At 37.8% G+C, this 57671-nt stretch carries 56 protein-coding genes (2 of these 56 only partly in view); 14 read left to right on the forward strand and 42 right to left on the reverse strand.

What is annotated here, in order from left to right; genetic code table 11:
- The 9 genes from ispF to ACQKNX_RS18280 form a co-directional block, all read right to left on the reverse strand.
- A protein-coding gene (gene ispF, locus ACQKNX_RS18240) for a 2-C-methyl-D-erythritol 2,4-cyclodiphosphate synthase (protein ID WP_024364393.1) crosses the window boundary here: on the reverse strand, nucleotides 1–24 show its beginning. The gene continues 453 nt to the left of window position 1, outside the view; 24 of the gene's 477 nt are visible here — the first part of the coding sequence; the start codon lies at nucleotides 22–24; its stop codon lies off the left edge, out of view.
- A 248-nt stretch (nucleotides 25–272) separates the two neighbouring features.
- Nucleotides 273–965: a 2-C-methyl-D-erythritol 4-phosphate cytidylyltransferase gene (gene ispD, locus ACQKNX_RS18245; RefSeq protein ID WP_427430073.1), complete on the reverse strand. Its 693-nt coding sequence runs from the start codon at nucleotides 963–965 to the stop codon at nucleotides 273–275.
- Nucleotides 966–977: 12 nt separating this feature from the next.
- The gene (locus ACQKNX_RS18250; RefSeq protein ID WP_427430074.1) at nucleotides 978–2063 is read right to left on the reverse strand and encodes a PIN/TRAM domain-containing protein; all 1086 of its coding nucleotides are present in this window, start codon (nucleotides 2061–2063) and stop codon (nucleotides 978–980) included.
- A gap of 391 nt (nucleotides 2064–2454) precedes the next feature.
- A complete protein-coding gene (gene radA / locus ACQKNX_RS18255) occupies nucleotides 2455–3831 on the reverse strand; it encodes a DNA repair protein RadA (protein ID WP_427430075.1) in 1377 nt (458 codons plus the stop codon).
- 111 nt (nucleotides 3832–3942) lie between these two features.
- Entirely contained in the window at nucleotides 3943–6387 is a 2445-nt protein-coding gene (locus ACQKNX_RS18260) for an ATP-dependent Clp protease ATP-binding subunit (protein WP_427430076.1), read from the reverse strand.
- Nucleotides 6377–7486, reverse strand: coding sequence for a protein arginine kinase (locus tag ACQKNX_RS18265; RefSeq protein ID WP_340821724.1), 1110 nt, complete (start codon nucleotides 7484–7486; stop codon nucleotides 6377–6379). Before ACQKNX_RS18265 ends, ACQKNX_RS18260 begins: the two co-directional genes overlap by 11 nt.
- Nucleotides 7483–8025 (reverse strand): UvrB/UvrC motif-containing protein, encoded by a 543-nt coding sequence (locus ACQKNX_RS18270; protein WP_340821722.1) that lies wholly within the window; start codon nucleotides 8023–8025, stop codon nucleotides 7483–7485. The genes ACQKNX_RS18265 and ACQKNX_RS18270 overlap by 4 nt, the downstream gene beginning before the upstream one ends.
- 13 nt (nucleotides 8026–8038) lie before the next feature.
- Nucleotides 8039–8509 (reverse strand): CtsR family transcriptional regulator, encoded by a 471-nt coding sequence (locus ACQKNX_RS18275; protein ID WP_340821721.1) that lies wholly within the window; start codon nucleotides 8507–8509, stop codon nucleotides 8039–8041.
- Between the two features lie 334 nt (nucleotides 8510–8843).
- Nucleotides 8844–9149, reverse strand: coding sequence for a DUF4870 domain-containing protein (locus ACQKNX_RS18280; protein ID WP_340821720.1), 306 nt, complete (start codon nucleotides 9147–9149; stop codon nucleotides 8844–8846).
- 115 nt (nucleotides 9150–9264) lie between these two features.
- Between ACQKNX_RS18280 and ACQKNX_RS18285 the strand changes: the two genes are divergently transcribed.
- Together ACQKNX_RS18285 and corA are read left to right on the forward strand one after the other, a co-directional pair.
- On the forward strand, nucleotides 9265–9942 hold the full coding sequence (locus ACQKNX_RS18285; protein ID WP_427430077.1) for a class I SAM-dependent methyltransferase: 678 nt from the start codon (nucleotides 9265–9267) through the stop codon (nucleotides 9940–9942).
- A 142-nt stretch (nucleotides 9943–10084) separates the two neighbouring features.
- Complete coding sequence (gene corA / locus ACQKNX_RS18290; protein WP_427430078.1) at nucleotides 10085–11047, forward strand: magnesium/cobalt transporter CorA; 963 nt, start codon at nucleotides 10085–10087, stop codon at nucleotides 11045–11047.
- Between the two features lie 182 nt (nucleotides 11048–11229).
- Here the strand turns inward: corA and ACQKNX_RS18295 are convergent, their stop codons facing one another.
- Nucleotides 11230–11439, reverse strand: coding sequence for a hypothetical protein (locus tag ACQKNX_RS18295; RefSeq protein ID WP_403057389.1), 210 nt, complete (start codon nucleotides 11437–11439; stop codon nucleotides 11230–11232).
- Nucleotides 11440–11773: 334 nt separating this feature from the next.
- Between ACQKNX_RS18295 and ACQKNX_RS18300 the strand changes: the two genes are divergently transcribed.
- Nucleotides 11774–13084, forward strand: coding sequence for a protoglobin domain-containing protein (locus tag ACQKNX_RS18300; RefSeq protein WP_427430079.1), 1311 nt, complete (start codon nucleotides 11774–11776; stop codon nucleotides 13082–13084).
- A gap of 52 nt (nucleotides 13085–13136) precedes the next feature.
- On the opposite strand, the gene ACQKNX_RS18305 is transcribed toward ACQKNX_RS18300, so the two are convergent.
- The 5 genes from ACQKNX_RS18305 to adh all read right to left on the reverse strand — a co-directional run bounded on the left by ACQKNX_RS18305 (nucleotide 13137) and on the right by adh (nucleotide 18355).
- A complete protein-coding gene (locus tag ACQKNX_RS18305; RefSeq protein ID WP_340821712.1) occupies nucleotides 13137–13616 on the reverse strand; it encodes an acyl-CoA thioesterase in 480 nt (159 codons plus the stop codon).
- A 69-nt stretch (nucleotides 13617–13685) separates the two neighbouring features.
- Nucleotides 13686–15113, reverse strand: a complete 1428-nt coding sequence (locus ACQKNX_RS18310; protein WP_427430080.1) for an aldehyde dehydrogenase family protein — start codon at nucleotides 15111–15113, stop codon at nucleotides 13686–13688.
- A 41-nt stretch (nucleotides 15114–15154) separates the two neighbouring features.
- A complete protein-coding gene (locus tag ACQKNX_RS18315) occupies nucleotides 15155–16123 on the reverse strand; it encodes a DUF4003 family protein (RefSeq protein WP_427430081.1) in 969 nt (322 codons plus the stop codon).
- 327 nt (nucleotides 16124–16450) lie between these two features.
- Nucleotides 16451–16813, reverse strand: coding sequence for a DUF779 domain-containing protein (locus ACQKNX_RS18320; protein WP_427430082.1), 363 nt, complete (start codon nucleotides 16811–16813; stop codon nucleotides 16451–16453).
- Nucleotides 16814–16834: 21 nt separating this feature from the next.
- Nucleotides 16835–18355: an aldehyde dehydrogenase gene (gene adh / locus ACQKNX_RS18325; RefSeq protein ID WP_427430083.1), complete on the reverse strand. Its 1521-nt coding sequence runs from the start codon at nucleotides 18353–18355 to the stop codon at nucleotides 16835–16837.
- A gap of 243 nt (nucleotides 18356–18598) precedes the next feature.
- Between adh and rluF the strand changes: the two genes are divergently transcribed.
- Nucleotides 18599–19300 (forward strand): 23S rRNA pseudouridine(2604) synthase RluF, encoded by a 702-nt coding sequence (rluF, locus tag ACQKNX_RS18330; RefSeq protein ID WP_427430084.1) that lies wholly within the window; start codon nucleotides 18599–18601, stop codon nucleotides 19298–19300.
- A 22-nt stretch (nucleotides 19301–19322) separates the two neighbouring features.
- Nucleotides 19323–20042 carry a DUF6904 family protein gene (locus ACQKNX_RS18335; protein WP_427430085.1) on the forward strand — a complete coding sequence of 240 codons (720 nt, stop codon included), beginning with the start codon at nucleotides 19323–19325 and terminating at the stop codon, nucleotides 20040–20042.
- Nucleotides 20043–20332: 290 nt separating this feature from the next.
- Here the strand turns inward: ACQKNX_RS18335 and ACQKNX_RS18340 are convergent, their stop codons facing one another.
- The 7 genes from ACQKNX_RS18340 to ACQKNX_RS18370 all read right to left on the reverse strand — a co-directional run bounded on the left by ACQKNX_RS18340 (nucleotide 20333) and on the right by ACQKNX_RS18370 (nucleotide 26443).
- A complete protein-coding gene (locus ACQKNX_RS18340; protein WP_427430086.1) occupies nucleotides 20333–20830 on the reverse strand; it encodes a cupin domain-containing protein in 498 nt (165 codons plus the stop codon).
- A 123-nt stretch (nucleotides 20831–20953) separates the two neighbouring features.
- The gene (locus tag ACQKNX_RS18345) at nucleotides 20954–21661 is read right to left on the reverse strand and encodes an ABC transporter ATP-binding protein (RefSeq protein ID WP_402891102.1); all 708 of its coding nucleotides are present in this window, start codon (nucleotides 21659–21661) and stop codon (nucleotides 20954–20956) included.
- Entirely contained in the window at nucleotides 21661–22440 is a 780-nt protein-coding gene (locus ACQKNX_RS18350) for an ABC transporter ATP-binding protein (protein ID WP_340821698.1), read from the reverse strand. The genes ACQKNX_RS18345 and ACQKNX_RS18350 overlap by 1 nt, the downstream gene beginning before the upstream one ends.
- Nucleotides 22440–23375 carry a branched-chain amino acid ABC transporter permease gene (locus tag ACQKNX_RS18355; protein ID WP_340826395.1) on the reverse strand — a complete coding sequence of 312 codons (936 nt, stop codon included), beginning with the start codon at nucleotides 23373–23375 and terminating at the stop codon, nucleotides 22440–22442. The genes ACQKNX_RS18350 and ACQKNX_RS18355 overlap by 1 nt, the downstream gene beginning before the upstream one ends.
- Nucleotides 23376–23388: 13 nt before the next feature.
- A complete protein-coding gene (locus tag ACQKNX_RS18360; protein ID WP_340821697.1) occupies nucleotides 23389–24264 on the reverse strand; it encodes a branched-chain amino acid ABC transporter permease in 876 nt (291 codons plus the stop codon).
- A 213-nt stretch (nucleotides 24265–24477) separates the two neighbouring features.
- Nucleotides 24478–25701, reverse strand: a complete 1224-nt coding sequence (locus ACQKNX_RS18365) for an ABC transporter substrate-binding protein (protein WP_427430087.1) — start codon at nucleotides 25699–25701, stop codon at nucleotides 24478–24480.
- A 307-nt stretch (nucleotides 25702–26008) separates the two neighbouring features.
- Nucleotides 26009–26443, reverse strand: coding sequence for a hypothetical protein (locus ACQKNX_RS18370; RefSeq protein ID WP_427430088.1), 435 nt, complete (start codon nucleotides 26441–26443; stop codon nucleotides 26009–26011).
- 50 nt (nucleotides 26444–26493) lie between these two features.
- On the opposite strand from ACQKNX_RS18370, the gene ACQKNX_RS18375 reads away from it, so the two are divergent.
- On the forward strand, nucleotides 26494–27921 hold the full coding sequence (locus tag ACQKNX_RS18375; RefSeq protein ID WP_427430089.1) for a cryptochrome/photolyase family protein: 1428 nt from the start codon (nucleotides 26494–26496) through the stop codon (nucleotides 27919–27921).
- A 150-nt stretch (nucleotides 27922–28071) separates the two neighbouring features.
- On the opposite strand, the gene ACQKNX_RS18380 is transcribed toward ACQKNX_RS18375, so the two are convergent.
- The 7 genes from ACQKNX_RS18380 to ACQKNX_RS18410 all read right to left on the reverse strand — a co-directional run bounded on the left by ACQKNX_RS18380 (nucleotide 28072) and on the right by ACQKNX_RS18410 (nucleotide 35683).
- Nucleotides 28072–28674, reverse strand: a complete 603-nt coding sequence (locus ACQKNX_RS18380; protein ID WP_427430090.1) for a class I SAM-dependent methyltransferase — start codon at nucleotides 28672–28674, stop codon at nucleotides 28072–28074.
- Nucleotides 28675–29060: 386 nt separating this feature from the next.
- Nucleotides 29061–31070, reverse strand: coding sequence for a CotH kinase family protein (locus ACQKNX_RS18385; RefSeq protein WP_427430092.1), 2010 nt, complete (start codon nucleotides 31068–31070; stop codon nucleotides 29061–29063).
- A gap of 48 nt (nucleotides 31071–31118) precedes the next feature.
- On the reverse strand, nucleotides 31119–31802 hold the full coding sequence (locus tag ACQKNX_RS18390; protein ID WP_173479225.1) for a DUF4956 domain-containing protein: 684 nt from the start codon (nucleotides 31800–31802) through the stop codon (nucleotides 31119–31121).
- Nucleotides 31803–31818: 16 nt separating this feature from the next.
- On the reverse strand, nucleotides 31819–32520 hold the full coding sequence (locus tag ACQKNX_RS18395; RefSeq protein ID WP_427430093.1) for a polyphosphate polymerase domain-containing protein: 702 nt from the start codon (nucleotides 32518–32520) through the stop codon (nucleotides 31819–31821).
- 18 nt (nucleotides 32521–32538) lie between these two features.
- Complete coding sequence (locus tag ACQKNX_RS18400; protein ID WP_427430094.1) at nucleotides 32539–33402, reverse strand: peptidylprolyl isomerase; 864 nt, start codon at nucleotides 33400–33402, stop codon at nucleotides 32539–32541.
- Between the two features lie 186 nt (nucleotides 33403–33588).
- Complete coding sequence (locus ACQKNX_RS18405; RefSeq protein WP_427430095.1) at nucleotides 33589–35013, reverse strand: ATP-binding protein; 1425 nt, start codon at nucleotides 35011–35013, stop codon at nucleotides 33589–33591.
- The gene (locus tag ACQKNX_RS18410; RefSeq protein ID WP_427430201.1) at nucleotides 34997–35683 is read right to left on the reverse strand and encodes a response regulator; all 687 of its coding nucleotides are present in this window, start codon (nucleotides 35681–35683) and stop codon (nucleotides 34997–34999) included. Before ACQKNX_RS18410 ends, ACQKNX_RS18405 begins: the two co-directional genes overlap by 17 nt.
- A gap of 307 nt (nucleotides 35684–35990) precedes the next feature.
- Here ACQKNX_RS18410 and ACQKNX_RS18415 point away from each other — a divergent pair, with 307 nt between their 5' ends.
- Nucleotides 35991–36326 carry a heme oxygenase gene (locus ACQKNX_RS18415; protein ID WP_173479220.1) on the forward strand — a complete coding sequence of 112 codons (336 nt, stop codon included), beginning with the start codon at nucleotides 35991–35993 and terminating at the stop codon, nucleotides 36324–36326.
- A gap of 159 nt (nucleotides 36327–36485) precedes the next feature.
- On the opposite strand, the gene ACQKNX_RS18420 is transcribed toward ACQKNX_RS18415, so the two are convergent.
- Complete coding sequence (locus tag ACQKNX_RS18420) at nucleotides 36486–37502, reverse strand: YeiH family protein (RefSeq protein WP_427430097.1); 1017 nt, start codon at nucleotides 37500–37502, stop codon at nucleotides 36486–36488.
- Nucleotides 37503–37616: 114 nt separating this feature from the next.
- Here ACQKNX_RS18420 and ACQKNX_RS18425 point away from each other — a divergent pair, with 114 nt between their 5' ends.
- The gene (locus ACQKNX_RS18425) at nucleotides 37617–38504 is read left to right on the forward strand and encodes a LysR substrate-binding domain-containing protein (RefSeq protein WP_427430098.1); all 888 of its coding nucleotides are present in this window, start codon (nucleotides 37617–37619) and stop codon (nucleotides 38502–38504) included.
- Between the two features lie 35 nt (nucleotides 38505–38539).
- Here the strand turns inward: ACQKNX_RS18425 and ACQKNX_RS18430 are convergent, their stop codons facing one another.
- Nucleotides 38540–39460 (reverse strand): LysR family transcriptional regulator, encoded by a 921-nt coding sequence (locus ACQKNX_RS18430; protein WP_427430099.1) that lies wholly within the window; start codon nucleotides 39458–39460, stop codon nucleotides 38540–38542.
- A 134-nt stretch (nucleotides 39461–39594) separates the two neighbouring features.
- Between ACQKNX_RS18430 and ACQKNX_RS18435 the strand changes: the two genes are divergently transcribed.
- On the forward strand, nucleotides 39595–40785 hold the full coding sequence (locus ACQKNX_RS18435; protein WP_427430101.1) for a coenzyme F420-0:L-glutamate ligase: 1191 nt from the start codon (nucleotides 39595–39597) through the stop codon (nucleotides 40783–40785).
- Nucleotides 40786–41283: 498 nt separating this feature from the next.
- On the opposite strand, the gene ACQKNX_RS18440 is transcribed toward ACQKNX_RS18435, so the two are convergent.
- The 7 genes from ACQKNX_RS18440 to ACQKNX_RS18470 form a co-directional block, all read right to left on the reverse strand.
- A complete protein-coding gene (locus ACQKNX_RS18440; RefSeq protein ID WP_427430102.1) occupies nucleotides 41284–42453 on the reverse strand; it encodes a M20 metallopeptidase family protein in 1170 nt (389 codons plus the stop codon).
- A gap of 28 nt (nucleotides 42454–42481) precedes the next feature.
- The gene (locus tag ACQKNX_RS18445) at nucleotides 42482–43894 is read right to left on the reverse strand and encodes a YfcC family protein (RefSeq protein ID WP_427430103.1); all 1413 of its coding nucleotides are present in this window, start codon (nucleotides 43892–43894) and stop codon (nucleotides 42482–42484) included.
- 808 nt (nucleotides 43895–44702) lie between these two features.
- Nucleotides 44703–45458 carry an amino acid ABC transporter ATP-binding protein gene (locus ACQKNX_RS18450; protein ID WP_427430104.1) on the reverse strand — a complete coding sequence of 252 codons (756 nt, stop codon included), beginning with the start codon at nucleotides 45456–45458 and terminating at the stop codon, nucleotides 44703–44705.
- Between the two features lie 12 nt (nucleotides 45459–45470).
- A complete protein-coding gene (locus ACQKNX_RS18455) occupies nucleotides 45471–46172 on the reverse strand; it encodes an amino acid ABC transporter permease (protein ID WP_427430105.1) in 702 nt (233 codons plus the stop codon).
- Nucleotides 46173–46184: 12 nt separating this feature from the next.
- Complete coding sequence (locus ACQKNX_RS18460; RefSeq protein ID WP_427430106.1) at nucleotides 46185–46922, reverse strand: amino acid ABC transporter permease; 738 nt, start codon at nucleotides 46920–46922, stop codon at nucleotides 46185–46187.
- Nucleotides 46923–47008: 86 nt separating this feature from the next.
- The gene (locus ACQKNX_RS18465; RefSeq protein ID WP_427430107.1) at nucleotides 47009–47878 is read right to left on the reverse strand and encodes a transporter substrate-binding domain-containing protein; all 870 of its coding nucleotides are present in this window, start codon (nucleotides 47876–47878) and stop codon (nucleotides 47009–47011) included.
- 35 nt (nucleotides 47879–47913) lie between these two features.
- Nucleotides 47914–49080, reverse strand: a complete 1167-nt coding sequence (locus ACQKNX_RS18470) for an acyl-CoA dehydrogenase family protein (RefSeq protein WP_427430108.1) — start codon at nucleotides 49078–49080, stop codon at nucleotides 47914–47916.
- A 278-nt stretch (nucleotides 49081–49358) separates the two neighbouring features.
- Between ACQKNX_RS18470 and ACQKNX_RS18475 the strand changes: the two genes are divergently transcribed.
- Complete coding sequence (locus ACQKNX_RS18475; protein WP_427430109.1) at nucleotides 49359–50105, forward strand: hypothetical protein; 747 nt, start codon at nucleotides 49359–49361, stop codon at nucleotides 50103–50105.
- Between the two features lie 151 nt (nucleotides 50106–50256).
- On the opposite strand, the gene ACQKNX_RS18480 is transcribed toward ACQKNX_RS18475, so the two are convergent.
- On the reverse strand, nucleotides 50257–50631 hold the full coding sequence (locus ACQKNX_RS18480; RefSeq protein ID WP_340821664.1) for a VOC family protein: 375 nt from the start codon (nucleotides 50629–50631) through the stop codon (nucleotides 50257–50259).
- Nucleotides 50632–50859: 228 nt separating this feature from the next.
- Here ACQKNX_RS18480 and ACQKNX_RS18485 point away from each other — a divergent pair, with 228 nt between their 5' ends.
- Nucleotides 50860–52809, forward strand: a complete 1950-nt coding sequence (locus ACQKNX_RS18485; RefSeq protein WP_427430110.1) for a methyl-accepting chemotaxis protein — start codon at nucleotides 50860–50862, stop codon at nucleotides 52807–52809.
- A gap of 53 nt (nucleotides 52810–52862) precedes the next feature.
- On the opposite strand, the gene ACQKNX_RS18490 is transcribed toward ACQKNX_RS18485, so the two are convergent.
- A complete protein-coding gene (locus tag ACQKNX_RS18490; protein ID WP_427430111.1) occupies nucleotides 52863–53285 on the reverse strand; it encodes a VOC family protein in 423 nt (140 codons plus the stop codon).
- A 291-nt stretch (nucleotides 53286–53576) separates the two neighbouring features.
- On the opposite strand from ACQKNX_RS18490, the gene guaC reads away from it, so the two are divergent.
- Nucleotides 53577–54560 (forward strand): GMP reductase, encoded by a 984-nt coding sequence (gene guaC, locus ACQKNX_RS18495; RefSeq protein WP_427430112.1) that lies wholly within the window; start codon nucleotides 53577–53579, stop codon nucleotides 54558–54560.
- A 178-nt stretch (nucleotides 54561–54738) separates the two neighbouring features.
- Here the strand turns inward: guaC and ACQKNX_RS18500 are convergent, their stop codons facing one another.
- On the reverse strand, nucleotides 54739–54963 hold the full coding sequence (locus tag ACQKNX_RS18500) for a phosphate-starvation-inducible protein PsiE (protein WP_340821658.1): 225 nt from the start codon (nucleotides 54961–54963) through the stop codon (nucleotides 54739–54741).
- A gap of 264 nt (nucleotides 54964–55227) precedes the next feature.
- On the opposite strand from ACQKNX_RS18500, the gene psiE reads away from it, so the two are divergent.
- The gene (psiE, locus tag ACQKNX_RS18505; RefSeq protein ID WP_403057298.1) at nucleotides 55228–55677 is read left to right on the forward strand and encodes a phosphate-starvation-inducible protein PsiE; all 450 of its coding nucleotides are present in this window, start codon (nucleotides 55228–55230) and stop codon (nucleotides 55675–55677) included.
- 31 nt (nucleotides 55678–55708) lie between these two features.
- Here psiE and ACQKNX_RS18510 read toward each other — a convergent pair whose 3' ends face one another.
- On the reverse strand, nucleotides 55709–56965 hold the full coding sequence (locus tag ACQKNX_RS18510; RefSeq protein ID WP_427430113.1) for a GNAT family N-acetyltransferase: 1257 nt from the start codon (nucleotides 56963–56965) through the stop codon (nucleotides 55709–55711).
- Nucleotides 56966–57287: 322 nt separating this feature from the next.
- On the opposite strand from ACQKNX_RS18510, the gene ACQKNX_RS18515 reads away from it, so the two are divergent.
- A protein-coding gene (locus ACQKNX_RS18515) for an HAAS signaling domain-containing protein (protein WP_427430114.1) crosses the window boundary here: on the forward strand, nucleotides 57288–57671 show its 5' end (the start). Its footprint extends 651 nt past the window's final position; the window shows 384 of its 1035 coding nt (coding positions 1–384); it begins with the start codon at nucleotides 57288–57290; its stop codon lies beyond the right edge, outside the window.

A 57671-nucleotide genomic window follows, 5' to 3' on the forward strand; every position in this document is an offset into this window, starting at 1 on the left:
AAAACCTTGTCCTACTCGAAACATACAATACTGCCGTTACAACAAAGATAATTGTAACAGCATTCACCTGCCTTTATGATTTTCTATTTATAGACAGTTTACCATATTTCCTAGGAAATTGAGCTCTCCACATCATCATCAAAACTCTTTACATACACAACTTACTTAAGATACAGATAATCAACATACTTAAAGTTTTTTATAGTTTGTTCAAGGTGAATAAAAAAATCCCATCAGCTACGTTTATAGCTGATGAGATTTCAACGTTATTTTTAATAAGCCTCCGACACTCGGCGACGTAAAATTGCTTCACCAAATAGTAAATCTTCTTTAGTTGTCATCTTCACATTTTCGTAGGTACTCTCTACAATATGCACCGCATGACCAAGACGTTCAACTAGCATTGCCTCATCTGTACCTAGAAAGCCTACTTTCTCAGCAACATCTTCGGCCTCTACAATCAAATCAAAGCGAAAAGCTTGCGGTGTTTGAATCATCCACAGGCTTTCACGATCTACTGTTTCTTCAATGATGCCATCACGTACTTTTTTCATCGTATCCTTTGCACGAACGCCAGCGATAGCAGCGCCAAAATCATGAGCACTTTGCACAAGGTTTGCAATAATTGCGTGCGTAATAAATGGACGTGCTGCATCATGCACTAAAACAATATCAACTTGCTCCATTTCCTTCATGCAGGAATGAACCGAATGTTGGCGCTCTGCACCACCATCGGGCAAGCCCTTGACCTTAGAGATGCCATAATTCGCGAGCATTTCTTGAATAAATGCTCGCTCCTCCGGCTTCACCGCAAGCCAAATTCCTGTGCAGTTTCTATCTTGCTCAAATACTTCTAATGTGTGTATTAAAATCGGTTTCCCTAAAAGCTCTAAAAATAATTTATTTTGTCCTGCTCCCATTCGCTTCCCGCTACCTGCCGCCGGAAGTACTACTTCATACTGCACATTTCCCACTTCCTAATCATCCTTTGGCTTGGCAAAAATCATACGACCTGCTGATGTTTGTAGAACGCTCGTTACAGTTACTGTAATTGCCTGTCCTATATAACTTCGACCACCTTCTACAACGATCATCGTGCCATCATCCAAATAAGCGACACCTTGGTTATGCTCTTTCCCATCTTTAATAACGACAACTTGCATATCCTCACCAGGAATAACTACTGGCTTCACTGCATTTGCCAGATCATTGATGTTCAGCACTTGCACTTGGTGTAGATCACATACTTTGTTCAAGTTGAAATCATTCGTAACAATTTGTGTATCATTGCCCATTTTCTTTGCAAGACGTACAAGTTTTAAATCGACTTCCTGCACATCTTCAAAATCTTCTTCGGTAATCTCTACTTTTGTCATACGTTCATCTTGCAGTTTTTTTAATATATCCAAACCACGGCGACCTCTTGTACGTTTTAATGTATCTGAGGAATCTGCGATATGTTGCAGCTCCGTTAGCACAAACTGCGGCACCACGAGGGCACCTTCGATAAAGCCCGTTTCAGATATATCCGCTATACGTCCGTCTATAATAACGCTCGTATCTAGTAATTTATAACTACCACGAATTTCTGGAGCATCAATACCTTCAGCTGCTTTTTTCTTCGCATTATTACCACGTAATGTAAATAGCTGTAGTAACTCATCTCGCTTTTTAAAGCCTACACGGAAGCCCAAATATCCAAACACAAACGACAGAATGATAGGAATCACTTCTGTAATACCGCGAATTTGAACGCTATTAATCGCAAAGCCTAGGAAATATGCAACGATAAGTCCTACAATAAGGCCAAGCGTACCAAATAATAAATCTCCAACAGGTACTTTAAATAGCACCTCTTCCATCCAGCTAATAAGCCGAACGAAATAGTCGGAAAATGCAAACGATAATGTAAATAGTAAAAGCGCCCCTAAAGCAACTGATACATAAGGATTATCAAGCCAAGGATTAGATGATAAATGAAGCAGTTCGTATAATGGCGGTAAGAAAACAAGGCCTAAAGCTCCCCCAATCAGTAAAAAAGCAATTTGTATAAATTTTTTCATACTGTCACCTCCAATTCTTATAATCGATTATACATATTTTTCAGTAGAAAATCTTTTTTGAGCCCATCAAAACATTATTATTTTTACTGATGTTTATGGGACGTTACGGAAGCCTGAAGAGATGCATTATTTTCGAAATAATTATTATCCAATCACATGAAATTTTTATGACCGCTATTAATGGAGGAAAAGTGAATGCTAGGATAACCCCCAGCATCCACCTTATTTATTAAAACATTTTCATAATTCACATTTGCATCAAAATAAACTTTTGCAACATTACGCTACAAATGGAACGCCTTCCGAGTGGAAGCATGCGAGCCGCTAACCATTCGCTACGCTTCAATGTTGGTATTCTTTTAGGAATTATTTATAAAATTGACCCATTAGTTTATAGCTCTCTAAAGCAGGCATTCAATGCGTCCTTTATTGTCTCTACACCAACAATTTCGATACCTTGTGGGAAATCCCAACCGCCAATATTAGAGGCAGGGATAAACGCTCGCTTAAAGCCTAGTTTAGCGGCTTCAATAACACGTTGTTCAATGCGTGATACTCGACGAACCTCTCCTGTTAAGCCCACTTCTCCAATATAGCAATCTGTAGCACGCACTGCCTGATCTTTAAAACTAGAAACAATACTCGTCAACACCGCTAGGTCAATTGCAGGCTCATCTAGCTTCACACCGCCAGCAACTTTAATATATGCATCTTGCGCTTGTAGCATGAGGCCCATCCGCTTTTCCAGCACTGCCATAAGCAATTGCACTCGGTTTTGGTCTACCCCTGTTGCCATACGTTTTGGATAATTGAAGCTTGTCGGTGTCACAAGCGATTGAATTTCTACTAAAATTGGTCTTGTCCCCTCCATTGATGCCACAACAGTTGAACCTGCCGCACCTTGTGAGCGCTCCTGTAAAAACAACTCAGACGGATTCAACACTTCCTTTAAGCCCCCCTGAAGCATTTCAAAGATAGCAATTTCATTTGTAGAGCCAAAGCGGTTTTTCTGACTCCGTAAAATACGGTGGTTGTGATGGCGCTCTCCTTCGAAATACAACACTGTGTCCACCATATGCTCTAAAATACGTGGTCCAGCTATTTGCCCTTCTTTCGTTACATGTCCTACTAAGAAAATGGCAATGCCTTTCGTTTTTGCAATTCGCATTAGCTCTGCTGTACATTCACGTACTTGCGACACACTACCAGGTGCACTTGTCACCTCTGGATGGAAAACTGTTTGTATGGAATCCACGATAACAAACTTCGGCTGAACATCATCAATCGTTTGGTTTAACAACTCTAAATTCGTCTCCGAATAAATATAAAGCTCTTGAGAAATTACTCCTAAACGCTCTGCACGCAGTTTCGTTTGTCGAATAGATTCCTCTCCTGAAATATACAGCACACGGTGCCCGTTATTTGATAACAACGCAGATACCTGTAATAAAAGCGTTGATTTCCCAATCCCAGGGTCACCACCGATTAATACAAGAGATCCTGGCACGATACCACCGCCTAAAACACGATTGAGCTCTCCCATTTCGGTAGCTACCCGAGATTCTTCAGCTGCTTCCACTTGTATTATAGGTATAGCCTTTTGTGTTACTGTAGCCGAATGTTGGAATGCTCCTCGAGGGCCTTTCGCAACGACCTCTACTTCCTCAACCATCTTATTCCATTCTCCACATCCTGGACAACGGCCCATCCACTTTGCAGATTCATAGCCACAACCTGTACAGACAAATTTAGTTTTTTTCTTCGCCATAGTACCACCTCGAATATTTGTTCTTATATTCATTTTACATAAAAAAAGACAGCTTAGCACTATTGGCCTCGCTGTCTTCTCAAATCAACATGTTAACAATAAGCGACCTGCTTATTTCGAAATTGAAACGCCCTCTTTTTTCTTAACGACGAATTCTTCATTTACATAATCGATTACAACTTGATTTCCTTTTTCTACATTGCCTTTAAGCAGTTCTTCCGATAGACGGTCTTCCACTTGTTTTTGCAATGCACGACGGAGTGGACGAGCACCATATTGAGGATCATAGCCTTCCTCTGCAATTTTATTTAATGCAGCATCGGTTAACTCTAACGAAATATCCTGCTCCTGTAGACGTTTTGTTAAGGAATTAGCCATCATAGAAACGATTTCTTTTAAGTGTTCTTTTTCAAGTGAGTGGAACACAATCATTTCATCGATACGGTTTAAAAATTCTGGGCGGAATGCTTTTTTCAATTCCTCTAGCATTGTACCCTTCATATCTTTATGCTTCGACTCGGAGCTTCCTAAGCTGAAGCCAAGATTTTTTTGATATTTTAACGCGTCCGCGCCGACGTTTGAAGTCATAATGACAACTGTATTACGGAAATCAACGACACGGCCTTTAGAATCTGTTAAACGGCCATCTTCAAGCACTTGAAGTAAAATATTGAAAACATCTGGGTGAGCTTTTTCAATTTCATCAAGTAGCACAACAGAATATGGTTTACGTCGTACTTTTTCTGTAAGCTGACCACCGTCATCAAAGCCTACATATCCCGGAGGTGAACCAACTAAACGTGAAGTCGAATGTTTCTCCATATATTCTGACATGTCAACGCGAATCATCGCATCTTCATCACCGAACATTACTTCTGCAAGTGCTCTTGCAAGTTCTGTTTTTCCGACCCCTGTAGGACCAAGGAAAATAAATGAACCGATTGGACGCTTAGGATCTTTTAAACCTGCTCTTGCGCGTCGAATCGCACGAGAAATTGCCTCAACAGCCTCACCTTGCCCAACAACTCGTTTGTGCAATTCTTCCTCAAGTTGTAGTAGTTTAGATGATTCTTCATGTGCAATTTTTGCTACAGGGATCCCCGTCCACATAGAAACTACGGCTGCCACATCGTCTACCGTTACTTTCGATTCGGCTTTACCTTGTTCTTCTTTCCATGTTTTACGCGTTGTTTCAATTTCGTCTTTTAGCTTTTGCTCTGTATCTCTTAAAGACGCTGCCTTTTCAAATTCTTGACCAGATACAGCCGCATTTTTCTCAGAGCGAACATTTTCAAGTTTATCTTCCAGTGCCTTTAAATTTGGTGGCACTGCGAATGAACGCAAGCGTACTTTTGAACCAGCTTCATCGATTAAGTCGATCGCTTTATCAGGCAAGAAGCGGTCTGAAATATAACGATCACCCATTTTTGCCGCTGCCTCAATCGCTTCATCTGTAATTTTCACACGGTGATGCGCCTCATAACGATCACGCAAGCCATGAATAATTTGAATAGCTTCTTCAACAGTTGGCTCATCGACTTGAATCGGTTGGAAACGACGCTCTAAAGCTGCGTCTTTTTCAATGTATTTGCGGTACTCATCTAATGTTGTAGCACCAATACATTGTAATTCACCACGTGCCAATGATGGTTTTAAAATGTTTGAAGCATCAATTGCACCTTCTGCCCCACCTGCACCAATTAGCGTGTGTAATTCATCAATGAATAAGATGACATTGCCCGCTTGACGAATTTCATCCATTACCTTTTTCAAACGATCCTCAAATTCACCACGGTATTTAGTACCGGCAACAACTGTCCCCATATCAAGCGTCATTACACGTTTATCGCGCAAAATTTCTGGCACTTCATTGTTAATAATTTGTTGCGCTAAGCCTTCAGCAATCGCTGTTTTACCTACCCCTGGTTCACCAATGAGCACAGGGTTATTTTTCGTACGACGTGATAGCACTTCAATAACACGTGTAATTTCTTTACTACGTCCAATAACAGGGTCTAACGAACCTTCACGAGCAATTTGTGTTAAATCGCGCGCTAAGCTATCTAATGTAGGCGTATTTGCAGCCTGTGTCGCTTGTTGTCCAGATTGTGCATTGTCGTTATTACCTAATAACAATAATACTTGCTGACGAGCTTTATTTAAGCCCACACCAGCATTGTTTAATACACGAGCAGCTACCCCTTCGCCTTCACGAATAAGCGCTAATAGTAAATGTTCTGTGCCAATATAGGAATGGCCTAATTTACGCGACTCATCGACTGATAATTCAATTACTTTTTTCGCACGAGGCGTGTAGTGCACGATTGGTCCAACGTCCTCTGTTCCTTTACCGACTAGCTCTTCAATACCTGCTTCAATCATTTGAGGGCTTATATCAATGGCTTCTAATGCTTTCGCAGCTATACCACCGCCTTCACGAATAAGCCCTAAAAGAATATGCTCTGTTCCTATTGATTCGTGCTTCCAACGAATTGCCTCTTCCTGTGCAAGCTGTAATACTTTTTGTGCGCGTTGTGTAAAACGATTAAACATCATATGAATCCTCTCCTTTTCCCCCTATAATAGGCTTACTCTTAGTTTCTAGAAATAATGCCTCTCGCAACATTTTTGCTCGTGCTCTGTCTCGCTCAGCAGGCGGTAAAACCTCTCCTGCATAGTGCTGTAAAAAACCAGGCTGCATGCTGACAACGCATTCGTTTAAAGATGTTGCTTTAATATTATCAATCAACTGCAAATCCACTCCTAAACGTACATTTGATATGCAAGTAGCAGCTTCTTCACTTGTTAAAATTCGAGCATGTGTTAATGTCCCTAAAGCTCTATATACACGATCTTCTAAAGCAAGTTCCGCTTTTTCCATTAGCTTACTTCTTGCTTGTCGTTCTTTTTGAATTATTTTTTCTGCAACACTTTGGATGTCTGCTAAAATGTCTTCTTCTGTTTTTCCTAGTGTAATTTGATTTGATACTTGATAAATATTCCCTAAATTTTCACTACCTTCACCGTATATACCCCTAACGGTCATCCCTAAACGAGTCATTGCATTGATGATTTGATTCATCTGACCTGTCAATGTAAGCGCGGGAAGGTGCATCATAACAGAAGCACGTAATCCAGTACCAATATTGGTTGGACAACTTGTTAAATATCCAAAAGTATCACGAAACGCATATGGCAAGGCTCCTTCTAAGGCTCGATCAATCTTATTTGCTTGCTCGTAGGCCTTCTGAAGTTGAAAACTCGCCGTCATACATTGAATGCGTAAATGGTCTTCTTCGTTCACCATAATGCAAATAGATTCATCCTCAGACAGCAACATAGCGCCGACTTGCTCTTTTTTTGCAAGCTGTGGACTAATTAAATGCTTTTCAACTAAAATTTGTCGTTGTAACGATGTTAAATCTTTTATAGAAAAATAAGAATATCTTTCTTGAAGCTTGGAACTGTCCTGTATTGCATGGGTGACAGCCTGCTCTACCTGTAATGCTTCGTTTTCCGAGAAAACTAAAGGGAAACGAAAACCATCTAAGTTCCTCGCAAGGCGGATGCGTGTACTAATGACGATATCTGAATAATCATCCTCCATATCCATCCAGGCAGGTGTAGCACGCTCTAAAAACGATTCAATCATCATGACACATCACCACCTTCGAATTGTAGCTGTTGCTCAAGATTTTTTGCCTCGTCACGAAGCTTCGCCGCTTCCTCAAATTGCTCCTCGTCCACTGCAGCCTTCATGCGTTTTCGAATATCTTCAATTTGCTTTTTAATGACAAAAACATTGTTTTGAGCACCAGGCATTTTACCTATATGCTGAGGTCCTGCTTGAATACGATTAAACAGCTTTGGCAAATGCTCGCTAAACGTGTCATAACAACTAGGGCAACCAAATTTACCCTCTTTTAAAAATCGCTTATACGTAAATCCACATTGTGGACATGTTTGTTGCTGAGGTGGCGCTTGCTGTTTTTCACCGACTTTTTGCCATGTAGGTGAGCCAAACCAGTTGGATAATAATTGTTGAATCGATACAGGCTCTTGTTTAAACTCTGCATGAAACGGATGGAACTGTGAGGCACAGACATCGCAATAATGGTGTTCCACCTTCTGCCCATTTTGTACTTGTGTCACAGTTACTGTCGCATTGCGCTGCTTGCAATGTTCGCAAATCATTTCCATCACCTCTTTATTTTTGCTTTTCATATTTAATGGTTGTTAACATCGCTCGCAAAATTTTTGCACGAATGCTATCCCGTAAAGGTAGTTGTAAATCTAAAGTCGAACGATCAACCGCTGCTAACATTAATTTCGCTTCTCGCTTCGAAATTACCTGCTCATCAATCAAACGATATACTACACCCTCCGCAACCGTTTGGGAGGCTCCCCCTTCAATTTGCAAGAGCACATCATCTATCAAATCAATTTGTGAGTTTGCACGGACACGTAAAATACGAATGTATCCACCGCCGCCCCGTTTACTTTCAACAAGGTAACCCCGCTCAGCTGTAAATCTTGTATTGATCACATAATTTATTTGTGAGGGCACACATTGAAATTTATCGGCAATTTCACTACGTTTAATTTCAATATGCCCTTCTCCACCTAATTCAAGTACTTGCTTTAAGTAGCCTTCTATGATGTCTGAAATATTACGCACTTTAGGAATACACCTCGCTTACCTCACTGACTTTGACTATCTTTGACTATCTTTGAGTATATTATACAAAACGCTTGAAAATAATTGCAATTATTTCGCACAAAGATTTGTGTAAAGCGCATTGTTTAACAGATTGTCTACAAAAAAACAGCCGGTAGGGACATATTAACTTAATTATGATGTACATTTATATCTGTGTATTGTAAAAAAAGGAGTTGGGGTTAAAAAAGGCTTGTCCCTAATCATTAAAATTAGTTTTGCCTATAATGTACCCTTTTTGCTTATAGAAAAAACGCAAGCATATGCACATAGCATATACTTGCGTCATTAAAAATTATACCCAGCGTCCAACTATCGGGTAACGCCAAGGTTCCTCTGAAAATGCCTTCACGATTCCGATAATAGGTACGATGTAAACCATAGCGATGAAAATTAGTAAGAACGGTAAACCGATTAATACAAAAGATAGGATACTAGCAATTACTATCAATATGCCCATCACGATTTGGAACAATAAAGCTTGCACCGAAACACTTTTCACTTCTTCATCTGAACTAATTAGGAAAAATAAAATCGGCACTAAAAATGGCGCAAAAAACGCGCTGGCATGTATGATTACCTTAGACCATTTTGTTTCCATATATATCAACCTTCCTTTATGGTATGTCATTATTATTAATACTCCTATTTACGGAACTATACGCTAAATAGTTTCAAATGCTACTTAAATTTTTTTGAAAGGTAAGTGATACTAGATGGAATTTAATAGCACGCTTGCTAACGAATATGAAAAAGGCATCCGACGTACATTACCAAGTTACGATGCCATGCTGCGTTTAACGAAAGCTTTTTATCAATCCGTACTACAAGAAAAAGCTAGTTTTTTAGTTGTTGGCTCAGGTAGTGGTAATGAAATTATACAGTTAGCTGAGCAAAGACCCAATTGGTCATTTGTCGGTATAGATCCATCTGAAGCGATGTTGGAAATTGCAGAAAACCGTCTTCAATCATTATCAAATGATATTTCTTTACTACAAGGTACAATACTAACTGCATCGGTGCCTGCTACGAACTTTGATGCGGCTAGCTGTATACTAGTACTCCATTTTATTGAGTCATATGAGGAGAAACTTGCTACATTAAAAGGAATTGCACAACGCTTAAAATCAGGTGCACCATTCGTCCTTGTTTCGAAATACGGTCAACTGAACTCAACTGAAACAGAACTGCAATTTGATCTATGGCGCGCGTATTGGCAACAGCATACAAAACTTTCAGCCTCAGAATTAGCTAGTATGGAGCACTCCATCCGCTCGCTTTCATTTATGCGTGAGGAGGCGATAGTGACACTCTTACAACAGGCAGGTTTTTCACAGCCTTCGAGGTTTTTTGCAACGACACTATTCGGCGGTTGGATATGCTATAAAGAGTAACTTTTATCCGTATAATATAGTAGTGTACTATAAGTTCATAAGGTAACGATCTTCCGTTGAAATGTCTCCTCTTCCTTCTCTGCTTTAGGAGCGAGACTTCGTGCTTACTTAATACGAGATAAACAGATTTGAGGTGAATGCCATGATTCGCACGATGGCTATGACGAAAGATCAACAATTAATAAAGGACTTCCCACTTGAAGACATAAAGCAAAACGATTATGAGTGGTATTGGGTAGATTTTAATTGCCCAACTGCAGAAGAGGAGCTTTTGCTCGATACATTTTTTCATTTCCACCCACTTGCAATCGAAGACTGCTTAATGCGTTTACAGCGACCAAAACTCGATTTTTATGATGATTATCATTTCTTCGTTATTCATAAATTAAATGAAGTAACATTAATTGCTGAGGAATTAAATATTTTTGTTTCCGATCATTTTATTGTTACATTCCACAAAAATGAAGCGGCCGAAATTGAAAAGGTACAGAAGCTTTTAGAAGAGCACCCGAAATATTGGGAACGAGGCACTGTTTTTCTGACCTATCAAACAATCGATAAAATAGTCGATAGTTATTTCCCACTTGTTTATAAAATTGAGGATCATTTAAATGCACTTGAAGATGAGCTGACCTATCAAAGTAATGTGAATGCGATGCAAATTGTTTTTGAATTCCGTAGTGATTTGCTCCATTTACGGCGTACAATCTTACCAATGCGTGACCTATTGTACCGAATACTTAGTTCCTATCGCTTTGCCCTTAAAAAATCGGAAAGAGCCTACTTCGGTGATATTCACGATCATTTAGCAAAGCTTACAGAAATGGTCGAATCTAATCGTGAGCTGACAGCAGATATGCGCGATAGCTATATGGCCATGAGCTCTAGCCGTATGAACGGCATTATGATGATGTTGACGATTGTCTCCACCATTTTTATACCCTTAACGTTTATTGCGGGTGTTTACGGCATGAACTTCGATAATATGCCCGAGCTCCATGGACGCTACAGCTACTTTATCGTGCTTGGTATTATGCTCTTGCTTGCATTATCTATGCTAGCATTTTTTAAATCTAAAGGCTGGTTCAAACTATTTAAACCATAAGTGTGTTGAACGGTCCTAAAACTCACTTACAAAAAAATCCGCGCACACTTCTGAGGAGAAATAGGGCACGAGTATTAGCAAGATGCATTGGCAAAAGGCCCTACTCATGCTTTGCCCACAGAAGGCAATCGCGGATTTTTGACTTATAAAAAATTTAGTGACATAGATGTCTCCAAAATTATTTAATATGGACCTCGATCATCCACTTTATTTTCACCTTGTTGCGGGAATAAAAAGTATGCTAGCACGCCCGAAACTAGTGTTGCACAAATTGTTATCAATAGTTGGTTTAGGTCGGGTACATCTGCATAATATTTGGTTAACATATAAACAGATCCAATTGCTACAATTACCATCACAGGAATTACAAACTTAAAACGTTTCTTCTCCATGTAATACCTCCTCAATACTATTTTTCTCTCACATGCATTTTTTTGTAAATCCAAACAGTTCGTATTTTACAGGTTTCCTAAATGAAATTCAAATTGCGCTATTTCTACAAAAAATTAGTATGTAGCATGTAATCCGACAAACGTCAGCCTTACAAATAAAAAAATAATAAAAAAATATAGAAATATCGGAAATTTTTAACCAAATATACTACAAAAAATAGTAGAATAGATTTAATACCATATATTCACCAAATTTACAAACCTAACAATATATATACAATGAGTCTTCAATTATTATCATTAATATGGATTTATAAAGAATGGAGCAGACACAATGAGTTGGTTTACAAAGAAGAACAATTATGGTTATTCAATTACATTAAGACCTGAGGAGTTTAAGCAACACGTACAATTAGATGTTTCAAACTATCCTAAACTCCAAAAACAATTACAATTATTAGACTTAACAACTGAAGATTTAGCTATTATTAAACAATTACAACCTTTAGTTAAAAATGTCATTCCTGAAATGGTCGATCAATTTTATGCAGCGATTAGCTTAAGCCAAAACTTATTAGATATTATAAACAGAACATCACAAATAGAACGTTTAAAAGTGACTTTACATAAGCATTTAAGCGATATTTTCGAGAGTCACATTAATGACGAGTACATTAAAGAAAGAAAAGCAATCGCTGAGACACATGTTCGAATTGGACTCCAATCAAAATGGTATATCGCTTCATTCCAATCATTAACTTCGACTTTTACAAGCTTTGCGAATGATTTAGATATTTCAAAGCATGATGCTATACGTGCCATCAATGCTTTCTGCAAAATCATTAACTTCGAACAGCAGCTCGTTATCGAAGCATACGAAAAGGAAGAAGAACGTATTCGTAGTGTGGCAGATCAAACAAAGCATGCACTTGTAACTACAATTCAAAGTACCGCTGAGGAGTTAAATGCGATAAGTGAGGAAACAGCCGCTTCCCTTTTAGTTATATCTTCGCAAACGGATGATATTGCAGTAGCAACTAAACAAGGTTTAAACTTCGTTGCAGATACGCAGGACAAATCTAAACGGGGGCAGCAGCAATTACAAGAGCAAAATGAATTAATACACGTTATTTTGCAAAGTGTTAATGGCCTTGAAGTGACGATGAATCAGTTGCGTACATCTTCACAAAAAATTTCTGAAATTGTCGGGCTTGTCACAGGCATCGCTGACCAAACCAATTTATTAGCACTCAATGCTTCAATTGAAGCTGCACGTGCTGGGGAACACGGGAAAGGCTTTGCTGTCGTAGCAGAGGAAGTCCGCAAGCTTGCAGAAGAAACAAAAAATGCGGTACAAAATGTGTCACACCTTATTAAAGAAACAGAAAGCAATATTTCAACAATGGCAAGTTCTGTCGTCAATGTTGACCAGAAAATCCAACATAGCGTTGATACACAAACAAGTTTATCTGAATCATTCAATGATATTGCGGATGCTGTATCAGGCATTCAACAGCAATATGTAAACACAGCAAGGGATATTTCAGCAATTTCTACTTTAATTACAGAGCTATCACAGGGAGCTACACTCGTTTCCTCTTCGTCAGACTCATTAATTAATGTTGTAAATGAATTAAATATTTAACACAAATAAAAAAAGGAAATTGACTGCATCGTGTCAATTTCCTTTTAGTTATTTAATGTGCCAACGCACGTTTTTGCTTGCGATGCTCTCGTCGAGCAGGGCCTGTTTCAAACAGTCGTTTTTCCGCATCCGTTTCGGGGAAAATTGCAGGAATGGCCTTTGGTTTCCCACTATCATCCACTGCAACCATCGTTACAAATGATTCGGTTGTTAACTTTTCTTCGCCTGTTTCAATATTACGAGAAATAACGCGGACATAGACTTCCATAGATGAATGCCCTGTGGATGAAACAATACTTTCAATTTCAAGAATATCACCTACATGTGCTGCTGATAAAAAATCAACAGAATCAATGGAGGCTGTTACAACATGCCCTTTTGCATGCTTCATCGCTGTAATTGCAGCAATTTCATCAATATAAGCTAACACTCTTCCACCAAAGATGGAATTATGATTATTAGTATCCGGTGGTAACACAAGACGCGTCTGAAGTGTACGCGATTGGCTCATTGGTACAGCATTGGTTGTCATAGTTCTTGTAACTTCCCTTCATGTATTATTCTTTCGTCATCGTATCGTAGAAAAAGAATTGATGCAAATTTAGAAGGATTTTTTCATCGTAATAAACTTCATATCGGTCATTTCTTCAATCGCCCATTTAATACCTTCTCGACCATAGCCACTCATTTTTATGCCGCCATAAGGCATGTTATCAACTCGGAATGTTGGAATATCATTTATAATAACAGCACCTACTTGCAATTCATCAGCAGCATACAAGGCATCTGGTAATACATTCGTAAAAATTCCTGCATTTAAGCCAAGTTCCGACTCATTCACTAGTCGAATTGCGTCGTCTAATGTTTCATATGAAACAATTGAGACGATTGGTGCGAATGTTTCCTGACAAACAACCTTCATATCAGCCGTTACATTTGTCATAACTGTTGGCGTTAATGTACGTTCTGTAAACGTTCCACCCGTAGCAACAACAGCACCTTGAGTTTTTGCCTCTTCAATCCATTCACGAATTCGGCTAACCTCATTTGGGTTGATCATTGCACTGACATCTGTATTTTTGTCTAGCGGATCACCAACAACAAGTTTTTCTGTTTGCGCTACAAATTCCTTTGTAAAGGCATCTATAATCGAGGAATGTACATAAATACGTTGTAAAGAAATACATACTTGTCCAGCAAAGCTAAAAGCCCCGCTAACACAACGCGCAATAATTTTATCAATAGGTGTCGATGGCTCAATAATAACTGCTGCATTCGAGCCTAGCTCTAATGTTACTTTTCGCAAACCTACTTTTTCCTTAATACCTAAACCAACCTTACCACTTCCGGTAAAGGTCACCTTTTTCACGAATGGATGCGTTACGAGTGTATCACTTAGTTCGCCACCACTACCTGTAACGATTTGTAATGCACCATCTGGTAGTCCAGCTTCCTTAAATATTTCCGCCATCACAATTGCACTAAGTGGTGTTTGTGTTGCCGGCTTTAACACGACTGTATTTCCTACCGCAAAGGCAGGTCCCAATTTATGTGCGACTAAATTAAACGGAAAATTAAACGGAGTAATTGCCGAAATAACGCCTAATGGCTCACGCTTTGTCCAGCCAATGCGATCACCAGCTCCTGGTGCGGCATCCATCGGTACCGTTTCACCTTTCACTTGCTTAGCTCCTTCGGCTGCAAACTGATAGGTTGCTATTGTGCGTTCAATTTCAGGTAAGCCTGCTGATATAGGCTTGCCTGCCTCTTGCGCTAAAATTTCCGCCAATTCGTCTTTTCGACGTCGCATAATGTCGACTACTTTATATAATATTTCGGCACGTTCGTAGGCGGTTGTTTTTTTAAATGAAAGAAAGGCATCTTGGGCACCTTCAATGGCTTGTTCAACATCAGAAACAGATGCCTTTGCAACTTTTGCAATTACTTCACCGTTATAAGGTGATTTTAATTCATATGTTTCCTTCGCATCTTGCCATTGCCCATTTATCCAAAGCTTTGTTTCGTTCATCCTCAAATACACCTCCAAATAATCTGTTCCCTTTTAGTTTATCATGAAGTGCTAGAATTTGACGCTATTGCGGCTGCTGTAACTGCGGATATCATCACTGCCTGCTGTGCTTGGATTAGTAATTCAATAGAAGACATAATAGCCATTGACAGTGATTGTTGTATTTTTGCCATATTATAAATAGCGATTTGTACGGCCATAAACAATACAAATTCCCGATGCCACTTCAACAATTTCATTCCCTTTAATTCATGATATAAATCAACAATTTGCTGAAGCTGTACTGTATTCATTTGAAGAATCGCTAAAAAGCCAAGTAATGGGTAATGCATATACTTTACTTTTACACCTTGCTCTTTTAATGTGTCACGAATTGTCGCAACACTAGATACAAGATTACTATTATAATCAGCAGATAAAAAAGTCAGTATTTGTGATAACCATTGAAGTTCATTTCCTGCGCTAAATTGATATGTCCGTAATTCCTTATAGTAGCGATTCATCGTCTCTGCACGTAAGACAACATCATCATTAGGGCTACTTAGTAACACAGTATATGGGATATCATCGAATGATGTAAGGAAGCGGTGATGTTTGCGTATCGCTTCATACAAAGCCCTTGCAGTCTGAGCATGTGCCCTTTTTTCATTGTCGTTTTCTGTTAAAAATTGAGCACCGATAAAACTAAAGTTTCCTCTTTTAAATTTAACATCTTTCAATAATTCTTCGTTGTTCAGTAATGTTTTTACTGCTTGTTCCGTATCGTCCTGCTCCATCATATTTGCCGCAATGCTGTACCCTATCGATGTTCGCAATGGCGACATCCACGAAGTTTGTTTTTTCATTTCTTCTACAACATCTTTATATTTTTCCGCATCAAACACTTTATCCGAGGCAACATATGTGCTGGCAATAGCTAATATAATTTTCCGATCCACTGTCCAGCCTGCAACTTTCGAAATCGCCTCCACAGTTTGTGAAAATTGGTTTTCAATTATAACAATATCCATCTTCAACACACTCCTTTTCACTATTTACGTAACATTCTGTCGAAAAGATTCAATCGTTTTGTAATAATTAACATAAAAAGTAAACATAATTTAATGTTTGTAAATAGGTATTATATGGTTTAATTAATATAAACAAAGATGAACGGGGGGCTATATTATGATTGAACGGACAATCAGAAAATTACTATTAACCCAGACCCTACAAGAACGATTACAGCGTTATATATTATTGCGAAATTCCCCAAATAACGTAAACCTACAACTACTTTTCCACAAAAATTAGCATAAAAAAACAGCGACAAAAAAGCTTTTGCCGCTGTCATTAAACTATTTAATTAAACCTAACTCTTTTAGTTCCTCTGTAGAAAATGCTCTAGACCTTGTTAAAAAACGTTTACCTTCTACGCCTTCAAGAGAGAACATACCGCCTCTCCCTTCCACTACGTCTAAAATAATTTGCGTATGTTTCCAATAATCGTACTGGTTTTTGTGCATATAAAATGGTGTGTCCCCAATCTTACCTAAGCATACATCCTGATCACCTAATAGTAAGTCCCCGTCAGGATAACACATCGGAGAAGAGCCATCGCAGCATCCACCTGATTGATGAAACATAACCGGTCCATGCTTTTCCTTCAACAATTCAATTAGTGCCAGCGCTTCTTCCGTTGCTAAAACACGTTCAACCACGCTTTAGCACCTCCTCACTGATTAGAAGAAACCAAGTTTATTTTCGCTATAGCTCACCAATAAGTTTTTCGTTTGTTGGTAATGCGATAACATCATTTTGTGCGTCTCACGGCCAATACCTGACATTTTATAGCCACCGAACGCTGCATGTGCTGGATATGCATGATAGCAGTTTGTCCAAACACGCCCCGCCTGAATACCACGACCGAAGCGATATGCTGTATTCATATCACGTGTCCAAATACCAGAGCCTAGTCCATATAATGTATCGTTAGCAATTTCTAATGCTTCTTCTTTTGTTTTAAACGTTGTTACTGCAACAACTGGACCAAAAATTTCTTCTTGGAATATACGCATTTTATTATGTCCTTTAAAGACAGTTGGTTTAACGTAGTAGCCATTTTCAAAGCCTTCACCTACATTATTTTTCTCGCCACCAATTAAACATTCTGCGCCTTCTTGCTTACCAATATCTAAATAAGACAGAATTTTTTCCATCTGCTCACTTGAAGCTTGTGCGCCCATCATCGTGTTAGGATCAAGTGGATTTCCAACTTGAATAGCTTCGACACGTTGTATAACACGTTCCATGAACTTATCATAAATGGATTCTTGAATTAACGCTCGTGAAGGGCATGTACATACCTCACCTTGGTTAAGGGCGAATAATACAAAGCCTTCTACTGCTTTATCTAAAAAGGCATCATCTTCATCCATAATATCTTCGAAGAAAATATTCGGAGACTTTCCGCCCAATTCTAATGTAACTGGAATAAGGTTTTGTGACGCATATTGCATAATTAAACGGCCAGTTGTAGTTTCACCAGTAAAGGCAATTTTGCCGATACGTGGGTTAGATGCAAGCGGTTTTCCAGCTTCTAAGCCGAAACCGTTCACAACATTTAGTACGCCTGGTGGCAATAAATCACCAATTAACTCCACTAGCACCATAATCGAAACTGGTGTTTGCTCAGCTGGTTTTAATACAACACAGTTGCCAGCAGCAAGAGCAGGAGCTAGTTTCCAAACAGCCATTAATATTGGGAAGTTCCAAGGAATAATTTGACCGACTACCCCAATTGGCTCATGGAAATGATAAGCAACTGTATCATTATCAATTTGACTTAGGGCGCCTTCTTGTGCACGTAAAGCACCTGCAAAATAACGGAAATGATCAATTGCTAGAGGAATATCTGCATTTAATGTTTCACGAACCGCTTTACCATTATCCCATGTTTCGGCAACGGCTAACTTTTCTAAGTTTTGCTCAATACGGTCCGCAATTTTAAGTAAAATGTTAGCACGCTCTGTAGCGGATGTTTGTCCCCATGCATCTTTTGCTGCATGTGCTGCATCAAGTGCAAGTTCTATATCCTCAGCAGAGGAACGTGCTGCTTGTGTAAAAACTTGTCCAGTAACAGGAGTAACATTATCGAAGTATTGACCTTTCACTGGGGGTGTCCATTCTCCACCAATGTAATTATCATATTTCTCTTTGAATTGAACTACCGATCCTTCAGTGTTTGGAAATGCATAAACCATTTTACTTCTCCCCTTTACACAAAATAATGAGAAAATATCTAGAAAAATCGTAATTTTATATCGAAATAACGATATTTTCATAGAGACTCTCTTACCCACTATATTGTCAGAAATTAATGTTTATTTCAACTTTTTAAAATAAATTTTTATAATATTTATTTTTAGTAGAAAAGCTTCTAGAATTCACGGTATTTACAACGATAGGGTATACTTAAGCTAATATGAAATGTATAGGAGAACAATATGAGAATTAACAAATACTTAAGTGAAACAGGCATCGTATCTCGTCGTGGTGCTGATAAATGGGTCGAAGAAGGTAAAGTAACCATAAATGGTGTTCTTGCTACTGTCGGCAGCCAAGTAGAGACTGGCGATATTGTTTGTGTGGAAGGAAAAGAGGTAAAAAAAGAAGAACAACTCGTTTATATTGTCTTAAACAAACCAGTTGGTATTACAAGTACGACAGAGCGCCATATCAAAGGAAATGTCGTTGATTTTATTAATCATCCTTTGCGCATTTTCCATATCGGACGACTGGATAAAGAATCAGAGGGATTATTATTACTAACAAATGATGGCGATGTTGTTAACAAAATTTTACGTGCTGAAAACCATCATGAAAAAGAATATATTGTACAAGTAGATCAGCCTATTACAGATCAATTCATCAAAAAAATGGGCGCTGGAGTTGATATTTTAGATACTACGACATTACCTTGCCACGTTGAAAAAATCTCAGATAAAGTGTTTAAAATTATTTTAGAGCAAGGCTTAAATCGACAAATTCGTCGTATGTGTTCTGCATTAGACTATTCCGTTAAACGATTACAACGCATACGTATTATGAACATTAAGCTTGGAAATTTAAAGGTTGGACAATGGCGCGATTTAACTGATAAGGAGCGAACAGAATTATTTAAACTACTTAATTACACAGCAAAATAAAGCAATTGGAGGGGATAGAGAGATGCTTTCCATTCAAAGTACTGAACAACTTACAGGTGTAAGGATAAGCGGTGATTTTTGGGATTTAGATGCACTCATTCACGCCATTTATAAAGTAACTGGAGATGAAAACAAATATTATGATTACCAAGGTGCACGTCTTCGCATCCTCGGTATTTGTCATAATCTCCGTCAAGCAATGCAGGGTGAGCATCAGCTTGAATTTGTGAGTAATGGGCTTAACAAAAGTATACTTTCTCGACTCGAAATTATTTTTCCAAATAAAAATGTCTATTACGGGGCGGAGGTTTTATGGCCAGAGCTCCTTTTCACTGCAATTGCTTTAAATGATTTTATTCGCTTACATCAGGAGCTAATCAATTCTTCTGCTTGGAATGGTCATGTTGCCACAATTCGCAAATTCCAAGCAGCGGTTGCTGACTGCTTAGAGCAGGAGCTTACTGAAGAGCAATACTTAGTATTTTTAAGGATGCTTCATACAAAGATTCCATTGACTTTCCGTTATGCCACGCAGTATGTAGACGTACTCAATTTGGAATACATACAATTGCATACGCAAGCGCGTAAAGTGCAATTAGCGTCCTTTGCTCTTCGCTTAATGCTCGAGGATGAGGAATACACCGCTTTAAAATCCAAGCTAATCGAAGTCGCCAGTACGACAAAAAAAGCACTACACGAAATCCCAATCAATGCAAACTACCCTGAAGAAATTTTATGGTAGATGCTAATGTTTCTTCATTTCAAAAAAATGCTAGGAGAAAAAGAGTTAGAATGACTGCAGTCATTCTAACTCTTTTTTGCTATGCCGTTGATGTCCGCTACGGCGGTTGCTTTCCGCGGGCACACCGTAAGCCGCAACCCTCGCTAACGCGCGGTTTGTTGCGTCTTACGCTGCGTGCGTTCCCGCAGGAGTCACCGCCTTCGCTACCATCAACTAGTGTTCTTTCTAACTTTTATCTATCACAACAGATAGCATAGCTAAGTATTTTTTACATAAAGTAACTGCTATTGCTATTCAATCGTTTCGTATGCCATTTTACGAATAACTGTCTCATGTTGCGGGTAATCAGCTAAAAGTTCATCTTGTGTAAATAGCTCAAAGTCCTCAAAATCAAACCCTGGTGCTACCATACAGCCTACTAAACTAAATGTATTCGCATCATCAACGGAAGATCCAAAAATCGTACCTTTTGGCACTGCCACTTGAGGAACCTCACCCGCTTCTAAATTTAACCCTAACTTTTTCCTCTCATATGTACCATCAGGGTAAATCATATGCACAGTTAATGGGCTACCAGCGTGATAATACCAAAGTTCATCTGATTTTAAACGATGCAAATGGGAAATATCCTGAGATTGTAATAAAAAATAAATGCTTGTATAAATTGGTCTTGTTACATCTCTTACAGCTATCTCCTCTGTTGAACGAAACGAAGAAATATAGTATCCTCCCTCGGGATGTTGATCTAACGCTAATTTTTCAATAAAATATTGTGCAGAATATTGCATCTAACTTCACTCCTTTTTTCCACCTTACCAAAAAGTAAAGGTCAAACGCTACTTCCATCTACCATCCCTTCACTTTACAACATAAAAAGAGGTATCCCGAATAAATCCGAGACACCCCCATTATTACAAGCCGCCTAAATAAGCTGCTTTTACTTGTTCACTCTCTTGCAGTTCTTTTGCAGTTCCCGCTAACACTATACGTCCTGTTTCAAGTACATATGCGCGGTCAGCTACCGATAATGCCATATTAGCATTTTGCTCTACTAGCAATACGGTTGTACCTTCTTTATTGACCTTTTCAATAATATTGAAGATATTTTTTACCATAAGTGGTGCAAGCCCCATTGATGGCTCATCCATTAATAATAGCTTTGGTTTTGCCATTAAAGCACGACCCATTGCGAGCATTTGCTGCTCACCACCAGATAATGTGCCAGACTGTTGTTTACGACGCTCCAGTAGACGAGGGAATAACTCAAAGACATGATCCATGTCTTTCTTTATACCCGCCTTATCATTACGAAGATATGCTCCGAGCTCTAGGTTTTCCTCTACTGACATATTAGCGAATACACGGCGACCTTCAGGGACATGTGAAATACCTGATTTTACGATTGTTTGCGCAGCCTTACCTGCAATCGAGAAGCCTTCATATTCGATAATGCCCCCTTTAGGTTTTTGCAATCCTGACAAGGTTTTTAATAATGTACTTTTACCAGCTCCATTTGCACCGATTAATGTAACAATTTCTCCCTCGTTTACTTCTAAAGAGACGCCTTTTAATGCTTGAATATTTCCATAGAATACATCAATATTTTGTACTTTTAGCATTAGCTGATAACCTCCTCACCAAGGTAAGCTTCAATTACCTTTGGATTGTTGCGAATTTCCTCTGGTGTCCCATCAGCGATTAATTGCCCGTGATCCAGTACGTAAATACGTTCACAAATTCCCATTACTAAGCTCATATCGTGCTCAATTAGCAGAATCGTTAAACCGAACTCTTTACGAATAAACGCTATTAACTCCATTAAGTCATGTGTTTCTTGTGGGTTCATCCCTGCTGCTGGCTCATCCAGTAATAAGAGTTTTGGATTTGCAGCTAATGCACGCGCTATTTCCAGACGGCGTTGCATCCCGTAAGGTAAGTTTTTTGCCAGTTCGTTCTTATAAATATCTAAGCCAAATATTTTTAAGAATTCTGTTGATTGCTGTTCCATTGCTTCTTCACCTTTAAAGTGACTAGGTAAACGGAAAATAGATGACCACATTGAATGTTTAGCTAGTGAATGGTTCGCTACTTTTACATTATCCAAAACAGATAATTCTTTAAATAAACGGATATTTTGGAACGTACGGCTAATGCCCTTTTGCGTTACTTGATATGGTGCAAGCCCATTGATCTTTAAACCATCGAAAGTTATTGTTCCTTCAGTCGGTGTATACACCCCTGTTAGCATGTTAAAGCTTGTAGTTTTACCTGCACCATTTGGTCCGATTAGACCGACTAATTCACCTTGATTTAGGTACATATTAACGCCCTGTACCGCCTTTAAACCACCGAATTGAATGCCCATATTTTCTACTTTGATAAGAAGGTTTCCAGTCATTATTTTGTACCTCCTTTTTTACCAAACTTAAATAAGTGTGTAATTTCTTTTGTACCCATTAAACCAGTCGGACGATATAGCATTACAATGATTAATACTAAGCTGTAAATAATCATTCGTGTTTCTGGGAAGTTCGCTAGGTAAGTTGATATCAACGTTAAAAATACTGCGGCGATAACAGAACCTGAAAGACTTCCTAGCCCACCTAGAACGACGTATATTAAAATATCAAATGATTTTAAGAAACCAAATGTTGTTGGCTGAATAATGTAGAAGTTATGTGCAAAAATGGCCCCTGCAAGACCGGCAAAGAAAGATCCAATCGCGAATGCTACAACTTTATAGTAAGTTGTATTAATACCCATCGCATCCGCAGCAATTTCATCTTCTCGAATGGAAATACAAGCACGTCCATGACGAGAATTTGTAAAGTTAGAAATCACTAAAATAGTTAATACAACACCAATGAATGCATATGTCCAGTTCGATAAATATTTAACCTGCATCCCTGCTGCTCCACCAACATAATCCGTATTTAAAAAGACGATACGAATAATCTCAGCAAAACCAAGTGTTGCAATGGCTAAATAATCCCCTTTTAAACGTAGCGTTGGAATACCTACGATCAAACCAGCTACTGCTGCAGCAAGCGCTCCTAACAAAATGGCTAACGGGAACGGAAGCATTAGTTTTGTTGTAATAATAGCTGAAATATAAGCACCAACTGCAAGGAAACCAGCATGCCCAATAGAGAATTGGCCAGTAACCCCGATAACGATGTGCAAGCTGACAGCTAGCATGATGTTAATACACATTGTGATTAACATATTTTTGTAATACAAGTCAATTATTTCTGTTGTAATAAGTGCCTGAATAACTACATAGATGACTAGCGCTAATACGGCGTAGCCCCAGAAAACTTTAGACTTCTTCATCATTACCGCTCACCTACACTTTCTCGCGGGCGTTTTTACCAAAGATACCCGATGGTCTGAAAATCAAAATTAAAATTAAAATGACAAATGCCGCTGCATCGCGCCATAAAGAGAATCCGAGTGCACTTACCATTGATTCCACGACACCTAATAGCATACCGCCAACCATTGCACCTGGAATAATACCAATACCACCAAGAACCGCAGCGATGAACGCTTTAACCCCTGGAATAACACCCATTAACGGGTCAATTTTCGTATAATACACACCGAAGATAACACCCGCAGCACCGGCTAAAGCAGAACCTATTGCAAATGTTGCTGAAATTGTATTATCTACGTTAATGCCCATTAGGCGCGCTGCATCTGCATCATGTGAAACTGCACGCATCGCCTTCCCAATTTTAGTTTTATGTACGATGAATTGTAATAGGATCATCAGTACGATAGCGACAGATAAAATTAAAATAGACGTACTGCTTATTTGAACACCGAACACATCGAATGTTCTATTTTTAATAACTTCAGGGTATGCAGCTGGCTGCGCTCCTCTGAAGAAAATTGTCGTATATTCGATTAATAGCGACACACCGATTGCTGTAATTAAAGCCGCAATACGCGTTGCATTTCGTAATCGCTTATATGCAATTCGTTCGATTAACACACCGAAGATTGCACAAACTGCCATTGCTAATAATAATGCTGGTAAGAAGCCCAGCTCCCATTTAGCAATTGCGTAAAAGCCAATAAATGCCCCAATCATGAAAACATCACCGTGGGCAAAGTTAATAAGCTTAATAATACCGTATACCATCGTATACCCTAACGCTATTAACGCGTAGATACTACCTAGTGAAACACCATTCACAAGCTGCTGTATCCATTCCATGAGCGTTCACTCCTTTGTTTTTTTTGAGGAATGCAAAAATGGGACCTATTTCTACATAGTTGAATCGAATGCAGAAAAACTCGTGTCCCTCATAAAAAGTTATTTCCGACTCCTTATGCTAGAATCTATGCTTTTTTTTATTAGTCTAGTTGTCTGTTAAAAAATAAAAGAGAAGGCAGGTTGCCCGCCTCCCCCTTGCTTTTTTAAAAAAAATTAAGGATTTACTTTAGAGTTGAACACTTGTTTACCGTCTTTAAATTCAAGAACCGTTGCTGTTTTAATTGGGTTATGGTTTTTGTCAACTGAGAAAGTACCTGTTACTAAAGAAAGATCTTTTGTTTCAGCTAATGCATTTTTAATTGCTTCGCCGTCTGTAGAGCCTGCACGTTTGATAGCATCTGCAATGTAGTAAATTGAATCATAGCCAAGTGCGTTAAATGCATCCGGTGCTTTATCGCCATTCGCTGCTTTAAATGATTTTACAAAGTCTTGAATTTTTTGATCTGGGTCTTCTGCAGAGTAGTGGTTTGTAATGAACGTATTATTCAGTGCATCTGCTCCGGCTAAATCAATTAAAGTTGGAGAATCCCAACCGTCTGCTCCCATAAGTGGAACTGTAATACCCATTTCACGCGCCTGTTTTACAATCAGACCAACTTCTTCATAGTATCCAGGAATAAAGATGAAGTCTGGATTCGCTGATTTAATATTCGTTAATTGTGTACGGAAGTCTGTATCCTTCGCTACATAAGCTTCCTCTTTTACAACTTTCCCACCGCTTTTAGAGATTGTATCTTTAAATGATTTTGCTAAACCTTTTGCATAATCAGATGCATTATCTCCAAAGATAGCTACGTTTTTCGCACCTAGTTCACCTGATGCAAAGTTTGCAGCCACAATCCCTTGGAATGGATCAATGAAACAAGTACGGAAAGCATATTCATTAACGCTGCCATCATCATTTACTGTAATGTTTGGAGCTGTACCTGAACCAGTAACAATCGGAATTTTGTTGTCATTTGCAATTTGAACCGTTGCAACAGTATTACCAGAAGTTGCAGGAGCTAGCATCGCTACTACTTTATCTTGCGTTGCTAGTTTAATAGCTGCTGCAGTTGCCTCTGAGTTTTCTGATTTGTTATCTACTTTAATAAGTTCAATCTTCTTGCCATCAATACCGCCTGCATCATTAATCTCTTTAACAGCTAATTCTGCACCTAAGCCAATTGATGAACCGTATGAAGCTACGTTACCTGAAAGCTCTAGGTTTGCACCGATTTTAATTGTATCTCCATCTTTTGAGCCACCACCAGATGATGAGCCACCACCTGAACTTGTATTACTATCTCCAGCGCCGCAACCTGCAAGTACGCCTGCAAGTAGTGAAGAAGCTACTAGAAGTGAACCGAACTTTTTAAGCTTATTGTACTCTCTCATAATTAAATTCCCCCTGAAAATTCTCAAATGTTAGATATTTCTGATAATTATAAACAATCTTTCGCTAATGCTCAATAGCAAAAATAATTATTTATAACTATCTATTTTTGAAACAAAATAATATTCATTTAAGCCTTTTACATTGTAAAACATTCTTTATATTTAGTCTAGAGTGATTTTTCAGTATAATTAGTTATTTGTGAATTATCTATCAATTAGCACTGAATTAATAGAAAGCTATTAAGCAAAATTTTCTGTCACTATAAAACTAACATCCATTTTGCGAAAATTGCTTTCTTTTTAATTCTTAGCTATTTTTTCTTTTTAAGAGTATACCTATCAATGCCCCGTACACAATATGACCAATAAGCCACCAACTCAAAGCGAAATAATCCGTTATAATCGGTGTCCGTTTTGAGAAAATTGTTGTAGAGAACAACATACAGCCTATAAAAACTTGTATAAAGACACTATTTCTTATTAACACAGAATTATTCCACTTATACTTATTACGAATCGCGCATAATACGGCTGTTATTAACCACGATATAATGAGATGAAAAACGAATTCTATTACTTCAGGAAATCGAAAATTCTTTAAAATCGGTATATAATCAACGTTTAATAGTAATGTATATACACGGCTGCCTGTTAGATTTTCAACAACTTTGAAGAAAGCCCCAAATATACAACCTGCAACAAAGGACGCTATTATTACTTGACGATTGATGAGTATTTTCATGTGCTCCTCCTTGCTTCAATCTAAATAAATCCATAAAAGGATGATTCAATATGAATAAAAAAATAATTGTGCTATTCCGCAATGATTTACGTCTAGATGATCACCCCGCTCTATGGCATGCAGCCAATACAGGTGCCATCTTACCCCTATATATTCAAAATGACCAATTGCCAGAGCAAGAATCAGCTCAACATTTTTGGACGTACTATTCGCTTCAAAATCTCCAAATTACATTTAGTAACTATGACATGCAGCTTATTTTACGAAAAGGCGATGTCATTTCACAAGTACTTCAATTGGCATTAGATACGCAGGCTGACGCTGTTTATTTTAACGAACGTTTTAGTCAAACTGAGCGTTCCGAAGATGATCGTTTAGCCAATATATTACGTGCAAATGATATTGAAGTAAAAGCGTTTTATGGTGATACGTTATTTGACGTGACTTCCATTCAAAATCAGCAAAACAAACCATATGCTATCTTCACTTCCTTTTATAAACGCTGTTTACAGGAGCTGGCACGTAAACCACTTGGACGTCCTGCTAACATGCAAGCTTTTCCTGTGAACGTATCATCTCTAGCATTAGAACAATTGCAGCTACTGAATGGTAACTGGTATAACAAGTTTCATAATTATTGGCGGCCTGGGATGGATGGCGCATTAGACCAATGGGAGCTTTTCATAGAGGGAGGTTTATATGACTACAAGGACAAGCGAGATTACCTAACCAAGGAAACAATTTCTAAAATGTCTCCATTTATTGCAGCGGGTAATATTAGTATTCGTTTTCTGTGGACTACTTGTCAGGAGTTAATAGAAGTTGAGGATAACGCTGCGTTCGGTCAACAAGTCGAAAGTTTTTTAAGACAACTAATATGGCGAGAGTTTTCAATCTATCAGCTGTTGTCCTATCCTTCATTTTCTACCCTCTCTTTACGCAGTAATTTTCAGCATTTTGAATGGGAGCCTAATTGTCTTCATCTGGATGCTTGGAGAAAAGGGCAAACAGGCTATCCGTTAGTTGATGCTGGTATGCGTGAGCTTTGGGAAACTGGCTATATGCATAATCGAGTAAGAATGGTTGTTGCGTCATTTCTAGTAAAACATTTACTACAGCCTTGGCAGGAAGGCTATTCATGGTTTGAGCATACGCTACTGGACTTTAATGCAGCAAATAATGCTATGGGCTGGCAGTGGGTAAGCGGCACGGGTATCGATTCCGCACCTTATTTCCGTATCTTTAATCCTTCCTTACAGGGTGAGAAATTCGATGTAGATGGTACATATATAAAAAAATGGGTACCAGAATTAGCACACCTACCATCAAAATATATAAACGCTCCGCATACAGCTCCCGCTGCTATCTTAGAGCAGGCTAGTATCACATTAGGTGACACCTATCCGCTGCCAATCGTTGACCATAAAACGGCCAGAGCCCGTGCATTGGAACGGTACAACGCCATAAAAAAAGCTTAGAGCCACTGGTGCTCTAAGCTTCGAATTAAAGCCAATAAAAATAAACAATAAACATCATTTGCACCAGCCAACGGGCGGTTCGAGTTAATTGGAGTGGAAGGCTCGACACTCCTGTAGGAATAGCACGAGTGGAAATCAACCCCACTAAAGTTACGCCTTATTTAATGCAAAAACACAAAGACGTTCATTAATATTTGTTTCATTTTCTAGATGTACCTCATGTTTTAATTCAAAAGGTGTACCATGATGTAAAAACTGCAAATAATCATATGGTGGGTAATATAAAATAATGTGAATATCACGCATATTTTGCTCAAAAGACTCCCATATATTATGAATGACAATTCGGAAGATATTAATGGAGAACGGATTAAAAAAGAAAAAAACATTATCACACGGCTTTATTTTGTAGTTTTCTGCAATAGTATGAACAAAAGAAATGGCACCTTGTGAACCATTTTTTCGACAGTAGCTCTCCTTATTATGCTCTGCCTCTGCATAAAAGCCAGCGTCCATTTCTATTCCAATTGCCGGAGTGTGAAATTTATGATGAATATAAATAGGGACCCTTCCTTTTCCACAGCCCATATCAATAAATACTGGATTTTCAGGCAAATCATATTGTGTAAATAATTGTTCCAATCCAGCGTAGGGAGTTGGCTCATAACGATGGTAATGAGCTAGTTTAGGAAATCCATATTGTTCTCCGATTGTATTAATGTGCAAAAGTTTATCAAACTGTTGTTCATTCATTTATTTAGATACTCCTCGAAAAAAAAGAATGCTTTATTTTAGCATGAAAAAAAGCAAACACCATATCCAAAAGATTGTCTACAATCCTTTTTTCTTTAACCATCGTTGATTAAATTGTTTGAGTGCCTGGCACTTTTTCACGGATACCTAGCATCATATAAGTTCCTAAATCGTAAAAATCCACTGCTTTTTGCGGGCACTCGGTAAGCCGTAACCCTCGCTCTCGTGCGGTTTGTTATGGCTTACATTAAGTGTGTTCCCACAGGATTCTGTGTGGATTTTTAATAGCACATGCGTGTCTGGCACTAAAATGGCATCAAGAGTAAGCCTCTTGATGCCATTTTTGACACTCTGACCATATTAAAACGTTTGAATATGGTGTATTTTTAACGTCCTCTACGATTAAATCTAAAAACAAAGAGGAGTGCAGCCACTAAAAATGAAAACGTTGCGGTAGCTGTTAGCACTGTACTTTTATCGATTGTTGCTTCTTGCGTAGCCTGTCCATTACCTTGGTTAGGTCCCCCATTTCCATCAGGACGTTGCATAGGACCACCTTTATCTCCTCCGCCTTGCTCATTGCCCATGCCGCCCTCAGGCATTTGTGATGGGTCGAAGTCTGCTGGTAATTGGCTTGGATCAAAATCGTCAGGCATTTGCATTTCATTTCCATTTGCCTCATTATTTGTGTCACCATTTGGCATACCCCTGTTATCTTGGGCAGTCGCACTTGTTTCTACAACTAATTCACCCGACAGTTGTTTTAAGATCGATGCAGAACGTTGTTTAGCAAATTCAGGTAGACTGTTGTCCCCTGCCACACCTTCTAAAAACTCCTCTGTTGTATAAAATTTTGTAGGATCTGCTTCTTCATAGCTTGTTAATAGCATCGCTAAGTTGTTCGTAATCGACTGTATATAATCTTCTGTTAAATAAGTTGTTGCGAGTTGCTCTAAATAACTTTCATACTTAGCGCGATATGTTTCATTGGACAGTAGCGCATTTAAAAGTGGGCGCTCTTCTAAGGTTGTCCCAGATACAGGTGTAGTTATGCTAAAGTTTATTGCACTATCTGCCATAAGATTACTAGACATACCACCGCCCATGTCGAAGTTCCCTTTATTGCGATTGGCGTTTGGTTGCCCATCTTGTGTCTGCTCGTCGTTTGACTGACCATCTTGTGATTGTTCGCCATTTGGTTGACCACCTTGTGGCTGCTCACCGTTCGGTTGACCACCTTGTGGTTGCTCTCCATTTGGTTGACCACTTTGTGGCTGCTCACCGTTCGATTGACCACCTTGTAGTTGCTCTCCATTTGGCTGACCACCTTGTGGTTGCTCTCCATTTGGTTGTCCTTCTTGTGGTTGTTTCATAGCTGGTGTGTCTGCGTTTTCCTCCGTCTGTCCTTCTGCAGGTAATTCATTATTCGCATTTCCCCGCATTTGATTTGGATTACCGCCGCCCATTCCACCACCGCCAGCACCAAAGCCGCCGAATGACATATTATAATCCCACGGTATTATAGAGAATACGCCATTATTTTCATACAAATAATAGTTGTGTTTCATATTCCCTTGGTAACTATCTAGATTTACTAGCGCTGTATTAACAGCAAAGTAGCGCAGCATTTCATCGACATCAATATACTTCTCAATATCTCCGCCGTTATTTATCGCATCTAACATTTCTGTTAGCTTCGAGTTTTCAACATTGTCTTCATTTGTTTTTAAACCAATTCCAGTATAGTCGGCAATATTATCGCTAATATATTTTAAATCACTACCTGTACCATCTGGTTTAAATAAAAATCCGTCATTGGAACTGTAATTATTCGCTAAAAAAGTTTCATCGACCGCTTCTACTCCTAAATATAAGCCACGTTCTTCGCCATTCACCGTAACATACATATAAGAATGGGCAGGTGTCGGTAAGCCCATTTTTTCCATGAGCTCATATGAAATATATTCTCGCATTAAAGTTGAATCACTGTAATTATTGTTTAAATTTAATTTTTTTAAGCCGTATAAGCTTTGATTATCATCGTAATAGTCAAAATCCACTTTCAAGCTATAACGATCGGAGTCGCTATTGACAACAGAACGTAACGATAAATTTCCTTTTGTACGAATCGCTACATTTTCTATTGTCTTGCCGTTTATTGTAATATTGGCCTGCTTTAGCTCCTCATCAGCAGCGTTTTCCAGCATGTCCTCCCAGTCCTCTTGAGGTATTTCAATATCAACCGTTGTTACTTTGCTTTTATTGAACACAAGCGTCTCATAGGAATATTCCGTATTTTTCGTTTCAATGCCTAAGTTTGGAAGCACAGCAACCATCACGCCAAAGAGTAGGAGGAGAATCGCCATACTGGTATAGACAATTCGATTTTTAATCATTGACTGCACCTCTCTTGCTCGTAGTTAGAAAACTATCATTCACTTTCATTACGCTGTAAAGTTACCATCGTAGCTAAGCATAATTGCTGATTTTACACCAGGTACTTTTGTTAAATTGTCCATAAATTTTGCATCATTTTGTTTCACGCGAATTTCATATGTTGTTTCGATTTCATCATTTTGAATAATTGATTTTGATTTTAACGCGTACTTTTTAGACTGTGCAGCAATGATACGCTCCACTTCTTCACAAGCTAAATCTTCTTCAAATTTCACAATTAATAAGTAAGGATTTTCAATCGTAATTTTATTCACTAATACTAGTAGAACTAGACCAATCAATATTGCGCCAATAATAACAAGTGGAATGAATCCTGCCCCACAAAGAATACCTGACACTATTGCCCAGAAAATATACACTAAATCCATTGGATCTTTAATAGGTGTACGGAAACGAACAATTGATAATGCACCTACCATACCAAGTGACAACAAGACGTTTGAACTAATACCCATAATAACGAGCGATGTTGCCATAGTCATAATGAGCAACGATATATTAAACGAGTGCGAATAAATAACACCATTAAAGGTTTTCTTATATACAGCGTAAATAAATAGCCCAACAAAGAAAGCAACAACTAGTCCAATGATTGAATCTGTTAATGAAAATGATGTTGTTTTCTCTAGAAAATTTGATTTAAAAATATCACTAAAATTCATATTATCCATTTTTCATTTCTCCTTTTTATACATGCATACGGCTAAGCTGGTATTTTGAATATGCTTCAGCACGTGTATCCACTGATTGTAGTAAATATTTAATAATGTCTGGCAAGTACTCATCATATTTCACTTCTAATATGACAAGGTTCGGTTCTAGCACATCTACCATAGGCAGATTTCTACTGAACATATCTGTATTGCGAAGGCTTGACTGCACCTTACTATCGAATGTTATACGTACATTGCCAAAGGGATAAATGTACGCCTCTCGCTCATAATCGACAACCGTCGTCGGCTTAATTTGGTGAAATTTCATCTCATGAAATAATTCTCGTATTAAAACACGGTCATCATTTTCCATCCATGCAATTTCACCGGTACGCATTTTTTCGTACTCCGTCTGTGAGATTACACACTTCGTTTTAAACGTTAAATTATTGCGCTTACTTTTACGCTCTAAATTCACCAAAGCCGCGGATTTCCCATAAATACGTACTCGGTATTTATCTCGATTAATAAACCCTTCTTTTTTTTCATTCAAAACTTTGTTAGCAAAATTATCGAAGTATGTGCTTCGAATTAAATATTTTCCATCCGGACCTGCATTGTGATCTAGCTTCATCAAATGCTGGATTTTGCTTTTCAAAAGTGCGTAGTCCGGATATGAGATAGCCTGTTTAATTTCCTTCCGACCATTCGGGTTAAATGATGTCAGTTTAGGCATGATATTTTCTCCTTCCTACTATTTCTTTACAATCTTGTATTGCTCTTGTTTTTCAGTTAGCCAAGTCATATATTCTTCATTGATACGTGATTCCAATACTGTTTCATAAACTTCATCTTTGACATCTTCAAATACCGCTTCTTCTGCAGGCACTTTATCTGTCACTTTAATGATGTGATAGCCTTCTGCTGATTGCACCACACTACTAACGGCCCCTTTTTCCAGAGCAAATGCAGCCTCTTCGAACTGCTCATCCATCTGACCGCGACTAATATAGCCTAAATCGCCACCATCTTCACTTGTATCTGTATCTGTTGAATAGGCTTTCGCTAGCTCAGCAAAGTCCTCACCAGCTTTTATCTTCGCTTCAACCTCTTTTGCAGTTGCTTCATCTTCAAGGAAAATATGGCTAGCTACTACTTGTTCCTGTTGACCGTAGTCGTCCTTGTTTTCCTCGAAGTATTGCGTTAATTCCTCATCCGAAATATCAACGCTTGCCGCAATAACATCTTTCGTCAGCTGATACATACGAATATTTTCCTTAACACTTTCCTTTGTTAAACCATTTGCATCGAGTGCCTCTTGTAAAGAATCCTCTCCGCCATAAGATTCTACAAGCTCATCATATTCCGCTTGAATGGCGTCATCCGATACGGTAATGCCCTCTTTTGTCGCCTCAAGCTCGACAATTTTATTGTTTATGAGTGTGTCTAACACGTCTGCGCCATATTGATCGCGCAATGCCTCATCTAGCTCTGTCTGGAGAATCTTCTCACCGTCCACCGTTGCCACATAATCGCTACTCTCTCCACATCCAGTTAATAGCATTGCTAATGCAACGGGAACAGCAAATATCTTGATAAACCTTGAATTTATAGTCATTCTCTATAACATCCTTTCGTTTATTTTCTCGTTTACATTGATTACTATAAAGTGCTTATGTGTCAGTCAGATGTCAGCTTTACAATTCCTTCAAAAATTTTTACATTTCCATTAGCGAATCTTTATAATAGCTTTACAAATCCCCTTCTTCTCACATACAGCGCAACAAAAAAAGCCACCACGCCGTTACAGCGTAGTAGCCTTTAATAAGGTTAATTCAAAGCATGTTCCTGTTGGATTACTTTCAACTAAACGTAAATCACCACCAATTGATTGAGCCATCATTTTACTTAATGGTAAACCTAAGCCTAGCCCTCGAACAGCGTATTTTTTATTTTCCCCTCTATAAAATCGTTCGAAAATAAATGCCTGATCTTCTTGAGTTATTCCGTTCCCTGTATCTTTAACAGCAATTATGACACTATCAAGTTTTTGCCTTAATGTAATCGTCACTAAACCTTCCTGCATTGCTTGCTTTGCATTTGTTAAAAGGTTTGTGAATATTTGTTGCATACGTACAACATCTGTCTGCACATTTACTGACTCCAGAAGATAATTTACTTGTATTTTAACGTTTTGTTCATCCTCCATCACTTCCCACTGTGCCACAGCATCTCGCACAAGATGATTGACGTTCCCGGTGACGAGCTTAACAGGGATCGCATCTACTGCAAAACTATTAAAAGCTAGTAAATCTCCAACCATCGTTTTCATTTTCGTCGTTTCAAGCAATGCCATTTGAATAAATTCTTCTGCGTCTTTACCAGTTACAACACCATCTCTTACAGCCTGCAAAAGCCCACTAATGGACGTAACAGGCGTTTTTAGCTCATGCGTCACACCAGCAAGCAACTCTGTTCGCGTTCTCTCTAATTGTTCTAGTTTATTGGCCATTTCCTTAAACGATGTAACAAGCTCGAAAATTTCTTCTTCTTTATTATTTTGAGGTAAATCAAATGTATAATTGCCTTCTTGTACTTGTTTAGCCGCTTCAGCTACCTGCTTAATTGGACGTACTAAACGCTTTGATAAGAAATAGATCGCTCCCCAGCCTAGGACAGCAAGAGCTCCAATTAGTAAGGCAAGTTGACCATACTCTTGTTGAACTTTTGTCAAATTTTCCTTTTTCTCTAGCACAAGCACCCATCCGACTACGTTATTATCCTTTTCTATCTTCTTTTTCACTACATACTGAACCGTCTTTTTGCTATCGACTTCGACTAGTATCTTCTTCGTTCCTTCTTCATTATCTAATAGGTTAGCAACATTATTAGTGCTTCCTGGAGGCATCGGTCGATTACTCGTCAGAACATTGCCTTTTACATCGGCTACATATAATATTGGATCAATTTCTCTCATATTATATCGTTCACGATTCCCGATAAAGCCTGGTATGCCATCTGTAGGTGCATTTGAACCAGTTGTATCCGTCAAACGATAAACTGTTTCTTCCGCTATAAAATTCATTAAATCCAGCCGATTTTCAAAAGCTGTGTGACGTATCCAGCTAGCGGAAATTAAAGAGATAATGGCTAGCCCTATAAAGAGTGTAAGTAAATAACGTCTCGTCCAATAGTTGAGTAAGGAGATTCGCCTATTTTTTTTGAACACTTAACTGATACCCCAATCCACGTAATGTTTTAATCTCTCCTTCTGCTTCATCCCAGTCTATAAGTGCTTTACGTAATCGCTTCACCGCTAAATCGACGGCTCGATCACTGCCCTCATATTCCCAGCCCCACACTTGTTCAATGAGCTGATCCCGTGTAAATGTTTGATTTGGATGTTCTGCTAAAAATAAGAGCACCGATAAATCCCGCGGTGTTAACACAATTTCTTGACCATTGAGGTGCACTTGATGCGCCTGCATATCAATTTCCAACTGACCGAATCGCTTCTTTAAAGTTGTTCCATGATTGTTTTCAGCTCGCCTTAATACAGCCTTTACTCGCGCGACAACTTCGTCAGCTATAAACGGTTTAGGAATATAATCGTCTGCACCTTGATCGAAACCTTCTAAACGGTAATTTACATCCCCTAACGCAGTTAGCATAATCACTGGACAAGCGCTCTCATTCCGAATTTCTCGTAAAATCGTCCAGCCGTTTTTTTCAGGTAACATAATATCTAATAATACTAAATCAGGCTGATGTTCCATAAACACTTCTATTGCCTGACCACCCGTAAAGCATTGTACAACTTCATATCCAACCTTTTGCAAATAGGCCTTCAATACTTGGCTAATTGCGAATTCATCTTCCACCACTAATATTTTGGTCATCATTTTTCACCCCGCCACGGCTTGTTGATTTTTTATTATAGCATCTGTTTATGTCAGCCAAATGTCAGCAAGCTCTACAGAAGAATGCTCTATATGTATATTTGAAAACAGACTTATAACGATACATCATACAACCTATTCACCTAATGCATTTATAGAAAAAGTTATTATTCTTCTCTAGAATTTTTGCAATTCGGTTGACAATGGCTTCTTTGGACACTTATCATTGATTGCGAATGATAATCATTGATAATTCATTCAATTGTAGTTTAAACTATCTTCAATAAAATGATTAGGGGGTAATAGTATGATTATTGTTACAAATCGTATTCAAGTAAAGCCTGGCTTTGCAGCAAAAATGGCACCAAACTTTACGAAGCCAGGTCCTCTACAACAGTTTGAGGGCTTTCATAAAGTAGAGGTATTAATCTCGACAGATGATCCTACATATGACGAAATGAGCGTCAATATGTACTGGGAATCTAAGGAACATTTCCAAGCTTGGCGTAATAGTGATGCTTTTGCTGCGGCACATCACCGTCCAGAGCCTGGCTCAGAAGGTGCAAAACCTGAGAATAGCCCTATTATCGGCAGTAAAATTGTTATTGCTGAGCTTGCTTCTTCTATTGAAGCACAAAGCTAATAACGAATTGTAAACCTTTTAAATATCTTCTGATTCTATCTAAAAAACCATGCATATTTCTAGAAATATGCATGGTTTTTTAATTTAAGTGCCAGGCACTCACACAATTTTGAATATTCCCCAGGTAATATGGAATACAAGTGTCAGTCACTCACACAATTATTGAAACACGACTACTAAAATGTAGCCGACAACTGATAAACAAACAGAACCGATTAACCCTGCTATAAATGCTTTAATGCCCAATTGCTTAAACGTTTTAATCTCTACATTTAATCCTAATCCCGCCATCGCCATCGCAATTAGAATATATGCACAGTTCACAAGAGTTTGCGCAACTGCCGGTGGTACTATTCCTAATGAATTAATCCCACTCATTACTAAAAACCCTAGAATAAACCAAGGAATAATAGAAAGAGATAATGCTTTATTTCCTTGTTCGTTATCCCTTCTTTGATACATAATGCCGATTACAATTGCTACTGGCACAAGTAATGCTACGCGAGTTAATTTTACTATTACTGCCATATCAACAGCCTCATCACCACCTGCAGACGCTGCAGCAATGACATGAGCTATTTCATGTAATGTACCTCCCGCAAAAATACCATATTGCGTTGGCGTTAAACCAAATATTGAATACAACAGCGTATAAACAAGTGTAAATACTGTACCAAGCAACGCTACAATTGCTGCACCTACTGCTGTTTCCTTTTCATTTGCTTTAATTTGAGGCGCAATTGCAACTACAGCCGCAGCCCCACAAATAGCTGTCCCGCAAGCTGTTAAAATGCCGAGCTTTTTATCGACATTAAATACCTTCGTTAAGCCGTAAACGACAAAAAGTGCAAATACTAAATTGATGAATGCAATAAGAAAAACGCCTGTCCCTGCATGATAAATATCAGCTAAGTTCAACCGCATACCAAGCAAAATAATACCGAAACGCAATAGTTTTTTACTCGAAAAGGATATACCTGTTTGCCACGCATCTGGCACACTAAACGCTGCTCTCCAAGCCATCCCTAGTATAATTGCTATCACAAGTTGCCCTAAAATTGAGAAGAAAGGAAATGTAGAAATATACTTAGCCACTAAGGCAAGGCCCAACGTCAAAATAATGCCCTTTATAAAAGGCGGCGTTAGGAATTTCTTGATCCCTCGTTGTTGTTCCATGCTGTCCACTTCTTTCATTCTTTATGAATATTACTTTATAAAAAAGGTAATCATTAGTAAAATACATATATATAATTGTTATCATTAATTTTTCTAATAATAAGGGGTGATGTGATGCAATACGATGCGTTAAAAACTTTTATTACATTAGTTGAAGTAAACAATTTTACGAAAGCCTCAGAAATTTTACATATTTCTCAACCTAGTGTAAGTCTACATATTAAAAACCTTGAACAACATCTTCACACGACATTATTTATTCGCTCGCCAAAGTCTGTGCAAATTACACCTACTGGTGAAATTTTATATAAACGTGCAAAGCAAATTATGGCCATCGCGGAGGCTGCACAGGAAGATATTTTAGCATATCATCACTCAATTCAAGGAACGCTCATTATTGGGGCAAGCTTTACGATTGGCGAAAATATTCTGCCATCCATTTTGTCAAAACTTCAACAACAATTTCCTCAATTAGAGTTACACGTTATTATTGGCAATACCGATGAAATTATTCAATTTACCAAGCTATTACAAGTGGATATTGGACTTATAGAGGGGCAAGCACATGACAACGAGCTCGTCATTCAGCCGTTTATGCAAGATGAATTATTTATAGTTAGTGCAAGTAACCACCCCCTTGTTGAGCAATCCTCTATTACTATTTCACAATTACAACGACAAAAATGGGTTGCACGAGAAGTTGGCTCAGGAACACGCAATTATTTAGACCATCTATTTCGCACAAATGGCCTTCAAGTACATTCACTTCTAACAATTAGTAGCAATCAAGGCGTGAAGGAAAGTGTCATTGAAGGACTTGGCCTGTCTTTATTATCTGGCAGTGTCATTGAGCGTGATATCCGAAATGGCGATATTGCCATTTTGCCACTTGCGGAACAACGTTTTATGCGGACTTTTTCTTACCTTCACTCACCTACTATGAAGAATAAACGGAATGTTGAAGCACTAATTGAATTTATTACGAGGAAAAATGAAGCATAAAAAAAGCTTAGCAGGCTATATTTTAGTCGCTAAGCTTATTTTAATGTTCTAGGGTTTATCGTTTTACGAGCCTGTTTACGCTCGATAATCTCTATAAATTTTGTAGCAGCACGAGACAATGAAACGCTTTTTAAATAACACATACCAATGCTACGAGTTGGAATGCTTTCTGTTAATGGAAGCTCATATAGTAGGCCTCGCTGCAAATAATCCTGTGAAAACTCTTTTGTTACACAAGCAATCCCTAAATTACTACGTGCAAATTCAAGCACCAAATCATGCGAGCCGAGTTCAAACTCAGGTGCAATTTGAATTCCTTTCGATATTAAATAATTTTCAACATAGTTTCTTGAGTTGGATTTCTTCTCTAGAAAAATAAGTGGAAACTTAAGTAGATCTTCAAAATGTAAGCTTTTTGATTGCAGTGTTTTATATTTCTCTCCACATACGAAAATATCCTGTATTTCCGTGCACACTGTTAATTGTAGGCTTACATCTTCTATTGGAAAATTGCAAAGCCCTACATCCACTTCACCAGATTTAATAAAGTTACATATTTCAGAGGTCGTACCATTTAGCATCTGTAGCTTAATATTCGGATACATCGTATGAAAAGCCTCGAGATAGGGCATTAAAAAGAAGCGTGAAATCGTATCTCCTACACCTATTTTTAATTGCCCCGTCGTTAAATTTTTAAATTCCAGAAGCTTTTCCTCTCCAGCATCTAAAAGACCTAATGCCGAGTTTGTATATTCATACAGCAGCTTTCCCTCTGTCGTTAATGTTACGCCTTTCGGTGTACGATTAAAGAGTCGTGTACCAAGTTCTTTTTCCAATTGCATCATAGCTTGGCTAACTGCTGGCTGCGTCATAAATAAATCTTTAGCAGCCCTAGAAAAACTACTATTTTTAGCAACAACACTAAAAACACGATATAAATCTAATTTCCCTATCATATAAGTACTCCTTATAGCTATTATATGAACTATTAATTTTACTTATATCATTAACTGAGCGTATAGTAAAATCATATTGATTTTTATTCATATTATTTAAATTAACATATAGCTTTTTATGAGGAGAGATTATTTTGGAACGTGTAGTTGGTACAGTTGTAAGAGGTCTTCGTGGTCCTATTATTAACGAAGGCGATAATATTGAACAAATCGTTGTTGATACAGTGTTAAATGCCGCTAAAGTGGAAGGCTATTCAATTGAAGATCGTGATATCGTTACAGTAACAGAATCAGTTGTAGCTCGTGCACAAGGTAACTATGCATCAATCGATGACATCGCAGCGGACGTAGCTGCTAAATTCGGTGATGATACTGTTGGTGTTATTTTCCCAATTTTAAGCCGTAACCGTTTTGCAAACTGCTTACGTGGTATTGCGAAAGGTGTTAAAAAAGTTGTTTTAATGCTAAGCTACCCATCTGATGAAGTTGGTAACCACTTAGTTGATATTGATGAACTAGATGTAAAAGGAATTAACCCTTGGACAGATACATTAACGGAAGCTGAATTCCGTGAACATTTCGGCTATAAAAAACACACATTTACAGGTGTCGATTATATCGAATACTACAAAGAGTTAATTGAAGCTGAAGGAGCTGCTTGTGAAGTAATCTTCTCAAACAACCCGAAAACAATTTTAGACTATACAAAAAGCGTACTAACATGTGATATTCACACTCGCTTCCGTACAAAACGTATTTTAACAACGAATGGTGCTGAAAAAGTATTCTCGTTAGATAACATTTTAGCTGTATCTGTAAATGGTTCAGGCTTCAATGCTGAATACGGCTTACTTGGTTCAAACAAAGCGACAGAAGAAAGTGTAAAATTATTCCCACATACTTGCCAACCAATCGTTGACGGCATCCAAGCAAAAATCAAAGAAGCTACTGGTAAAACAGTAGAAGTAATGGTTTATGGAGATGGCGCATTTAAAGATCCTGTGGGTAAAATTTGGGAACTCGCTGATCCAGTTGTTTCTCCTGCCTATACTGCTGGCTTAGATGGTACACCTAATGAAGTGAAATTAAAATACTTAGCAGATAACGATTTTGCTGATCTTCGTGGAGAAGAATTAAAAGCAGCTATCTCTGAATATATTCAAAATAAAGACGAGGATTTAACTGGTCAAATGGCTGCTCAAGGTACAACACCTCGTAAATTAACAGACTTAATCGGTTCTCTTTCTGACTTAACTTCAGGCTCAGGCGACAAAGGAACACCAATGATTTATATTCAAGGTTATTTCGATAACTATACAAAATAATACGCTTTAACAGATAAACCCCTGCCTTTAAGGCAGGGGTTTTAGTTTGCAGATGAATACTGCTGTTGATTTCCGCTACGGGTGGGCGCTTTCCGCGGGCACATCGTAAGCCGCAACCCTCGCTAACGCGCGGTCTGTTGCGTCTTACATATTGTGCTGTTCCCGCAGGAGTCGCCGCCTCCGCTCCAATCAACTCGTATCGCACTCTCCTCTGGACGAAAAAGATTAAAATTAAGCACTATTATCGTCCTCCTGAATATAAGAAAGTCATCTAGTTCAACCAATATTTAAATAAATGCAGATGACTACTGCTGTTGATTTCCGCTACGGGCGGGCGCTTTCCGCGGGCACATCGTAAGCCGCAACCCTCGCTAACGCGCGGTCTGTTGCGTCTTACATATTGTGCTGTTCCCGCAGGAGTCGCCGCCTCCGCTCCAATCAACTACTAGGTACATACACTGACACACTAAAACACCCGCCAACAATGGCGGGTATTTTTTATGGGCATAATGTCCGTGTGATATTTTCAAAATAGCGTACACCGTAAATAAGGGCATCCTCATCAAGTTTAAAGCGTGGGTGATGCAACGGATATGCTTCACCAAACGCTTCGTTATGCACCCCTATAAACTGCATAGAAGAAGGGACAGCCTCAGAAAAATCTGCAAAATCCTCTGTGCCGAACATTGGTGCAGCTAATTCTTGTACACCCTCTGCTCCAACAATATCGCCAGCTATGCGACGTGATAAAACCGTTAGCTCCTTATCGTTTGTCACTGAAGGACAGCCAAGCTCCCATTTTATCTCTACTGTTGCTCCGTGCATTGCCGCTATACCATTGACAATCTTTTCTAAATGACGACGAGCATCGACACGTACTGTCGCGTCTAGTGAACGTATTGTACCACCTAACTCAGCAGTATCAGCAATAATATTTAATGCTGTGCCGCAATGGAATTGTGCTACCGTTAAGACAGGAGCATGGATGCTTGGTACTTTACGCGACACGATTGTTTGCAGTGCAACAACCATTTCTGAACCAATTAACAACGGATCAATTGCTACTTCAGGCATAGAGGCATGACTACCACGTCCATAAATCTTAATCTCAAAATCATCCGCGGCTGCTGTAAATTTCCCATCCTTCATGGCAAACTGACCAACTTTATAATCAGGGCTTACATGTAATGCAAATGCATAATCTACATTTTCTGCGATACCTAGAGAAACAAGTTGTGCTGCTCCCCCTGGTGTTACCTCCTCTGCGTGTTGGAAAACAAAACGAATTTCACCATTGAAATCTGTTCCTCGCTCGGCTAATGCTTTTGCAGCCCCTAATAACATGGCTGGGTGTGCATCATGTCCACAAGCATGCATGACACCTGGATTTTTTGATTTAAACGGCAGATCGGTCTCTTCTTCAATTGGCAATGCATCGATGTCAGCACGTAATAAAATAGTATGACCATAACCATCTGTCTTCGTTCCTTTTAAAAATGCGCAAACACTCGTTTCAGTTAAGCGCTTCACTTCTAAATGCGGGAATGTTATTAATTGGTTATAAATATAATTTGCTGTCTCATGTTCTTGATGTGATAACTCTGGATGCATATGTAAATGCTGTCTCCAGGCAATGACTTGTTGTTTTAAATCCTTTGTTTCTATCATTTATAAATCCTCCTATCATTCTACCAAGTTAAAACGGTCCGTAATTCATAGTGTGAGCGATAATTAGTAAAATTATTGCTAAAGCTGTTTGAATAGCGAAGTATGGGAACACCCATTTAAACCATTTAGAAAATGGAATACCTGCAATGGCAAGACCTGCTAACAATACACCACTTGTAGGGATTACCATGTTTGAAATACCGTCTCCAAACTGGAAAGCCAATACCGCTGTCTGTCTTGATACACCAATTAAATCTGCTAACGGTGTCATAATTGGCATTGTCAAAGCCGCTTGTCCACTTCCTGATGGCACTAAGAAATTTAAGCAAAGCTGTAGTAAGAACATGCCCACAGCGTTAATAGAAGCAGGAAGTACACTTACTGCATTCGCTACAAAATGTAAAATCGTATCAATTAAGCCACCTGATGTAGTAATAACTAAAATAGTTTGAGCAAAGCCAATGATAAGTGCACCCTCTACCATATCTCTAGCTCCTGAAATAAAGCCTTCAGCCATTTTATTCGGGCTCATTTTACAAATTATTGACATAATAATACTGCTTAATAGGAACACGCCACCAATTTCACTGATATACCATTGGAACTTAATAACCCCAACGATTAATGCGACAAAATTCGCCAATAACACAAGCAATGCTAATAAGTGGCGCCCACTCATTTTAAAGTCTAATGATATTTCAACACTTTCTTCTGGCTTAAATTTCCCGTATATCCCTTTAGACGGATCTTTTTTAACTTTTTTAGCATGTCTAATAATATAGATGACCGTTAAAAGATAAAAAACAAAAAATACGATAATTCTATAGGACATACCTGAATACATTGGCAATTCAGCTATCGTTTGAGCAACCCCGATGTTAAACGGATTCGTAATCCCCGATGTAAATCCAGTAGCTAATGTCCCTAGCATCACTATCGCAAATCCTGTAATTGCGTCCATTCCAAGAGCCATCGTTAATGGAATAATAATCGCAATGTATACTAGCGTATCCTCAGCTGAACCGATTAAAGTTCCCAAACTACCAAAAATTAATATAAGAATCGGAATTAATACATACTCCTTCTTGCCAAACTTAGAAGCCATTACTTTAATAAATGAGTCAATAGCTCCTGTTTTTTGCATGATACCAAGTGCGCCACCAAATAAAAATACAAATAAAATAATAGAGGCACCTTCCAGCAACCCTAAATGGACACTATTAAATATTTGGAGAAAACCCACTGGGCTCGACTCAATATAGTGAAATGATTCAGGATCCACAACCATTCGACCATTACTCTCCACTCGATCGTACTGACCTGCTGGAATAATATAAGTAAGGGCACTCATTACTAAAATAATGATAAACATTAAAACAAACGCATTAATACCTTTAGTTTTTGGCTCTTCTAAATTATTATCTTCCTGTAGATTTGCCATTCTCTCTCCCCTTTACATTCGTAGTTTAAAACCTTTTCAAAAGTAGAAACTTGCTACATTAGACAAGAAATCTACTCCACCCCCTTTTCCGTTAAGCGGAAATATATTCCGATAAACGGAAATATATTAGTAAAAATATAAAAAATTAAAACTTAAATGTCAATATTTTTTGATAATTCTGTTTAATAAAGCATTTAATTTTTATACATAATACAGCGAAAATCTACTAATTTAGTCAATTAGAATAATGCAAAATCATTTCAATTTTAATAGTAAAAAATATATAATTACTTCGCTCACTATCAACTCATTTCACTATCATTCTACGTGTAGGTTTAAAAAGTCAGGGTACGATTTTAGCCCTCCTTTGAATAAACATCCGTTACTTAATTATCCAAAAACAGGCTCATTTTTAATAAAAATCTATCATTTAAAAAATGAAAAAGACCGCACCTTTTTTCGGAGCAGTCTCTTTCCAGACAAACATCAAAACATTCTTCCCAGTAGTTTATATGTATACTAAATGTATATATCGTATATTTATGCAATCAATATACTAACAATTTCTGTCGTTTGCTGTCCATTTTAAATCTGTAAAAAATAGTAAAAATCTGCTCGACATTCACTAATTGTCTAGCAGATTTCACTATATTGAAACACAGGAATAACGGAACACCAGCCTTACGCATTGGCTTGCAATCAGATTTTTTTAGCCGGTTTAAATACACCTTTAAAAATTCCCGAGCATTTAACTTTAAGTACATTCACCCCTACCCCTATAGAAGTAGAGAACATTTGCTGAAGGAAGCTAAATATAAAACGTATAGTCTTCTGGTGTTACACGCTTTAAAAACTTTTTCGTCCGCTCCTCTTTCGGACTAACGAATATATCATGAGGGCTTCCCTCTTCCACCACAACACCACCGTCCATAAAAATAACGCGGTTTGCGACATCCTTTGCAAAACCCATCTCATGCGTTACTACAAGCATTGTCGTGCCTTCTTTCGCAATGTTTTTCATAACGGTCAACACTTCTCCTACTAACTCTGGATCAAGTGCAGATGTCGGTTCATCAAACAAAATTATATCTGGATTTAAGGCAACTGCTCGAGCTATACCAACACGCTGCTGTTGACCACCTGATAACTGACTTGGATAAGCATTATATTTTTCTGACAAACCTACTTTGTCGAGCGCTTTTTTGCCGATTTCAATAGCCTCATCCTTTGCTATTTTCCGACCAATAACAAGCCCTTCTGTAACATTTTCTAAAGCTGTTTTATTAGTAAAGAGGTTGTAATTTTGGAATACAAAAGCGACACGTTGTCGAATAGCATGAACATCCTTTTTCTTTACGTTTTGAAAATCTACATCGATATTTCCAAACGTTGCATGCCCTTGATCTGCCTTTTCTAAAAAGTTAATGCAACGCAATAATGTCGTTTTACCGGAGCCACTCGGACCTAAAATAACAACTACATCACCTTTATCAATAGATAAGTCTACACCTTTTAAAATTTCATTGTTGCCAAATGATTTATGAATATTTTTGATTTTTAACATGATAATCGCCCCTTAGGCATTTGCCATTTTGTATGTGCTCAAATGTTTCTCGTATCGCTTAAACATGTATTCAACCGTACTACACAAAATTAAATACACGATGAAAATATCAAGATATGCTTCCACATAATTGTAGCCGACATTAGCAGCCACTTTGGCCTTCAGTGTAATTTCTGGCAATGACATTGCATAACCCAATGACGTCGCTTTTATTAAGTTCACTGTTGCTGTACAAATATTCGGCATAGCAACGACTAAAGCTTGTGGAATAATAATTCGTCGATATGCTTGAAATGTCGTTAAACCGACCGCATGCGCTGCCTCAAGCTGGCCCTTCTCAATAGTACTTAAAGCCGAGCGGAATACCTCTATTAAAATAGCTGTTGTACTAAAAGCAAAGACAATAAACGCATACCAAATCGGATTGATTTTATATATATCGTAGGCAATATGATATTTTTCAAAAATCATTTTTAGAATTAGTGGAATGCTACTATAAATAATGAATATCTGAATAATAATTGGAGTACCTCGAACAAAGGATACATAAATTTTTGCTAGATGATGAATAACCGGAATTTTATTGATGCGTGTTAGTGCTAATAAAAATCCTAGTGGTAGGGCAACGAGCAACGCAACAACCGTTACAAGGAGTGCAATCGGTACGCCGGATAATGCCACAAAAAAGGTTTCAAGTAAAAATTGATAGTTCATGATTACGCCTCCTTACGTCGTTTCTAACGTTCTTTTACCCTTGCCGAAAAACTTTTCCAACATAGCAAAGAATTTTTCAATAACTATGGATAGTACCCAATAGACAATCGCAAGCGCAATATATATTTCTAGTGCATGTGCATTGATATTACTAGCTATAATTAAGTTCGCTTTCCCAACAATATCAATTAAACCAATTGTGTAAGCTAATGCGCCCTCTTGTAATAACGCAATCATCCCATTCCCGAAGTTCGGTAATGCAATAACAAGTGCTTGGGGAAAAATAATACGACGATAAGCTTGAAATGGTGTTAACCCTACACTGACAGCCGCTTCATACTGCCCCTTGTTAATAGCCAAATAAGAAGATCTAATCACTTCTGACATTATTGCAGCAAACTGCAATGTGAATGTTACGACAACAAAGAACGCCGTATCTATCGCATGAAGATTTAAACCAATGTTTTCTGCTAATGCAGGTACCCCGTAATATACAAGGAATAATAGAACGATAGATGGCGTACAACGCATAATCGTTGTATACAAATTCGCTATTTTTTGTAACAGTTTCATTGAACTTAACTTTGCTACAGCTAATAACAAGCCGAAAAATGTACCTAGTACAATGGAAGAACCTGCAACTAAAAAGGTTACTTTTAAAAACGGCAATAATAAGGGAATAGCGTTCCAAATGTACGATGCATCAAAATACTTCTCCATTTCCTCACCAACTTTATAAAATGTCTTCACTAAAGGCTGCTAAGAAACAACACCTTCGTTCTCCGTTTATTAAGAAAGACTGCTGAGTATGTTGACTCAGGCAGCCTTTGAAAAAATTATCGATTTACGTTTTCTAACACTTCAAATAAATCACGGCCATAAAATTCTTTACTTAATTCACTTGTTTTCTTTTGCTCCTTAATTTGAGCAATCGCTTTATCGTAAGCATCTGCAAATTCTTGCTCTTTTTTGTTGAACAATGGCCATGTTTTAATCACTGCAAACTCGTTGTAAACAACTTCATCTTTTAAGTTATGATAAGCACCATCATCGGCAACAACTTGCTGTTTGAATGGCCCTTCAATCATGACACCACCATCAACGCGACCTTCATTTACCCATTGCACCACATCCACAGTAAATGCATCACCAGCTTGTAATTTAACTTCGTTAGTTGGATTTGCTTTATTGTACTCATCAATAATTGTATACTGCGCATTGTTTGCAGCGATTGGTGCTAGTGAGTAGCCCTTTGTTGCAAAGTCAGCTAATGTTTTTACGCCCTCATCTTCTTTGCGTAACACTAAACCTGCACTACTTAACCCTAAAAACTCTTTAGGGAATATAAACTTCTCTGTACGCTCCTGCGTAAAGAATGCATTTTTTACACCTACTTGGTACTTTCCTTGCTCTACACCGATTAGTAAATCGTCGCTTGTAGTCCCTACGTATTCAAACTTATATTCTGGTAATAATTCATCTACCAGCTTCATTACTTCCACATCATAACCAGTTGGATTTCCCTTATCATCAATATAGCTAATTGGCTTAGAAGCTTGATCGTAAGCAACCTTTACAGTACGAACTTTAACCCCATCTTCTGTTTCGTTTTTAGATGCTTCGCTAGAACTGCATCCTGCTAAAATAGCAAGAGAAGCCAACCCGACTGCTGCAAATTGAAATAATTTTTTCTTTTGTTTAAACATATGTCATTTCCCCTTAATCTCAAGTGATTTTAATATTAATGTTCCGTTAGTTTCTGCTGCTCAATAGCAGCTGTTGCTAGTTTAATAATCGTCATATCATCCATTGGCGGGTTATGTAAACCTGCACGGACATTGCGATAATAGCGCTGTAGTGGATTCGTAAGCTGCAAACTTTTTGCTCCAACTACACGCATCGCCTTATCTACAATATCAATCGCAATATTTGTCACGGTGTGCTTTGCAACCGCCATTTCATTCGTTAAAGTATCGCGTCTAGCTGGATCATCATAAGCTTCCGCTACTCCATATAGCACAAAGCGTGCCTGATGAAGCTTTAATTCAATATCACCTAATAGCTGCTGCACATTAGGCAATGTACTAATCGGAGCATTTAAACTATTTGGTTGATGATGATTAGCAAAATGTAACGCATAGTCTCGGGCTGCCTGAGCAATCCCTAAGTAAGTTGCTGGAATATGTAAAATCCAGCCATTGATTTTGCCACCGCTTGGGTGATTCGGCAATTCTACTAAATGGTTTTTAGGGACAACGACATTCTCTAACACTAAATCATGACTGCTTGTGCCACGCATCGCAGACATTTCCCAGTTTTCTACAATCGATAGCCCTGTTATATCTTTATGAATGAGAAAGAAGCCTATTTGCCCCTTTTCTTCAATCCAAGCAGACGTTAAGAAATAATCTAGGACAGGTGATGCAGTCGTAAATATTTTACGGCCATTTAATAACCAGCCACTATCTGTTGATACAGCAGTTGTTCCAGGGCGACCACCTCGTGTCGGACTACCAGTTGCTAATTCACTGACAGCTCGATTTATGATGGCACCTTTTTGTACTTCCAAAGCAAACTCTTGGAGAATATCGTCTGCCCATAGCTTCTTATCATATATCTCACCAACAACGCCTAGAGTCCATCCTAGTGAAAGAGAGGCGTTCTCGTCGTAGCTAGCTAGTGTTTCTTGAACGAGGATCATATCGTAAACAGATAGTCCCTCTCCACCATATTGTTTTGGTAATGTTAGTTTTGGATAGCCGATTTGCAATAATAGCTTATGTGCCTCAAATGGGAAACGCGATTGTTCATCGACTTCTACAGCCTCTGATTTAATAGGTTCCGCAATTGAAGCAAGCTGCTCCAACCAATATTGCTGGCGCCCAGTTTTAATAAATAACTCTTTCAAGAAAATCTCCTTCTTCCTAAATTATATAAAACATATATATTTACTAAGAATTAATGTTGTAAAAAAATCTCTACCTACATTAGTGGTGAGATTACTTTAGTACTGAATTTTCAGATTCATTGTCATTATGATACTTTCAACATGTTTAATTGTCAATGGTTAATCACAAGTTTTTTTGTAAGAATTATAGGGTTTTATTTTCTCCTTATTCCAGCTCTTTATTTTGTGCACCAAGCTGTATTTAAAACATATGCTAACACTAAGAAAGAGGTGTATAAATGACCAAAAATACGAATCCATCTCCAAATACTGTAAACATCACACATATAGCTCCTCAAATTATTCAAACGAAATTTGGAGATATTAACGGTGATGGCTTTTTTGATACAGTTTTTTTAATGGGCACTAAGACGCCGGAAAGTCCCCTATGGCAGAATCTAACACTAGTTGTTTTTTACGGACAAACAAGACAATTCCAACAAATTGGGCTGAAAGAAAACATTGGCTATAACCCTACGATTTTTCTAGGCGATTTCACAGGGGATCATATAGAAGATATTCTTGTTATTTCTGATACTGGTGGCAGTGGTGGCATTATTAATGGTGAGATTTTTTCCTCGATAAACGGGAAATTGCTTTCGATATTTGATACGGAGTCATTTAATAATAAACTAACTTACTCGGTCAATTACTTAAATAACTACAAAGCATCCGTTCGTAGCACGAATCCTAAAAAGCAGTATATTCTCGATTTACAATATAAAGGAGCCGAATATTTAGCAGAAATTTATAATAAGGATGGTACATTGAAGCAACCGATTGAAGGTTGGGTTGACCCTATTAGCGGATTATATCCTATTGATTATGCTCGGGATGGAACATATCAACTATTAGCCTATCAGGAAATTGCGGGCAGATATCATGCAGATGGTTTAGGATTTGTTGAAAACATCTTAAAATGGAATGGCCGAGAATTTGTAGTTGATCAACAATCCGTGTCCATATATGGCGAGGATTTAACATAAAACGAGAATATAAACTAAAAAGTCCGCATACATTCCTGCGAACACAGCATAAAACATAAGCCCTGTGAGAAAAGAAGGCTGTCCTACGCTATGTTCAACGGAAAACAAGCGGATTTTTAATTTTGTAGGACGTAAAAAACGACCCTACATGTTATTTTTCAACTAAAGCGAAGTAATTATTTTCGTGGTCCGCGAAGTTAAAAACTCTACCCATTGGCATCATTACTAAGTCGCCCACTTTAATCCCCTTCGTTTGGAAATCTTGGTACATTTCTGTTATATTATCAGCATAAAACATAATAGAAGGTGTTTCTAAATTTAATTCGGGCTGCATTTTAGCAATCATTTCTTTGTTGTGTAGTACAAATGACGTTTGTGCGTCTTTTGTAGGGGCAATTTCAATCCAACGCATTTCCGCCTCAGTATTATCCGCTACTACTACAAATCCAATTTTTTCTGTCCAAAACGCTACAGCTGCATCTTGGTCATTTACATACAACATTACTTGTCCAATTTGTTGAATCATGACAAAGCCCTCCCTTTTGAACAATAGTATACATCAAAACATAATTTTATATGTCTTTAGCAGTCAATATTTTTAGTGGAATTTCGAGATTTTCTTAATTATCTTAATAAAAGAAAAACTGATAAAGACTTAACTTTTATTTTTTTTTTGTTAAAATGAGCTAGTCATCTATTATTTACCTTCTCGGGAAATGTATAGAACAATAATATTATAGTGAGGATAACACAAGTGACAAAACTAAGTTTACGAAAAAAGCTCATTTTTTCATTCTTAGCAATACTTCTCATCCCAACATTTATCATTGGTATCATTTCATACCAAAGTGCGGAGAAGCAAATTTCTAAGGAACAGCAAGCAAGTGCTACCGAAAGTATTCGAATGCTTGATACGAATATTACAGGTACTATTAAACCAAAGGTTGAAGACATTCAATATTTTACAAAGAAAATTAATCAATCTTATTTACAAGAAAGTAAAGTTCCAGAGCTTCGATCGCTATTACAAGAATATGTGAATATGCACCCAGAAGTTGAGCTCGTCTATCTCGGCACTAGTGAAGGTAAGATTATAGATGAGCCTGCACAACAATACCAAAGTGACTTTGATCCACGTACAAGACCTTGGTATACGCAAGCATTAAGTAATAAAGGGCAAATAGCCATTACAGCACCTTATATTTCGCAAGCTTCAAATGCCATGGTTATTACAATTACACAAGCTTTACCAGATGGTTCCGGTGTCATTGGATTAGATCTCAATATATCTACACTAAGTGACATTACCAACGATATTCACATCGGAAAAACGGGCTTTGCCTCACTTTTAGATAACAACAAAACATATATTTCCCAACACGATAAAGAAAGTGGGTCAGAAGCTACTGAAAGCTACATTTCAAAAATTTATGAGCAAGACAATGGCACAATTGTTGAAAAGGATCGACAGCTACAATTTATCACCAATGAACTAACAGGTTGGAAGCTTGTTGGTACAATGTTTTCAGCTGAAGCAACAAAAGCTGCAGCTTCAACCTTTAATATCAACTTAATCATTATTGTTATTTCAATTATTGTCGGTGTTGTGTTTATGCTTCTGATGATTAAATCCATTGTGAATCCAATTAATCGACTAAAGCATAGCGCTATTAAAATTAGCGAAGGCGATTTAACAGAATTTATCGAAATACATTCTAAGGATGAAATTGGACAGCTTGGAGAGGCTTTCGTTTCAATGAAAGTTAATTTAAAAAAGCTTATTCGCAATGTTGATCGAAGCGTCCAACATGTACAAGCATCCGCACACGGATTATCTGCACATGCAGAACAAAATATTGCATCTTCAGAGCAAGTTGCACAGGCGATGCAACAGGTAGCAATTAGTGCAGAGAGTCAGACAACGGGTAGTGACCAAAATGCTATCTCTATTGAGGAAATTGCACAAGGCATCGTTGAAGTGGCTGATAGCGCCATGCAAGTTACAGATCTTTCTAGCAACGCTATTGTGCAAGCTGAAGAGGGTGGTCAATCTGTTGAGCGGACTGTCAACCAAATGAATTCCATTAATGAGTCGGTTGCACAATCAGACAAAATGATTAAGTCGCTTTACGATCGTTCAAAAGAGATTGGTTCCATTTTAGAAATTATAAGTGCTATTTCAGACCAAACGAATTTACTAGCATTAAACGCTGCAATTGAGGCTGCTAGAGCAGGTGAACATGGTAAAGGTTTTGCTGTAGTGGCCGATGAAGTAAGAAAACTAGCCGAGCAATCACATCAATCTGCAGAGCAAATTTCCTCGCTGATTACAGGTATTCAGCAAGATACTGCTAAATCTGTTGAAACAATGGTTAAAGCATCTGCAGATGTACAAGAAGGTATTCTGTTATCAGAAGACACAAGCAAAAAATTTGCTAGTATTACTGAAAGCTTACGTAATATTGCACCAAAAATGGAGGGTATCTCAGCTTCCGCGCAAGAAATTTCAGCGGTAGTGGAGGAAGTTTCAGCAACTGCTATTGAATTAACCGACCATGCTAAGCTAAATGCAGCGGCTTCAGAGGAAGTTGCGGCTTCAACTGAACAAACACTATCCTCCATGCAGGAAATGACTGCATCTGCCAAAGCTTTACTCGATATGGCTGATGAATTACAAGGCTATGTGAACCGTTTTAAATATTAAAAAATGCACGATGAGTAAAGGTTTCCCTCTGCTCATCGTGCTTCTTTATATAATTATTTAGCTTTTTCTTCATGGCTAATCTGCCATTCAATTCCAAATTTATCAGTAAGAGACCCGTAACATTTACTCCAAAAAGTTTCTTGTAGCTCCATCGTTACTTTGCCCCCTTCTTTAAGTCCCTCAAATGCTTCTCGCAATTGGGCTTCATTGTCGGACACAACAGCCAATGTTACGTTGTTGCCAATTGTAAATGGTGAACCAGGGAAGGTATCTGAAAACATGACCGTGCTTCCCATAATCGATAAACGTGTATGCATAACGAGATTTTTTGCTTCTTCTGGTAATGGATAGCTTGGATCACTTGGTGACTCGCCAAATGTCATAATTTCTGCCTTGTCCGTATTAAAAACTTGCTCATAAAATGATACAGCCTCTCGACAATTACCATTAAAAATTAAATACACCTCTACCGCCATTTCCACCACTCCTCTGAATTTTCTGAAACAACTATATTGTACTTAGATTACGAACGATAAGCTAGTCTTACCATGTGAAATCCTGTATAGTTTTACTTTTTCCATTACATATTATACTTACAAAAAAGTTTGCGATTTTCTATATTTTAAGCACTTTCTTGTGTCCTCCTTCATATTTTTTATTTATTTTGTTAAAATCTTTGACATTTACTTAAAAATCATGTAAATTACCAAATGGCGAACAATTTAAAACAAACATTTAAAAATATTCGTATTTTAGGAGTGTATATAATGGATAACGTATTTGACTATGAGGATATTCAACTAATTCCCGCAAAATGTATCGTAGAAAGTCGATCAGAATGTGATACATCTGTAACTTTAGGTGGACACAAATTTAAATTACCTGTAGTACCTGCAAACATGCAGACTATTATTGATGAAAATATCGCAGCAAAGCTTGCTGAAAACGGTTACTTTTATATTATGCACCGCTTCAATCCTGAAACACGCATTAATTTCATTAAAGATATGCAAGGTCGCGGTTTAATCGCTTCGATTAGTGTTGGGGTAAAAGAAGAGGAATATACATTTGTAGAAGAGTTAGCAACTGCTGGATTAGTTCCTGAATTTATCACAATTGATATTGCGCATGGTCATTCAAACGCTGTCATTCGTATGATTCAGCATATTAAAAAACATTTACCAAATAGCTTTGTTATTGCTGGTAATGTTGGTACGCCTGAGGCTGTGCGTGAACTTGAAAACGCTGGCGCAGATGCTACTAAAGTTGGTATTGGACCAGGGAAAGTTTGTATTACAAAAATCAAAACAGGCTTCGGCACAGGTGGCTGGCAGCTAGCTGCATTACGCTGGTGCGCAAAGGCTGCGACTAAACCAATTATTGCTGATGGTGGTATTCGCACAAATGGGGATATTGCGAAATCTGTTCGTTTCGGTGCTTCAATGGTTATGATCGGATCTTTATTTGCTGGTCATGAGGAATCACCAGGTGAAACAATTGAAATCGAAGGTAAATTAGTAAAAGAATACTTTGGCTCGGCTTCTGAATTCCAAAAAGGTGAGAAGAAAAATGTTGAAGGTAAAAAAATGTTTGTAGAACATAAAGGTAGCCTAAAAGATACTTTAATTGAAATGCAACAAGACCTTCAATCATCGATTTCGTATGCAGGTGGCACTAAGCTAGAAGCTATTCGAAATGTAGATTATGTAATCGTAAAGAATTCAATTTTCAACGGCGATAAAGTATATTAACATTTTAAAAACGGCTGTTTTCAAAGTCGCTCAAATAGACAAAATATCTCGTGAGCTTTCGAGGTATTTTGTTTTTTTATTAGTAGCGAACGCGAATATTTTTCAATTATGCTAATAAGAAAAAAGACTATAGGCAAACTCAAATTGCTTTGAATTTGTCTATAGTCAGAAATAATATTTACAGCTTGTTGATTACTGCATGTAAAGTTTCTTTTAATTCTGCATCATGATTTGCAAGCTCAACAAGGTTACCTAAGCGCTCACGTAATACAGGACGTTCGATGACTAATTTCTCGTCAAGTACTTTTACTAATAATTCAATAATAAGACGGTCACGAACATCTAACGCTTCTTCCAAACGCTCTGGTGTAATTTTTGCATCATTTTTTGCTGCATTTGCCATTTAAAAAAACCCCTTTTATTTTATATTCATGCACATCTATTTTAGCATACCGCCTAATTTTTTTAAAAACTTTCTTTTACAATACTATACAGTAATTTACAGTATTACGCATTCCATGTTTACGTTGTCATGTTATATTCTATAGTATTAATAAAATACACGAAATAGTAACAATTATTCTGTCAGTCACCATTCTCTTTATAATGTTTTTTTCATATTCTATAAAATAAATATTATTTTTAAATAGGAAAATGGAGGAATAGCATGAACCAAAAGCATTATACGTATATGCAACTCGTGAAAGCTGTGCCAAAAACTTTACAACTGTTTCTTAACGTATGCCTTGTATTGTTAGCTCTTATATTAGCCTTCCTGCTTATGAAAGAACTAATTGAATTTCTACACATATTATTAGCAGATGGTACTGGTGATTATAAACTTTTCCTCGCAAATATTCTAATTTTCTTTTTGTATTTTGAATTTATTACGATGATTATTAAGTACTTTAAGGAGGATTATCATTTCCCTCTAAGATACTTTATTTATATTGGAATAACTGCCATGATTCGATTAATTATCGTTGAGCACGATCATCCTATTAACACTTTGATCTATTCCCTTATTATTTTAATTTTAATTATTAGCTATTTTATTATTAATATTACCCCATTAGAAAGACCTATTCGTTCATCGATCCTTTTTAAAAAGGAGTAATCCGCCATTTGCAGTGTACTTCTCTTTACGCTTAAAAGGCTGTCAAACACATTGGTTTTTCAAAAACAAAGAAAAGTTTGTGCAATGCCTGTAAATGCTGGCTATCACTAATCTTTACCTTGCCAAGCATAAATAGTTCTTGAACCGTGACAATGCCCATCATTAATGAAGAAAGCTCTGCAATTTCAATAATCATTTCTACATCATAGCTTTCATGTTCTATCATTTCTATATAGCCATCTACTGCCTGTAATATAATGGTCTGGTTGTTTGCTTCTAATAGTGAATCAAAAACAGTAAGCTTAACTGTCAGATTACTATTATTAAAATGATGTGTTTTTAGATCCTGAAAGAAACCTCTAACATTTATTATTCGATACATTAACCCAATACCTACAACAGCATTTGCATGATATACACTTGGAATTAAATGATTAGAGCCATTTCGTACATCCCCTAAAAAGAAATGAATATTATCATCCTGTGTATTCCATTCAATTCGGTTTATTTGATCTGCTTGGCTATTTAAAAACGTACTGAGTTCTAGTAAAGCCTCTGGAGTTTCATATATAAATTCTTTTATGACTATATTATTTAACATAAAATTCGTCTCACTTTGCTTTTTAAACGAAAACACCACATACCCTTCAATATCATCATCTTTTTCAACGGCAACAATATAGTTTTGCTTGTTTTTAAAAATGGTTGCTAGCTCATATTGGGTTTTGAAAAACATGCCATGCTTTTTAAGCGCTATTCTGTTATAACAGTCTGCTACCGACTGCTGATCTTGTTCGCTTACATATTTGATATGCTGTTTTGTTGGTCCTTTAGGAAAACTAGAAGGTTCCACTAAGTGTTGGTACATTTTAGGTCCATAGCCAAAGCCCATTTTTTTATAAAAATCAGGTCTAAATGGATATAAAGCAACGATGTTGACATCTTTCTCTAAAAAAATATTGTAAAAATGTTCGATGAGTTCTTTAGCAACTCGCTCTTTTTTATGTAATAGGTCGACAGCAACTTGACCTACACCACCAATTGGAATTATTTTCGAAAATAGGTTCATCTCAAAGTCATGGATACGCATACAACCCAGTAAGTCATTATCCTCCCATAGCCCATAATAATTTATAGAAGGTTCATTGCTGAGGTTATGCTTAAAAACTGATATTAATCGTTCTGTTGTTTGTTGAGACGCTTCCACTACCCCTGGATAGGCGCCGGTCACAATATTTACATACTTTAAAATCTCATCTTCCTGTAGTAATTTCTTTACAATTCGCATTTACACCCTCCTATTGTCCAAAATAATTTTGGTTTAGCCCATTTGCTTTTACATTATTTTAAGCATCTATTAATAACATATATTACCACAAGGATTTTAATGCTGTATGATAACAATATAGCACCATGAAATGATGCGCTTGCGTCTCAAACCGAGAGCATCCATAAACAACAATGATCACTCTCTTTAAATTAACCTACTGTGAAAAGCAAACACAGTATAGAAGATTGCCCCAAAAGATTATGTATCAGTACGTTAGCTCTTGTTCAGCTTCTAACGACGGTGTAAGAGCTATATACATTACCTGAGGAGGATGAAAAAGTTGGATCTGATTGATGCCTATATTTATGAAGTGACGAGAAGGATTGCTAAAAACAAGCGAAATGCTACTGAGCTTGAGCTAAAATCAACAATTGAGGATATGTTACCTGATAATTATTCAGAACTAGAAGTTAAAGAAGTGCTAATGAAGCTTGGAAACCCTGCAAAACTTGCTGTGAACTATCAAAATGGCCCAAAATATTTAATTGGCCCTGAAATGTACAGTCCCTACATCCAGACGATTAAATTAATTATCCCTTGGGCAATTCTTATTACAATTATTGTCCACCTTGTAAAAAGTATTTTGTTATTTCCTGGGGAAGAAATATTTTTGACTACAATCATTCACGCATTTTCTATAACAATTGCCAATATTATTGGAGTA

The sequence above is a fragment of the Lysinibacillus sp. NPDC093712 genome, from assembly GCF_050280025.1.
Lineage (GTDB): Bacteria > Bacillota > Bacilli > Bacillales_A > Planococcaceae > Lysinibacillus.

What these genes read in the sequence shown, in the direction of transcription:
- ACQKNX_RS18250 (WP_427430074.1), bottom strand. Translation starts at nt 2,063, where the DNA reads ATGAAAAAATTTATACAAATTGCTTTTTTACTGATTGGGGGAGCTTTA.
- radA (WP_427430075.1), bottom strand. Translation starts at nt 3,831, where the DNA reads ATGGCGAAGAAAAAAACTAAATTTGTCTGTACAGGTTGTGGCTATGAA.
- ACQKNX_RS18260 (WP_427430076.1), bottom strand. Translation starts at nt 6,387, where the DNA reads ATGATGTTTAATCGTTTTACACAACGCGCACAAAAAGTATTACAGCTT.
- ACQKNX_RS18265 (WP_340821724.1), bottom strand. Translation starts at nt 7,486, where the DNA reads ATGATGATTGAATCGTTTTTAGAGCGTGCTACACCTGCCTGGATGGAT.
- ACQKNX_RS18270 (WP_340821722.1), bottom strand. Translation starts at nt 8,025, where the DNA reads ATGATTTGCGAACATTGCAAGCAGCGCAATGCGACAGTAACTGTGACA.
- ACQKNX_RS18280 (WP_340821720.1), bottom strand. Translation starts at nt 9,149, where the DNA reads ATGGAAACAAAATGGTCTAAGGTAATCATACATGCCAGCGCGTTTTTT.
- ACQKNX_RS18285 (WP_427430077.1), top strand. Translation starts at nt 9,265, where the DNA reads ATGGAATTTAATAGCACGCTTGCTAACGAATATGAAAAAGGCATCCGA.
- corA (WP_427430078.1), top strand. Translation starts at nt 10,085, where the DNA reads ATGATTCGCACGATGGCTATGACGAAAGATCAACAATTAATAAAGGAC.
- ACQKNX_RS18295 (WP_403057389.1), bottom strand. Translation starts at nt 11,439, where the DNA reads ATGGAGAAGAAACGTTTTAAGTTTGTAATTCCTGTGATGGTAATTGTA.
- ACQKNX_RS18300 (WP_427430079.1), top strand. Translation starts at nt 11,774, where the DNA reads ATGAGTTGGTTTACAAAGAAGAACAATTATGGTTATTCAATTACATTA.
- ACQKNX_RS18305 (WP_340821712.1), bottom strand. Translation starts at nt 13,616, where the DNA reads ATGACAACCAATGCTGTACCAATGAGCCAATCGCGTACACTTCAGACG.
- ACQKNX_RS18310 (WP_427430080.1), bottom strand. Translation starts at nt 15,113, where the DNA reads ATGAACGAAACAAAGCTTTGGATAAATGGGCAATGGCAAGATGCGAAG.
- ACQKNX_RS18315 (WP_427430081.1), bottom strand. Translation starts at nt 16,123, where the DNA reads ATGGATATTGTTATAATTGAAAACCAATTTTCACAAACTGTGGAGGCG.
- adh (WP_427430083.1), bottom strand. Translation starts at nt 18,355, where the DNA reads ATGGTTTATGCATTTCCAAACACTGAAGGATCGGTAGTTCAATTCAAA.
- rluF (WP_427430084.1), top strand. Translation starts at nt 18,599, where the DNA reads ATGAGAATTAACAAATACTTAAGTGAAACAGGCATCGTATCTCGTCGT.
- ACQKNX_RS18335 (WP_427430085.1), top strand. Translation starts at nt 19,323, where the DNA reads ATGCTTTCCATTCAAAGTACTGAACAACTTACAGGTGTAAGGATAAGC.
- ACQKNX_RS18340 (WP_427430086.1), bottom strand. Translation starts at nt 20,830, where the DNA reads ATGCAATATTCTGCACAATATTTTATTGAAAAATTAGCGTTAGATCAA.
- ACQKNX_RS18345 (WP_402891102.1), bottom strand. Translation starts at nt 21,661, where the DNA reads ATGCTAAAAGTACAAAATATTGATGTATTCTATGGAAATATTCAAGCA.
- ACQKNX_RS18350 (WP_340821698.1), bottom strand. Translation starts at nt 22,440, where the DNA reads ATGACTGGAAACCTTCTTATCAAAGTAGAAAATATGGGCATTCAATTC.
- ACQKNX_RS18355 (WP_340826395.1), bottom strand. Translation starts at nt 23,375, where the DNA reads ATGAAGAAGTCTAAAGTTTTCTGGGGCTACGCCGTATTAGCGCTAGTC.
- ACQKNX_RS18360 (WP_340821697.1), bottom strand. Translation starts at nt 24,264, where the DNA reads ATGGAATGGATACAGCAGCTTGTGAATGGTGTTTCACTAGGTAGTATC.
- ACQKNX_RS18365 (WP_427430087.1), bottom strand. Translation starts at nt 25,701, where the DNA reads ATGAGAGAGTACAATAAGCTTAAAAAGTTCGGTTCACTTCTAGTAGCT.
- ACQKNX_RS18370 (WP_427430088.1), bottom strand. Translation starts at nt 26,443, where the DNA reads ATGAAAATACTCATCAATCGTCAAGTAATAATAGCGTCCTTTGTTGCA.
- ACQKNX_RS18375 (WP_427430089.1), top strand. Translation starts at nt 26,494, where the DNA reads ATGAATAAAAAAATAATTGTGCTATTCCGCAATGATTTACGTCTAGAT.
- ACQKNX_RS18380 (WP_427430090.1), bottom strand. Translation starts at nt 28,674, where the DNA reads ATGAATGAACAACAGTTTGATAAACTTTTGCACATTAATACAATCGGA.
- ACQKNX_RS18385 (WP_427430092.1), bottom strand. Translation starts at nt 31,070, where the DNA reads ATGATTAAAAATCGAATTGTCTATACCAGTATGGCGATTCTCCTCCTA.
- ACQKNX_RS18390 (WP_173479225.1), bottom strand. Translation starts at nt 31,802, where the DNA reads ATGGATAATATGAATTTTAGTGATATTTTTAAATCAAATTTTCTAGAG.
- ACQKNX_RS18395 (WP_427430093.1), bottom strand. Translation starts at nt 32,520, where the DNA reads ATGCCTAAACTGACATCATTTAACCCGAATGGTCGGAAGGAAATTAAA.
- ACQKNX_RS18400 (WP_427430094.1), bottom strand. Translation starts at nt 33,402, where the DNA reads ATGACTATAAATTCAAGGTTTATCAAGATATTTGCTGTTCCCGTTGCA.
- ACQKNX_RS18410 (WP_427430201.1), bottom strand. Translation starts at nt 35,683, where the DNA reads ATGACCAAAATATTAGTGGTGGAAGATGAATTCGCAATTAGCCAAGTA.
- ACQKNX_RS18415 (WP_173479220.1), top strand. Translation starts at nt 35,991, where the DNA reads ATGATTATTGTTACAAATCGTATTCAAGTAAAGCCTGGCTTTGCAGCA.
- ACQKNX_RS18420 (WP_427430097.1), bottom strand. Translation starts at nt 37,502, where the DNA reads ATGGAACAACAACGAGGGATCAAGAAATTCCTAACGCCGCCTTTTATA.
- ACQKNX_RS18425 (WP_427430098.1), top strand. Translation starts at nt 37,617, where the DNA reads ATGCAATACGATGCGTTAAAAACTTTTATTACATTAGTTGAAGTAAAC.
- ACQKNX_RS18430 (WP_427430099.1), bottom strand. Translation starts at nt 39,460, where the DNA reads ATGATAGGGAAATTAGATTTATATCGTGTTTTTAGTGTTGTTGCTAAA.
- ACQKNX_RS18440 (WP_427430102.1), bottom strand. Translation starts at nt 42,453, where the DNA reads ATGATAGAAACAAAGGATTTAAAACAACAAGTCATTGCCTGGAGACAG.
- ACQKNX_RS18445 (WP_427430103.1), bottom strand. Translation starts at nt 43,894, where the DNA reads ATGGCAAATCTACAGGAAGATAATAATTTAGAAGAGCCAAAAACTAAA.
- ACQKNX_RS18450 (WP_427430104.1), bottom strand. Translation starts at nt 45,458, where the DNA reads ATGTTAAAAATCAAAAATATTCATAAATCATTTGGCAACAATGAAATT.
- ACQKNX_RS18455 (WP_427430105.1), bottom strand. Translation starts at nt 46,172, where the DNA reads ATGAACTATCAATTTTTACTTGAAACCTTTTTTGTGGCATTATCCGGC.
- ACQKNX_RS18465 (WP_427430107.1), bottom strand. Translation starts at nt 47,878, where the DNA reads ATGTTTAAACAAAAGAAAAAATTATTTCAATTTGCAGCAGTCGGGTTG.
- ACQKNX_RS18475 (WP_427430109.1), top strand. Translation starts at nt 49,359, where the DNA reads ATGACCAAAAATACGAATCCATCTCCAAATACTGTAAACATCACACAT.
- ACQKNX_RS18480 (WP_340821664.1), bottom strand. Translation starts at nt 50,631, where the DNA reads ATGATTCAACAAATTGGACAAGTAATGTTGTATGTAAATGACCAAGAT.
- ACQKNX_RS18490 (WP_427430111.1), bottom strand. Translation starts at nt 53,285, where the DNA reads ATGGCGGTAGAGGTGTATTTAATTTTTAATGGTAATTGTCGAGAGGCT.
- guaC (WP_427430112.1), top strand. Translation starts at nt 53,577, where the DNA reads ATGGATAACGTATTTGACTATGAGGATATTCAACTAATTCCCGCAAAA.
- ACQKNX_RS18500 (WP_340821658.1), bottom strand. Translation starts at nt 54,963, where the DNA reads ATGGCAAATGCAGCAAAAAATGATGCAAAAATTACACCAGAGCGTTTG.
- psiE (WP_403057298.1), top strand. Translation starts at nt 55,228, where the DNA reads ATGAACCAAAAGCATTATACGTATATGCAACTCGTGAAAGCTGTGCCA.
- ACQKNX_RS18510 (WP_427430113.1), bottom strand. Translation starts at nt 56,965, where the DNA reads ATGCGAATTGTAAAGAAATTACTACAGGAAGATGAGATTTTAAAGTAT.